The organism is Calothrix anomala FACHB-343 (assembly GCF_014696435.1).
Taxonomy (GTDB): domain Bacteria; phylum Cyanobacteriota; class Cyanobacteriia; order Cyanobacteriales; family Nostocaceae; genus Aulosira; species Aulosira anomala_A.
Map to the genome: position 1 here is coordinate 1 of NZ_JACJQG010000078.1, position 45,990 is coordinate 45,990.

Consider the following 45,990-nt stretch of genomic DNA (forward strand, 5'->3'; position numbering starts at 1 on the left):
AACGCCCTCACCCTATAAGGGTGGGGCTAGAAATACGAAGCCTGCCTTCGCAGGCTATCAAACTTTTAGCCTGCGAAGGCAGGCTTTGTTGGTATAGCAATACCCTTGAGGGTATTGCGTCAAAATTGGGATGCTCCCCTTTAACCTGCCCCCTGCCCCTTTTCCTCTTGTTGACCAGAATAAACTGGGGCGATCGCACTTAATGCCAACTCTGGATGATCGCCTTGTAATTGTTGACAATTCCACTCGTTGCGGAATAGCAATACTGGGCGTCCCATGCTGTCTTTAACGGTAGTGGTATTAAAAATACGTCCCACCTTATTCAAAGCTTCCCAGCCACCTTCTACCCAACGAGCGACGCTATAGGGCAGCAAATCGAGGATGGTTTCCACCCCATACTCATTTTGTAAGCGAAATTGTACGACTTCAAACTGCAATTGACCGACAGCCGCTAAAATAGGGTCGCGTTTAGCTTCATCGGTGGAGTACATAATTTGTACTGCACCTTCTTCTCGCAATTCGGAAATGCCTTTTTGAAATTGCTTAAATTTAGAAGGGTTAGGATTTCTCAGGGTAGCAAACAATTCTGGGGAGAAGTAGGGAATGCCTTCATATTCCAACTTTTGCCCGGTGTAAATTGTATCCCCAATCGCAAATACACCAGGATTATTTAAACCAATTACATCCCCAGGATAAGCTTCATCAATGGATTCTCGTTCTTGGGCAAATAATTTTTGCGGGCGGGACAGGCGAACTACTTTACCAGTACGGGCGTGAGTTACCGTCATATCCTTTTCAAACCGACCAGTACAGACGCGAATAAACGCCACGCGATCGCGGTGTTTCGGGTCCATGTTAGCTTGGAGTTTGAAGACAAAGCCAGAAAACTCTGGGTAGGTAGGGGGAACTTCACCGACGCTGCTATTGTGGCTACCGGGTTTGAGAGCGTATTCCAAGAAGGAATTTAAGAATAGCTCCACCCCGAAGTTAGTCATAGCACTACCAAAGAACACTGGCGTCATTTTGCCTTGATGTACCAAATCTAAATCAAGTTCTGGGCCGACACCTTCTAACAGTTCTAAGTCGTTTTTCAGTTGGTAGTAAAGATCCTGTTCTAGGAGTTCTTCAATTCTCGCATCGCCTAAATCGACTATGGTATCTCTAGCTTCGCGGCTACCGTGGGCGCTACGCTCAAACAAGTGAATTTGTTGTTTATCGCGGTCAAATACACCTTTAAAGCGATCGCCCATCCCAATCGGCCAATTTACCGCATAGGTCTGTAATCCTAATTCTTGCTCGATTTCGTCCAATAATTCTAAAGGTTCTCGCCCCGGACGGTCGAGTTTATTCACAAAGGTAAAAATCGGAATACCGCGTAACTTACAAACTTCAAATAACTTGCGGGTTTGCGGTTCCAAACCTTTCGCCACATCAATCAGCATCACCGCATTATCGGCGGCGGCGAGGGTGCGATAGGTATCTTCACTAAAATCTTGGTGTCCGGGGGTATCTAATAAATTTACCTGACAGTTACGATAGGCAAATTGCAGTACTGTAGATGTAATGGAAATACCCCGTTGCTGTTCCATTGCCATCCAGTCAGAGGTAGCTTTACGCTGCGCCCGTCGCGCCTTCACCGCCCCAGCCTCATGAATTGCTCCTCCGTATAACAGTAACTTTTCTGTCAGCGTCGTTTTCCCTGCGTCTGGGTGAGAAATAATTGCAAAGTTGCGGCGAAGTTCAACTGCTTGTTGCAAATCTACCTGTAGTTCAGTTGACATATTTGTATTTATCTGCTTCCTGTGAACTTAATGTAATTTTTCTTTAACTTGGTAAGTCTTTTAATCTTAGAACAAGGACGCACGCGATCGGGTCGATTGGGGAGGCAAGGGAGACAAGGGAGACAAGGGGGACAAGGGGGACAAGGGGGACAAGGGGGACAAGGGGGACAAGGGAGACAAGGGGGACAAGGGAGACAAAAAATATTATCCAATGCCCAATGCCCAATGCCCAATGCCCATCACCTAAAGAATCTATTAACTTACAGTTAAATGTAGAGGTTTATGGAAGAATATATGGCAGCATTGCTTTAGCTACACTTTGGATTTATAACTCCCCTAACAGTTATCAGGGATCTACTTAACCAAAGGCTGACTATTTGGCTCATTTTTGTGGTAATTAGCCCTAGTAAGTACTTCAAAGATACAAAATTGATTGCTTGAAGTCTTGACTACAAACTGGATCGCTAAATGAACCATACCATTATTACGTTTTGTTTCAGAATCTTTTAACGTCAATAGTGGTAATTATAAGTGATTAATTTTCGTTTGGTAATTGACAATTGTTTGCTTATCTGTAAGGCAAATAATTCTTATTTCTCCCTCTTCTTCATTCCTTAGTCATTAATATTGACAAATAACAATTGTACAGACAAGGGTTCATCGCGTCTCTGACCAATGACTAATGACCAACGACAAGTTCATGGCAGATATTTGAGGGGATTTGTAATCTTTTTTTTGTAGCTTGTCTAACAGATGTCTGCCACGCTGTACAATACGAAATTGCCCCACAGCTTCATCAACAGTAGGGCAAAGGACAGTTAAGCACTGCTCGTAGTCTGTCCTAGCTGAGTAAGGTTTTTCCTTGCTTTTGTGACGCTTTATTTTGTGTCCATTTGCGTTGTAATTCTTCATAAAACTTTATGTTTCCAACTCACCGCCCCCGCCGTCTGCGTACCCATCCCCAACTGCGCCGGATGGTACGAGAAAACAGTTTATCGACAAGTGATTTAATTTACCCCTTATTTGCAGTACCTGGTGAGGGAATTGCCAATGAAGTTAAATCAATGCCTGGAGTTTATCAACTTTCGGTAGATAAAATTGTCGAAGAGGCGAAGGAAGTTTATGACTTAGGAATTCCAGCGATCATTTTGTTTGGTATTCCTGCTGATAAAGATGTAGATGCTACTGGTGCTTGGCATGATTGCGGGATTGTACAAAAAGCAGCTACTGCGGTGAAGGAAGCAGTACCCGATTTAATTGTGATTGCTGATACTTGTCTGTGTGAATATACTAGTCACGGTCATTGCGGCTACTTAGAAGTAGGCGATTTAACAGGCAGAGTATTAAACGATCCAACTTTAGAATTACTCAAGAAAACAGCAGTTTCTCAAGCGAAAGCTGGCGCGGATATTATTGCACCTTCGGGAATGATGGACGGTTTTGTGCAAGCTATTCGTGCTGGTTTAGATGAAGCTGGTTTCCAAGATACGCCGATTTTATCTTATGCGGCTAAATATGCCTCAGCTTATTATGGCCCATTTAGAGATGCGGCGGAATCAACACCACAATTTGGCGATCGCAGAACTTACCAAATGGATCCAGGTAACGCCCGCGAAGCGATTAAAGAAATTGAATTGGATATCGCTGAAGGCGCTGATATGTTGATGGTGAAGCCAGCTTTAGCCTACATGGATGTCATTTGGCGGGTGAAAGAAGCCAGCAACCTACCAGTAGCGGCTTATAACGTTTCTGGCGAATATTCTATGGTGAAAGCTGCTGCCCTCAACGGCTGGGTTGACGAACAGCGCATAGTCATGGAAACTTTAACCGGCTTTAAACGTGCTGGCGCAGATTTAATTTTGACTTACCACGCCAAAGACGCAGCCCGTTGGTTAGAGTCTAGCAGGTAAATTAAAGAGAGCGATCGCTCTTTTGTTAACTAATCTCACGCATAGGTATCAAGGTGCTAATTAGATTGAGTATCTTGGTATCTCAGCGTGAGATTATTGTGGGAATTTCGCAAAGTTTTTGTTGAAGAATAAACTTAAATTCTTGGTCAAACCTGCGTCAGGCGGAAAAAACTAAAAAAGCCCCATTTACTATACAGCTTGAGGGGCTAGTAAAACTTTTACTGGCATCACTGAACTACCGCACTTCCATAAGCGATTCCAGATGCATTAAGCAATAAATCTCAACAATTAAAATGTTTAGGTGATGACTGGAGATCGGTTAATAGAAATTAACTGACTGAAATCCTTACCCACAGAACATTTCTCACTACTAGAATATTTACGGAGATGAGCAATCGCGGACATGAAAACAAGTCAAATATATCCGCGATAGTACATAAATATGGGGTGGTTTCGTTTGCCAGATTCGCGGGCGATCGCTTATAAAAGAATATAGTTAATAAAATTTCCGTAATCGACATTTAATGTCAGCCGATTTAATAAATACAATCTAAGTTTTTCTAGGGAGCATGAGATATGGATATGCAAGTCCTGAGAGAACGCGCTGGCCTTAGCCGTGCAGAGGTTGCCTTCAGGCTTGCAATCAGTGAAACTAGTGTGCGCAACTGGGAAGCTGGGCGTACTGAACCGACAATGACACCGAAAAAATATTTAGATGCGTTGCGTCTATTTAAATGCACGCCAGAAGAGTTAGCAGCAGCTAGCGAAAAATCAATTAACCAACGCCATAAACGCAAACCAGGTAGACCAAAACGCTTCCCAGAAGTTGTCACGCAAGTAGCTGATTCGCCAGTTTGTACTTAGGGGCTAGGGGCTAGGGGCTAGGGGCTAGGGGTTAGAAGGGACAAGGGAGACAAGGGAGACAAGGGAGACAAGGAAGATAATTGTACAGACGCGATTCATCGCGTCTCTGAACAAATGCCCAATGCCCACTCGCCCTGAGCGAAGTCGTTCGCGTAGCGTCTCGCAGAGAAGGGATGCCCAATGCCCAATTACAAATGACTTTTTCAACTAGTGCGATCGCTGACGGTATTTGCCACGGCGGCGCGATAAGATTCTATAGCAACAGTTGTATTTAAGATTTAAATGGCAGAGACTCTTTTCTTTAACGCCCTCCGTGAAGCCATTGATGAAGAAATGGCGCGTGATTCTAGTGTATTTGTGCTAGGTGAAGACGTAGGACATTATGGCGGTTCCTACAAGGTTACCAAAGACCTGTATAAAAAGTATGGCGATTTGAGAGTTCTCGATACCCCCATCGCCGAAAATAGTTTTACAGGCTTGGCTGTGGGTGCAGCGATGACTGGCTTAAGACCAATCATCGAAGGTATGAATATGGGTTTCTTGCTGTTGGCATTTAACCAAATCTCCAACAACGCGGGAATGCTGCGTTATACTTCCGGCGGTAACTTTAAAATCCCGATGGTGATTCGCGGCCCTGGTGGTGTAGGTAGACAGCTAGGTGCAGAACATTCCCAACGCTTAGAAACTTACTTCCAAGCGGTTCCTGGGTTAAAAATTGTCGCTTGCTCTACACCTTACAATGCTAAAGGTTTATTGAAAGCGGCAATCCGCGATGACAACCCCGTATTGTTCTTTGAACATGTTTTACTTTACAACTTAAAAGAAGACCTGCCAGAAGAAGAATATGTATTACCTTTAGATAAAGCAGAAGTTGTGCGTCGCGGTAAAGATGTCACAATTCTTACATATTCACGGATGCGTCATCACGTGATGCAAGCTGTGAAAACTTTAGAAAAACAAGGTTACGACCCCGAAGTCATTGATTTAATATCACTGAAACCTTTAGATTTTGATACCATCGGTGCTTCGATTCGCAAAACTCATCGCGTCATTGTTGTGGAAGAAGCTATGCGTACAGCAGGTATTGGCGCAGAAGTTATCGCTTCCATTAATGACCGCTTATTTGATGAGTTAGATGCGCCTGTATTGCGTCTTTCATCTCAAGATATTCCCACACCATATAACGGCAACCTCGAGCGTCTGACAATTGTTCAACCAGAACAAATCGTAGAAGCCGTACAAAAAATGGTGGCTATGCGCGTTTAATAATCAAGGCAGAGGGCAGGAGGCAGATGGCAGAAGGAATGAAGTTAATCAGCATTCAATTTGCATCATCCCTAGCCTCAGAAAGATGCAGGGATGAAATTGGACAGATTATTTAGTCTCCTCTGTTTTGTGCGATCGCCAATGGGAAATTTGCTGGCTCTAATTCAGATGTGAGGTGAAATTTCCACGTGAACCAAACCTTCTGCCCTCTGCCCTCTGCCATCTGCCTTCTTTTACAATAAAAGTTACCACTCTTAACCAATAACTCATAACGATGGAAAAGAACGCTATTATAGCGTTTGTCAGTTGCGAGTGATGGTTATGGTATGCAAAAACAGCGATCGCTATTAGCGTTAATTGTCGTTTTGATTATTGCTGCTATTGCAGTGATTCTCACAATTCCCATTCCCTTAGGATTGGATTTGCGCGGTGGTTCACAGTTAACAATTCAGGTGAAACCAACAGCAGAAATTAAGCAAATCACCGAAAACGAATTAGAAGGTGTGAAGAAAGTTGTCGAAGGCCGGATTAACGGACTCGGCGTTTCTGAACCGGTAATTCAAACTGTGGGTACAGATAAAATCCTGGTGCAACTTCCAGGGGTAAACGATCCAGAACAAGCTGAAAGAATTCTTGGCGGTACAGCAGAATTAGAATTTCGTAAACAAAAACCGAGTACAGAACCTCAACTATTTGCTTTTAGAGCTTCGCGATTTGAATTGAAGAAAAAGCAAGACGAATTGAGAAATAGCAACGATGCAGCAGCGATCGCTAAAAATCAAGAAGAGTTGCAGAAAAATAATCAAGCGATCGCGGAATTATTTGAAAGTACCAATCCGCCCCTCATTGGTAAATATCTAGAAAATGCCTACGGTGAACCCACCCAACAAGGTAATAACTGGAATGTGGCCATTCGCTTTAAACCCAAAGGTGGCGAACTGTTTGCCGAACTGACAAAAAACCTCGCCGGTACTGGACGGGCGATTGGCATTTTTCTCGATAATGAATTAATCAGTTCTCCTAGCGTCGGCCCAGAATTTGCAGCTACCGGGATTACTGGTGGTTCAGCTGTAATTACAGGTACTTTTACCCCCCAAGAAGCCAATGATTTAGGCGTACAGCTACGCGGTGGTGCATTACCTGTTCCCGTAGAAATTGCCGAAATCCGCACAGTTGGCGCTACCTTAGGTAAAGACAGTATTCAAAGCAGTATCTATGCGGGGATTGGCGGTCTAATTTTAGTCTTAATCTTTATGGTGGTCTATTACCGCCTACCCGGTTTAATTGCCAATTTCGCCTTGATTATCTACGCTTTGTTAACCTGGGCTAGCTTTGCTTTGTTGGGTATCACCCTGACTTTACCAGGGATTGCCGGATTTATTCTGAGTATTGGCATGGCAGTGGATGCCAATGTACTAATTTTTGAACGCACAAGAGAAGAATTGCAAGCAGGTAAAAGCTTGTATCGTTCTGTAGAATCTGGCTTTTATCGCGCCTTTTCTAGTATTCTCGATGGTAACGTCACCACAGTGATTGCCTGTGCCGCACTATTCTGGTTAGGATCTGGCTTGGTCAAAGGTTTTGCCGTCACCTTGGCTTTAGGGGTAGCCATGAGTATGTTTAGTGCCATTACTTGTAGCCGCACCTTCATGTTTGTCGCTATTTCCATTTCCTCACTACGTAAACCAGAATTATACTGTCCGAACCTGCCAACATCGAACAAGGCAGAGGTAGCGCAATGAAACTAAGTATTAACAAATCGCGATCGCTTTGGTGGGTTATTTCGTCTGCCGTTATCCTCGCTGGTATCGCCGCAATGGTGATTTCTTGGCAAAATCCCAACATTAAAGCACCCCTGCGTCCCAGTTTAGATTTTGTCGGTGGTACAAGATTGCTCCTAGAACGGGACTGCAATAAACCTGGTAACTGCGATCAGCCAATTGATATTAATGTCGTCCGAGATGTAGCTAAAGACAAAGGACTGGGTGATAGCAGTATCCAAATTGTTGCTGACAGAGAAACTAAAGCCGAAAATGGCATCTTAATCCGGACAAAAACCTTAGATCTCAAACAGCGTACTCAGCTGCAAACTGCTTTAAGCGAAAAAATCGGTGCTTTTGACGAAACAAAAAACCAAATTGACACCGTAGGGCCATCTTTAGGACGAGAGTTGTTTACATCCGGCATTATCGCCCTGATTGTGTCCTTTGTGGGCATCATTCTTTACTTAACAGTCCGCTTTCAGTTGGACTATGCTGTATTTGCCATTGTGGCGCTATTTCATGATGTTTTAATTACAGCCGGGATTTTTTCGATATTTGGTTTAACACTAGGTACAGAAGTAGACAGCTTGTTTATTGTCGCCCTGTTAACAATTACAGGATTTTCCGTCAACGATACCGTAGTAATTTACGATCGCATTCGTGAAACCCTGAAAATTAATCCCAACCGTCCCATAGCTGAGATTGTGGATGATGCGGTTAACCAAACCTTAGGCCGATCCATCAACACAACCTTAACAACCATGCTGCCTTTATTGGCTATCTTGTTTTTTGGGGGAGAAACCCTGAAAAACTTTGCTTTAGCTCTACTAATTGGCTTTATTGCGGGGGCTTATTCGAGTATTTTTATCGCTAGTACTTTGCTAACTCTCTGGCGAGAACGTACTGGTAAATCTAGTGCAGGAGCTAGTCCTGAGATGCTCGATACCTCTGCTGGTTCCCAAGATACTTAAACTTGCCGCTATTTCCTAGTTGGGTAAATTTGCGATAGATTGGATGATTTGCGATTGGTGGCATATCTTAAACAACAGTATCCCCAATCAAAAATCGCAAATCCGCAATTCCCATTAATAGCACTCATATTCTGCCTTCTTCAGCTCTATGGATCAATCGGAACAACCGTCACTTAATGGCAATAACTTGCACAATCCTGACCCAACTTTTGCCCAACAAGTGCAAAGGCTACATCAGCTGACAGTCTACGGTCGATGGTTGTTTGTCGGTTGCTTGTGGCTAACCATCGCGCCTATTTGCTTGTGGAACCTCAAAGCAGAAATTGCTCTATGGCGACAATACTTTACTTGGGTAGCAGTGCGATATGGACTTGTATACCATCCACTGTCTACCTTTGGTTTAGCCTTGTGTATTGGAATGACAACTTCTGTTTTAATTTGGCAAAGTCGCAATATTTTGATGGGACTACCAGCCAAGGAAAAGCAACAATTAGAAAAGCAAGTATTTCGCATCCGCCAGCAAGGTTCTAGTCATCCTCTGTGGAAGTGGGTATGTCAGCCAGTAAAAGAAATTAAAGATAATTAGAGTAAATATGAATACATTTTTTAGAGCAATACAGTTCAGTTAGCCTTGAAAACCTTAAACTGTGTAGGTTGGGTTGAGGAACGAAACCCAACATTTCCGAGCTTTTGTTGGGTTTCACTTCGTTCAACCCAACCTACGATTATCCTTAACTGAACCGTATTGCCCTATAACCAGAGCCAAAATAAGCGCTGCATATTTAGCAAAATCTGTAAAAATAAGGTTGAAGGTAGTAAAAATACTGCTCTGGGTGTTGTCAATGAACTATTCTCAAATTCAATTTAGCGATCGCAAATCTGAAATTGATCTTCACCAACTACAACAGCTATTTAATCTCTCGGCTTTTTGGGCGAGAGAACGGAGTATAGAAGATTTGAGTATAGCTATAGCCAATAGCGAACCTGTAATTTCTCTGTGGGATGAGCAAAGGCTCGTGGGCTTTGCGCGAGCAACTTCCGATGTTATCTATCGCGCGACAATTTGGGATGTGGTGATTCATCCAGAATATCGCGGTCGGGGATTGGGTAGCAAATTAGTGGAAACAGTCCTCAGCCATCCCCGCGTGAGGTCGGTTGAGCGTGTATATTTGATGACAACTCATCAACAAGAATTTTATGAAAAGATTGGCTTTGAATGTAACAAAACCACGACTATGGTATTACACAACCAATCTGAGTTTAATTCTCTAACGACGGGAGAAATTCAACTTCAGCGATCGCGAGGGGTATAGATAGTTGTAATCTGGTAAATTCTGCGGTTTCTAACTCAGTGCTAGGAGGAACAATTTCTAATTTTCCTCCCATCGCTTCTAATAGTGTTTGATTGAGTAACAACTTCATCCCTGGTGACAAACTCGGCTGATTTTGCATTAATACAGATTTGTCTTCTGTATCAATAAACTCTATGGATTTAATGAAATCAATAGATTCACTTCCCGGTAGCGCGTGAACTGGGACATCTAACCAAATGTATGCAATATTACCCGCAGTTGCAGTAGTCAGAGAAATACTTCCTTCTTCCATCTGCGCGATCGCTGTATCTATTAAAGTTACCAATATTTGCCGCAACCAACGCGGATCGGCTAAAACATAAGTTTCTGGATCGGGTGGGGAAATTTGCAAGGGATAATTGCGATTCGCCGCCAGCATGTGAGTTAATTTATCAACCTCTTGCAAAATCTCCGCTAATGACAGAGGTTGAATATCTAACTTATTAGTGCCATGCTCTACCCTAGCAACATTGAGAATTTCATCAATCAGCTTGAGTAGCTTTAATGCTCGTTCGTGAGCTTGCGCCACAAATTCCCGCTCTTCTTCGGGATTTTCACACAAATCCGACAAAATTAACTGATGTAAACCAATTAAACCATTCAGAGGCGATCGCAATTCATGGGTAGTTCGTGCTAAAAAACCCGCTTTAAACTGGCTCATCTCCTTAGCCATTGCGTATGCTAGCTGAGTTTCTTGTAAGCTTTGGCGCAATTGTGTTAAAGATTCCGGCGCTATTTCTGGTTTCTGGGTAGTCTCAATTACAGTATCATCCACAGACTTTGATTCTGTAGTTGCTACCAGGGATGAGCTAGTTATACCCTGGCTAGAACGTCCCCAGAACCAACGAAAACTCAATCCTAAAGCTAGTCCCAATCCTAAATATACCCAGTTACTCCAATTCATAGTATTCGGCAATTATATAATTAGATTCTTTGACCAAAAATAGTCAAAATTAAGTTCCTAATTCTTAGTCTCAGACCTAGATATTGACAATGCAGCAATTTTATTATTCCCTGAAGCGTTCTTTAAATTCTATTTACTTACTGCAATAGCAGATTCCGACTGAAAAAAGCAGGGGAGCAGGGAGCAGGGAGCAAGGGGGATTAATGAATTTTTCATCTGTTCTGCTGTACGCAGTTCACGATCGCTATTTAGTAGATTATTGGCAGATTATAAGTTAAATAAGTACCTACGCATAATTATTTAGACATTTTTTCAATACAGATAAAATCGCTGTATTCCTTCCCTGTTCCCTGTTCCCTTGCCTAAATGTATAATTTATTTTGCACGACTACTTATTTAACTTGATATTGCCTTGGCGTAAAATTTGCCAATTATTTCCTGTCCATTTAGCGACAGTTGAAGGTACACCCCCTGTAGATGTATCTTGGGAAACTTCTGTGACGCTCAAAGTCAAAGCTTGGGAGAATTGAGACTCAATTTCCGCCATAGTTTGTAAAGGCGGTTGACCAGAAAGATTGGCGCTAGTGGTAGCTAAAGGGCCTGTTTGGGATAAAATGCGTTGAGCGATCGCGCTATCTGGTACTCTAATTCCAATTGTCGTTGGATCGGTAGGATTCATCACCTTTGGCACTAAATCAGAAGCGGGTAAAACTAAAGTCAGTCCACCCGGCCAATATTTATTTGTAATTTCCTGCCAGATTTTATACTCATCTGTTTGACCTTGCACATAAGGCCATAAATCTTCAGCTTTCGCACCCATTAAAATCAACGGTTTATCCTGACTGCGTTGTTTAGCCGCAAAAATTAATTCTGCCTTTTCTGGTAAAGATGCTAGTGCTGGTACAGTATCCGTAGGAAAACTCACCAATAACCCAGCGCGTGCGCCATCTATTAGTTCTGCGAAGGAAACTTGCGTCATATTGCTAGTATTGGCTGTGTAAAACTTAATATCTGATTTTTAAAATACATGTAGGGTGCGCATTACTCAGCAAAACCTAAATCTAAATATCTAATTGTTGTCATTGCAAATTACAAATTAGTCCTACTTGCGCTTTTTTGCTGATGAATTAGCAACTCTTGACTCAATGGTAAATTCTGGGATTTCTGCCAATTCTACATCACTCAAGCTATACTGCTCGCATACCAGACTCAAGCGATAACCGGGGGTTTGCACAGCGTTAACAGAATGGGTTAAATCGCCTTGAAAGTAGAGTAAAGTATTCATTTGCGGTTTAATTTGCCCAAGTTGGCGTTTTTGCGATCGCAATACCAATTCTCCCCCTTGCATATTCTCTGGTACGCGCACGTACAGAACGCTGACAAATAATGGCGGCTCAATAGTTTTACAATAGGAACGCAAAGAGCGATCGATGTGCGGATCGACACGAGAACCTTCCTTGAGCAACAAAGGATTGAGGTAAAAAGCGTTACAGTTCTCTTTCAGCGCCAAATCCATATAAGGCTTAAAGTAGGGAAATTTTTGTTCTACTTTGGCTATATGTGATTTTTGAAACACTACAGAAAATCCCTTCGTCCCCACAAAATCGCGGTTGAGATTGTTAACCGCAAAATAAGGACAAGCGTGGATTTCTCCCCATAAGTCGTTGAGATAATTGCTGGGGAAAGCATTGGGTTGTAATTGATAGTGTTTCACTGTGACGCGAATAACTCTGTTGAATCGGGAAGAACGATGACCAAGAAATCAATTATGCCATTGCTGTGTATGCAGGGAAAGCATTCGTAGTCAGGACTTTATTCTTCACTACATCGCCTAAATTCATAATTTCTCTCGTAAATTAAGTTTGTGAATTGTATTTTAACTTTTGCGACTATTATTTTAGCTTTTGCGATTCGCAAACTAACTTTCTGACTCAGAAACTAACTTTCTGACTCGCAAACTAACACTTACGATTCGCAAACTAACTTTCTGACTCGCAAACTAACTTTCTGAATCGTATTTTAACTTCACGGATTATATAAAGACTAAAAAAAGAAAATAACCACAACAATAGCTATATTTATTTTGTTTAAAATTGGATACGCTCTCAGATTGCTGTTATCATTCATTAGCTTTAAACATCGTCCATTTTGAAACCTGGAGTAGTGCGGGCAGGGTTCGACTGAGCGCTCACACCGAAGTCTTGCCCGCTAAGAAGCGCAGGGAGCAAGATGCTCCCACTACTTTTAAAACTATGGTTCTCAAAATAAATGTGGTTTAATACTCAATTTTTGGGTGTGGCGTTTAACGCAAAATCTGATCGATCGTGCGATTTGCTTGAGAAGCGTAACCACCGCCAAATAAATTGAAGTGATTCAGGATGTGATACAGGTTATAAAGCGCCTTTCTTTGCTCGTAACCGACATCTAAAGGAAAGACTTCGTTATAACCTTGATAAAATGCGGCGGGGAAACCACCAAATAATTCTGTCATAGCGATATCAACTTCGCGATCGCCAAAATAAGTCGCCGGATCAAATATCACTGGTTCGCCAGACACCGTACACCCCGCATTCCCACCCCATAAATCGCCATGTACCAAAGAAGGTTCTACATCACGATCCGCTAATAATTCCGGGATAGCTGCTAATAACTTCTCTTCCTTAGGAAAACTCCCTCCGCGTCGCCTAGCTAACTGAAATTGATAACCTAAGCGATGTTTTGCATAAAATTCTGCCCAATCTGCCGTCCAATTATTAATTTGGGGCGTGGAACCAATAGTATTGTTAATTTTCCAACCAAAACCTTGACTACTAGTCGCTTTATGCATTTGCGCTAGCTTTCGCCCCATTTCTTGAGAAGATTTGGTGTTATTACCCCCCATCTCTAACCATTCCAACACAATGTAGCCAGAATTCCCCACAGTTCCCCAGCACAAAGGTTGAGGAACGCGAATACTAGCCGTATTCAGCATTTCCGCCAACCCCAGCGCCTCAGCTTCAAACATCGCCACCTGGGATGCTTGATTGAGTTTGACAAAATAGGTACGTTCATTATCAGAGACAGCATAGCCTTGGTTAATGCACCCACCACTCACCGAGCGCCTTTGCTGACTCTGAAATTTTTCCCCCGTCACCCGGCTAATATGGGCATCAATATCTGTCCACATTGTGTTTATTTGCTTTGCTAGAGACGCGATGAACCCTTGTCTGTACAAGAGTCATTTGCTAGAGACGCGATGAACCCTTGTCTGTACAATTATCCCCCTTCCATGCCCAATGCCCAATGCCCCATGCCCAATGCCCTATTCTGGTTTAATTACAACTACACCATAAGCATCGGGAGAAAGATATTTTTGAGCGGCTTGCATTAAGTCGCTGGCTTCTTGGGCTTGGATATTGGCGGGGTAGTTGAAGGCTGGTTCTAAATCTCCCAGCATGGACTGATAATAACCATACAACCCAGCGCGATCGCTTGGGGTTTCATTGCCAAAAATAAATCGGTTGGCGACTCGGCGGCGTACTCGCGCAATTTCTGAGGATTTTACCAATTCTGTTTGTAACATGCGGATATGTTGCGCGATCGCCTCTTCTACTGCGGCGACATTTTCCACTGGGCACTTAGCAGAAATATAAAATGTCCCTTGTAGCTGATTGCTCATATTGCTCACAGCAATCGAAGAAACTAAATTTCTTTCTTCCCGCAAATCATGTACCAGTCTGGATGTACGCCCATGGCCTAAAATTCCCGCTAATACATCCAGGGCGTAGGTTTCCTCAATATATTTCAACCCCGGAACTCGCCACACTATCACCAGTCGCGCTTGTTGAAGACTTTCATCCACAAATTCTTGGCGCACAACTTCTGTAAACGCTGGTTCGGGATGGATTACCGATTCTACCCACAATTGGGCATTTTTGCTGGTAATCGTTTCATTAATACCTTGAGCCACAATATCAATTAATTCTTCCGTCGGCAAATTCCCCACAGCCACAGCCGTAATCGATGGGGGTTGATACAAACTCCCGTGAAAATCGCGCATTTGCTGCGGTTTAAGTTGAGAAATCACCGATTCCGGCCCCAATACCGGACGACGATAAGGTAAGCGTTCAAAAGCCATTTCCATCGCCCGCCGAAAAGTCCGCCGTTGGGGATTATCTTCAGAACGGCGAATTTCTTCCAACACTACCAAGCGTTCCCGTTCAAAAGCATCATCCTCAATACTAGGATTAAACACCACATCCATTTGTAGCGGCGCAAGTTCGGCAAAATCCTTGGGAGCAGTAGTTATATAGTAATGAGTATAATCTTGGCTAGTAGCGGCATTAGTTACCGCACCTCTTTCTTCAATGCGACGTTCAAATTCGCCACTAGCTAGGCGTTTTGTGCCCTTAAAAATCATGTGCTCTAAAAAATGAGCCATGCCGTTAATAGTATCCGATTCTACCGCCGAGCCTACGTTAATCCACAAGCTGAGGTTTACAGCATCAATCGGCATTTGCTCCGCGACTATGGTTAAGCCGTTCGGTAACTGGTGCAGTTTTGGAGCATTGAGACGAGGAAATTTTATCAGGGTTGAGGTCATTGGTAGTAGTGAGTGGTGAGGTGAAAAACGGCCTTACTTCTTTAATCTTATCTATGACTGGTAAGTACTAGTGGGAAAATGGGTATGGGGCATTGGGCATTGGGCATGGGAAAGAGATATTTTCATATTTGGTTGTAAAATTTTTTCGTGATTGACTAACTTGAAAATGGGCATGGGGCATTGGGCATTGGGCATGGGAAAGACAAATTTTCATGCTTGGTTGTGCCAAAACCTGGCGTGAATGGCTAACTTGAAAATAAGCGTTGACTGTTGACTGGGAAGAGATATTTTTATGTTTGGTTGTGAGATTTTCTCGTGATTAGCTGTCTTGAAAATAGTTGTAAGAGATAAGGAGGACAAGAAACTTTAGATTTACGATGCGTGAATTTCAATCTCAAATCCAAAATTGTTTCAATGCCCCATGCCCAATGCCCAATGCCCAATGCCCCATGCCCCTTGCATTAACACAAGCATTGATGAAAAAATTGATCCGCGAGTAGCTTCGCTGTTGCCAAGGGAAGTAAGAGGATATCCGTGAAAGTTTTAGTTGTTGGAAATGGGGGGCGCGAACACGCTCTGGCTTGGAAACTGCTGCAATCTAACCAAGTTGAGCAAGTTTTTTGTGTACCGGGTAATGGCGGTACGGCAAGTATGGCAAATTGCCAAAATATACCTCTGGCGGTAGATGATTTTCCGGGCATTGGTAATTATTGTCATCATAATGGGATAAATCTTGTCGTAGTGGGGCCGGAAGTACCCTTAGCGAAAGGAATTACAGATTTTCTTCATAATCAAGGATTAAAGGTATTCGGACCTACTAGAGCCGGGGCACAAATTGAAGCAAGTAAGGCTTGGTCGAAGGCTTTAATGCAAGAAGCTGGTATTCCTACAGCGAAAGCCGCCGTATTTACCGAAGCCGCAGCTGCTAAATCTTATGTCACCGCCCAGGGCGCACCAATTGTAGTTAAAGCTGATGGCTTGGCGGCTGGTAAAGGCGTCACAGTGGCGGAAACTGTAGAACAGGCTCACAGTGCCATTGAGGCGATATTTCAAGGACAATTTGGCAGTGCTGGGGAATTTGTTGTTATTGAAGAATGTTTAATTGGGCAAGAAGTTTCGGTGTTAGCCTTAACTGATGGCTTAACAATTCGCCCCTTATTACCCGCCCAGGATCATAAACGTATAGGCGAAGGCGATACAGGCGATAATACCGGGGGAATGGGAGCTTACGCCCCTGCGCCCATTGCCACACCAGAGATTATGGCGCGGGTGCAAACTGAAGTTTTAGAAAGAGCGATCGCGACTTTAAAAGCTAAAGGTATAGATTACCGGGGTGTACTCTACGCCGGCTTAATGATTGCTCCCAACGGCGACTTTAAGGTGTTGGAATTTAACTGTCGCTTTGGCGATCCGGAAACTCAAGTCATCCTCCCCCTGCTAGAAACCCCCTTAGAAGAGTTAATTTTAGCCTGTGTAGAACAGCGTTTAGCCCAAACACCAATCGCTTGGAAACCCGGAGCAGCAGCCACCGTTGTTGCTGCTGCTGGCGGTTATCCTGGAGAGTATGAAAAAGGATATGTAATTACGGGAATTACTCAAGCCACCGCCACCGGAGTCACCGTATTTCATGCAGGGACAACATTAAACCAGCAACAAGAAATTGTCACCAATGGCGGGCGCGTATTAAACGTCACTGGTACAGGCGCAAATTTTGCAGAAGCGATCGCCCAAGCCTACAAAGGTTTAGAATCAATTCACTTTACAGGCATATATTACCGTAGGGACATTGGGCATAGAGTGAAGGATTAGGGCATTGGGCATGGGGCATTGGGCATGGGTATTATTAATACTCCCTTGTTCTCCTTGTCCCCCTTGTCCTCCTTGTCCTCCTTGTCCCCCTGCCCCCCGCCCCCCTGCCTCCTCCTTGACTCTTGCTTAACTTCTTCACATATTTGTTGAATTAACTGTTAATTTTTTAGTTGTTGGGGTTTAAAACAAGAACTACTAACAACTTATATTTAAAATGCTGGCTCTTTTGAAAACAATCCGAGAAACGATCGCAAATTGGTGGTCAGATTTCACCCTCCAGACTAAGCTATTGGCTGCGGCTACATTAGTAGTGTCTTTAGCCATGAGTGGATTAACCTTCTGGGCGGTGAATACGATTCAGCAGGATGCACAAGTAAATGATACCCGCTTCGGTCGTGACCTTGGACTGCTGCTAGCTGCCAATGTGACGCCGTTAATTGCTGAAGATAAACGCCAAGAAGTTGCCCAATTTTCCCAACGCTTCTACAGCAGCACCTCAAGCGTGCGTTATATGCTCTACGCTGATGAAACTGGGGAAATCTATTATGGGATTCCTTTTTGGGAAACCGAGGTAGAAACCTCTTTAACCATTGAACGGCGTATCGAACTACCAGAGGATTACGCTAAAGAAAGCGATAAGCCAATGGTACGCCAACACATGACTCCCGATGGTTCGGTGACTGATGTGTTTGTCCCCCTAATTGCCGATCGCAAATATTTGGGTGTCTTAGCAATTGGCATTAATCCTAACCAAACTGCTGTTATCTCTACCAATTTTACCCGCGATGTCACCATTGCCGTATTTATTACTATCTGGGTCATGGTAATTTTGGCAGGGGTGGTAAATGCGCTCACCATTACCAAGCCAATTAAAGAACTGTTAGTAGGTGTCAAGCAAATCGCCGCCGGGAACTTTAAGCAGCGAATTGACTTACCACTAGGCGGCGAACTAGGAGAGTTAATTCTCAGCTTTAATGATATGGCAAAGCGATTAGAAAGCTATGAAGAACAGAATATTGAAGAACTCACAGCCGAAAAAGCCAAGCTAGAAACTCTCGTTTCCACCATTGCCGACGGTGCGGTGTTGATTGACAATAACATGCAGGTAATCTTAGTCAATCCCACAGCCAAGCGAATTTTTGCTTGGGAAAGTGATGAAGTAGTCGGTTGTAATGTGCTACATCACTTACCGCCAGCCGTGCAAATGGAAATTAGTCGTACTTTGTATGAAATGGCTGCTGGTGAATCGGAAAGTGCGGAATTTCGCATCGCTTTAAATCAACCTACCCAACGTACTATCCGCATTCTGTTAACCACAGTTTTGGATTTACAACGGGAAAGTGTCAAAGGTATCGCCATTACCGTCCAAGATATTACCAGGGAAGTTGAACTCAACGAAGCCAAAAGCCAATTTATCAGCAACGTATCTCACGAACTGCGCACGCCTTTGTTCAATATCAAATCTTTTATCGAAACTTTGCACGACTACGGCGAAGACTTGAGTACAGAACAACGCCAAGAGTTTCTCCAAACAGTTAACCATGAAACCGATCGCCTGACACGCCTAGTCAACGATGTTTTAGATTTATCGAAACTGGAATCTGGGCGGACTTACAATTTTGATGGTGTAGATTTAAGTCAAGCAATTGAACAAACCCTGCGGACTTACCAACTCAATGCTAAAGATAAAGGTATTGAATTAATTCAAGAAGTCAGCGTACCTGTACCTTTAGTTTTGGGTAACTACGATTTGTTACTGCAAGTATTAGCTAATTTAGTCGGTAACGCTCTTAAATTTACCCCCGCCGGTGGTAAAGTTGCGATCCGCGCCTATCAATTAAATCCTAAATCCGCAGAGCAAAAATCATCGCCACCAGTGCGCGTAGAAATATCTGATACTGGTATTGGCATTGCCAGCGAAGATCAACAAGCAATTTTCGATCGCTTCTTTCGCGTAGAAAATCGCGTGCATACCCTAGAAGGTACGGGTTTAGGGTTATCAATTGTCCGCAATATTATGGAACGCCATCATAGTAAAGTTAATTTGGTGAGTGAAGTAGGAATTGGCACAACTTTTTGGTTTGATTTGTCCGTATTTGAGTAAGATAAAAAATCACCAATGCATAAAGATAAACCTGGATTGATAACAGCATTTTATCTACAAATGTAGCGGCACAACAATGTTTTTGCTTCTATCTATATAGCAGATTTCATTTGAGTGAGGCATGTCTGTAGGGGCACGCACTGCCGTGCCCCTAAGCATCGTGATATGATAATGTCACTAAAATGCTGATTCGCTTACTTAATCAAGATAGTTGACAGAATATTAAAACTTTATTAGTATACATTGGTATTTTAGCAAAAATAGTTTATTCATCTGTTTTTAAGTGGATAAATGCCAAATTTAAGGTATTACTTAGTAAACAAACAATTAATCAAGAGTCAATTATGTCGGCAGCTTTAATTACAGGTGCATCTTCAGGAATAGGTGCTGTTTTTGCTCAAGAACTAGCTAAACAAAATAAAAATTTAGTTTTGGTGGCTCGTTCTGAAGAAAAACTACAGCAAATTGCTGCAACATTACAAGCACAATATCCCATCTCAATTCAAATTATTAAACAAGATTTAACTGAAGCTGATGCAGTTAATCAAATATTTTCTAAATTAGAATCACAACAAATAAATATAGATTTTTTAGTTAACAATGCTGGGTTTGGGGAATATGGAGCATTCACTCAAACCCAATGGGAACGTAACCAAAAAATGATTCAATTAAATATCTTGGCTTTAGTAGAGTTGACTTACAAGTTTCTCCCAAGCATGATCCGTAATAATTATGGAAGAATAATTAATGTTGCTTCTATAGCTGCTTTTCAACCTATGCCCTATGTATCTGTGTATGGGGCGACAAAAGCATTTGTACTGAGTTTTACGGAAGCACTCTGGGCGGAAAATCAAAATACAGGCGTGAACATTCTCGCTTTATGCCCTGGTTCCACAAAAACTGAATTTTTTCAGGAAGCTGGCTGGGGACAATACTCTACAAATAGTTCAGCATATCAAAATGCTGATGAACCATTGACTGTAGTAAAAATAGCCCTGAAAGCTATTGAACAAGGAAATTCGTATTCAGTACCTGGTAACTTTGTCAATCAGATTATCGTTAATATACCGAGATTGTTACCCAGAAAAATGACGGCTAAATTTGTAGAACAATCGTTTCGCCCTAACTAGTAAGCTGTTAAGCATTTAATATGCACATTGAGGGCGCAAGGGAAAAGGTTTGCAGCTTTTCCCAGCATAAACAATGATGGAATTTAAATAACTATTAGCTTACCGCTACGCAGACTCACTTATCTGTGGCAATACCCTGGAGTTAAGGATACATTGCAGTTTGGGCTGTGGAAATTGTGGATAAATAATTGCTAATTGATTTTTTGGATAGTTTCATAATTTGCTTTCTGTGGAAAACTTGTGGAAAAACCCTATAAGTTTTCCACAAGGTAAATATACTTATATGAATTTTTTACGAAAAACTATCAAGTTTTCCCCAAAATTTTCCCCAAATAATCATTTTTTTCCACAGGCGAATAAATTTTTAATATATTTTTATACTGGGCTTAATATTTTTCGCAAACTGATGGCTGATAAAGCTGATGATTCATAGTCAAGGCTGTGGAAAACTTTGAGTCACCATCAAGTTGCTGGCGAGGATCGGCTATTCATATTGATACGATCGCTTAATTGACGCAGGGTATTTGCTAAAGTGCGATCGCTATCTCGCAATTGGGTAATCTTATCACAGCTGTAAATCACCGTTGTATGGTCTTTCCCGCCGAACTCTTCACCAATTCTCGGTAAACTCAAATCGGTATGTTGACGCATCAGATACATCCCGATTTGTCGCGCCCAGCTAATCTCTCGCCGGCGAGAATTACTTTTGAGGTCTTCAATGGAAACTTGATAAAAATCTGCGATCGCCTTTAAAATCAATTCTGGAGTCGCTGCTACATGCTGGTTGGGAGTTTCTAACAGTGGGGCGAGACTAGCAACAGACATCGGTAAACCACAATAAGAAATATAAGCGATCGCCTTCGTTAAGGCTCCTTCCAATTCGCGAATATTAGAAGTGTAGTTAGCAGCAATATATTCAATCACATCTAAAGACAGCTGAATTTTTTTATCCTCAGCTTTCTTTTGCAGAATCGCCATCCGCGTTTCTAAATCAGGCGGTTGAATATCAGCAATTAACCCCATCGAAAACCGCGAACATAATCTAGCTTGCAAACTAGGGATTTGGTTTGGCGGACGGTCGGAAGCAATTACCACTTGCTTACCAGCTTCATGTAAAGTATTAAAAGTATGAAAAAATTCTTCTTGAGTGTACTCTTTACCTTCCAAAAACTGAATATCATCAACTAACAACACATCAGCAGCTCGATAATGCTGGCGGAAACTTTGCATACTATCCTGGCGGATAGCTGTAATTAAATCATTAGTAAACTGCTCAGTAGAAACATAAAAGACTTTAGAATCTGGACAAATTTCTCGCCGATAATGTCCAATCGCCCGCATCAAGTGAGTTTTACCTAAACCGACACCGCCACATAAAAATAATGGGTTAAACTCTCTTCCTGGCGATTCCGCTACAGCCAAAGACGCCGCATGAGCCATGCGATTGTTAGCACCAACAACAAATTTAGAAAATACATAATCTAGATTTAATTCATTAGTGCTTTGTTGATTGGGTGCAATTGTCTGTTTGACATCACTTTGGGCTGGTAATTTCCCATTAACTTGTGACTCATGGAATTGTCCAACCTCATCACCTTTAGCCACTGTAATGTAAATTTCTACAGGATGACCTACAATATCATGCACAACATCAGCAATAGTATTGATGTAATATTTCTGTAACCAATTGCGAGCTAAAGGATCGGGAGTGCATACCACCAAGCAATTATTCTCTAATCGTTCTGCAGTTGCAGTTTTAATCCAAGTTTCAAAGGTGGGACGGGATAATTCTTTTTGCAATCGCTCTAGTACCTGACTCCACAAATTTTCTAAGAGAATTTCCATTTTTTACCACCTTTGCAGCTAATAGTCACAATAGAAGTTATAAGCCAGCACCAAGTTAGTATTCATAAACCCTAGCCCTGGAAGCAGCTTTTAAGTTGTAATCATTTTGGGACATACCCGGTAGGCAATATCCTACCACCCACCGACTAACACGGAGACGCAACGACACATGAAGATAAACACCTGGATTTGTGCAGCCCAAAGTACTGTTACTCAAGGTTTACTCCAGCAACAGGGTAAAACCAATGTGATGTCGCTGCTATTGAAGATAAGTTTTTTAATATACCTTGGTGGCTGCTCTTTGCTACCGGGAAAAACTCTGGAAAGACAACAAAATAATTCAACTCAGTCTCCGGTAGTCTCCCAAAACCCCATTGTTCCCGCACCAATTTTTTCTTCCTCTAATGGCGATCCTAATTTTGTGGTGGGAGTGGTACAAAAGGTAGGTGGGGCTGTGGTGCGGATTGATTCTTCCAGAACCGTATCTTCCCAGTCAGAAGAATTTGAAGATCCATTTTTTCGGCGATTTTTTGGCGATACTGTACCATCACAGCCTAGACAACGGGTAGAACGGGGTAGCGGTTCTGGGTTTATTATTAACTCCACTGGGCAAATTTTGACTAATTCCCACGTAGTAGACGGCGCTGATGATGTCACCGTCACCCTCAAAGATGGTCGCACTTTTAACGGTAAGGTGCTGGGTGAAGATCCAGTTACCGATGTCGCCGTGATTAAAATAGATGCTAATAATTTACCAACGTTAGGAATCGGCAACTCCGATGCTTTGCAACCAGGAGAAGCTGTGATTGCTATTGGTAATCCTTTAGGTTTAAACAATACTGTAACATCTGGCATTATTAGCGCCACAGGACGTTCTAGCAGCGATATTGGTGCTAGCGACAAGCGCGTAGATTATATTCAAACTGATGCAGCAATTAACCCCGGTAACTCTGGGGGGCCATTATTAAATGTGAGGGGTCAAGTAATTGGGATGAATACAGCGATTATTCGCGGTGCGCAAGGCTTGGGCTTTGCAATTCCCATCAACACCGCCCAAAGAATCGCCCAAGAATTAATTGCTAACGGTAAAGTCGATCATCCTTATTTAGGGGTGCAAATGGTGACACTGACGCCAGAATTGAAAGAAAGAATTAACAATGAATTAGGCGATCGCATTACCTTAACAACCAACGACGGCGTATTATTAGTCAATATTGTACCTCGTTCTCCCGCCGCCATTGCTGGTTTAAAAAGCGGCGATGTCATTCGCAGTATTAATAATCAACCTGTTACCAAAATCGAAGACGTACAAAAACTAGTAGAAAATAGCAAAATCGGCGAGCCTTTACAAATGCAGGTAGAACGCAATGGACAAACTACTCAAGTAGCCGTTAAACCTGCGCCTTTACCCGTGCGGCGTGAAAGTTAGGGGTTAGGGGAATACAAGAGAGAATAAGTATTAGCGCCTGGGCATAAGTCAGCAGGCGCATTAATTATATTTTTGCCAGTATTTAGCTTAATTAGCAGGTTTATCAATCGTGGAGTTAATACAAGATTTGTATACTTGATTTACAACTTGTATACTTGATTCACGAATTAGAAAACTTGATTTACAACTTGTGTACTTGATTTACGAATTAGAAAACTTGATTTACAACTTGTATACTTGATTCACAAGTCGCAAAACTTGATTTACAACTTGTATACTTGATTCACAAGTCGCAAAACTTAATTTTGGCTTTGCAACATAACCAAATCACATGATTAGGACTTACGCAGTGTCAGATATTTTTCATGCTTTTTGTCAATGGTCAATAGTCCATAGTCCAAAAACCTAAATTTTGACCATTGACTTTTGACTTTTGACCACCCTTGTGAGGGTTTTTGTGTTCAGTGCGTAAGTCCTAATGATGTTGGCGACACATCAATATATTCTAGAGGGCACAGCAGTGCCGTTATCCCATTCTTTTTTTCAATTGGTATCAGATCAAATGTAGTGCGATCGCTATTTTATCTGCAAAACTGCATCCCCTAGTCTAACTAATGACAGTTCATATCTGTCTGTAATATAATTGTAGTATTTCAGCTAATATCTAAATTTTGCTTGGTTTTGGGGTTTAACAAACTCCAGCCAAGCTATGGAATACTACATAAAAATACGGACATTTTCCCCGAACCATGACACCAGCAGACCTCAAAGCCTACCTCGATAACCTGTTGAGTAAAAATATCTCTCTCAGTACGATGATTTGGGGCCCGCCGGGAATTGGTAAATCTAGCATCGTTGCCCAACTAGCGCGCAAACATCAAATTGATTTTGTCGATGTGCGCCTGTCTCAACTTGCGCCTACCGACTTACGCGGTTTACCTGTAGCTGAAGACGGTACTTCTAAATGGTATCCCCCAGAATTTTTACCCCGTGAAGGTAAGGGTATTCTCTTCCTCGATGAATTAAACATGGCTCCCCCAGCCATGCAAGGTGTAGCCCAGCAGTTAATTCTTGACCGTCGCGTCGGCTCATACGTAGTACCCGAAGGTTGGTTTGTCTGGGCAGCTGGGAACCGTAAAGAAGACCGTGCAGCAGTCTTTGATATGCCTTCGCCCCTAGCCAACCGCTTTTTACACCTACAAGTAGAAACTGATTTTGATAGTTTTAAAGCATACGCTTTATCTACGGGAGTTCACGAGCAAATTATCGCCTTTCTCTCCTTCCGTCCCAGCTTATTACATAAACTCGACCCGCAACAGCCATCATGGCCTTCGCCCCGTTCTTGGGTGATGGCGAGTCAATTACACGCCACCGGATTAGATATTACCCCCGCCGTTGGAGTAGGAACCACCGCAGAATTCAATGCGTTTATTAAGCTGTATCAAAACTTACCAGATTTAACTGAGATTCTCTTGGGTAAAGGCGAGCGAATTAAATTTCCCACAGAACCATCAGTTCGCTATGCAGTAACCATAGGTTTAGCCATTAACGCTCAATCTGCAAACCAAGCACATAACGCCTTCAATTGGATATCCCAAACAGCCGCAATGGAATGGGTACAGTTATTTGCCACAGATTTATTTCGCAGTATGCGCAGTAAAAAGCAAATTGGCGCATTAGCCCAGCTAGTGCAAAAAGACCCAAAACTTCAGAAATTTATGCAGGAATTTCAGGAATTGATGGGAGTTTAAGAGGAAAAGGGGCAGGGAGCAGGGAGCAGGGGAGACAAGGAGGACAAGGGGGACAAGGAGGACAAGGAAGAAAAATTTCCCATGCCCAATGCCCAATGCCCAATGACAAATGACAAATGACAAATGACAAATGACCAATTAAACAAACTTATCAGTGCTTCGATGTTGCGGTTGCGGATGAAATCGCCGTTTTTTGCAACTTTGGCTTTGTTTGCACGAGTGTTAATTACCGAAAGCGTTCCCACTGCAGCGACGGATGGAGAGGATATTTTTATTAATGCAGATTTTTTGCGATCGCTCTCTTCTTCCCAACTTGATGGCTTATTATTACACGAAGTCTTACACGCCGCACTTTTGCACGTTCCCCGCCGTGGTGCAAGAGAACGCAATCTTTGGAATGTAGCGGCTGATATTGTGGTTAATGGCATGATTGCCCAGCAACAAAGTTTTGAATTACCTGCTGGTGGCGTGCGCAACTTAGAGCTAGAGCATTTGAGTGTGGAAGAAATTTATGAAATATTGCTAAAAGATGCTAAAAATTGTCCAAAATGCCAAGCTGATTTATTATACGAGCCAAAAGACGGGAAATCTGATGGTAGTTTAGATGCAGCACGCCAGAAAACTTTAGAAAATCATTGGCGCAATGCCATGCAACAGGCGATCGCAGTTGCTCACAGCTGCAATAATCAAGGTAGTATTCCCGCAGGAATTCAGCGAGAACTCACAGCCCTCACAGAAGGGCAATTAGATTGGCGTTCTTATCTCTGGCGCTACTTAGTGCGAACACCTACAGATTTTACAGGCTTTGACCGTCGCTTTATCAGCCAGCGACTTTACCTAGAAGCACTCGAAGGCGAAAGCGTCAAAGTATTTGTGGCAGTTGACACTAGTGGTTCTGTAGGCGAAGCTGAACTGCGGCTATTTTTCAGCGAAGTTATCGGAATTCTCAATTCTTACCCCCATATTAAATGTCAACTTTATTACGCCGATGCTGAAGCTTACGGCCCTTACGAACTCACCACAAATAGTCCCTTACCCAAACCAGTAGGCGGCGGTGGTACATCCTTCGTTCCTTTCTTTGATAAAGTTAACGAGCAAATTGACTGGTACAGTAATAGTGTTTGTGTATACCTCACAGATGGCTATGGTACATTTCCTGAACAATTGCCAAATCTCCCCGTATTGTGGGTAGTTACTCCCGGTGGACTAAACTTAAATCAATTCCCCTTTGGTGAAGCTGTAAGGCTGTTGTCAAATGGTCAATAGTCAGAGACGCGATGAATCGCGTCTCTACAATTGTCCCCCTTCCCCTACCCCCTGCCTTCTTAGATGAATCTTGCTATGTCAGATATTTCTTATTCTTTAACTCAAACTGAAATGCTGTCCCTAATACAAAAAGGTGCAGGTTTTTGGAATGAATGGAGAGCAAAAAATTTAGAACTATTAGAGTATATATCTGAAGCAGAATTCAGCGAATATTTGGTGTTGAATTTAAGTGAAGTTAACCTCAGTGGAGCTAACTTAAAAAAATTCAACTTTCGCCAAGTAGATTTAAGTTGGGCAGATTTAAGCGGAGCCGATTTGAGTGGAGCTAAACTTTATAAAGCTAATCTAAGCGGCGCAAATTTGAGTAATGCAAATTTAAGTAATGCAAATCTCAATGGTGCTAACTTAACGGCAGCGATTTTACAAGGAGCAAATCTGAGCGGTGCAAACCTTAGCCGCACAGATTTAAGTGAATTTGATTTTAGTCAAGCAACTTTAAATAAAGTAAATTTTTTCCGAGCCAATCTCAGCCAAGCTAACTTTAGAAAAGCTAATTTAAGTAAATGTAAATTTACAGGTGCAAATTTAGAAGCAGCAGATTTCCGCGAAGCTGATATGACTGGCGTAAAACTGGGCGGAGCTAAATTAGTCAAAGCAGATTTGAGTGAATTAAATTTGGCTGGATTAAACTTAATAAGAGCCGATTTAAAAGCAGCTAACCTTAGTAAAACAAATTTAACAGCAGCAAATTTGAGTGGCGCAAATTTGCATGAAGCAAAAATTAGTGGTGCAAAATTTCACAAAGCTAATTTATGTAATATTATTGTGCAAGCCGTTGACCTCAATGAAGCTGATTTAAGCGGAGCTAATTGGAAAAACTCTCATATTTGGGGATTTAATTTTAGTGGATTTAATCTTAGTGGTATTAACTTCAGTGGTACAAACTTAAGACAAGCAAACTTCCACAAAACAAATCTCATTGGTGCTGATTTCAGCAACGCTAGCCTCCAAAGTGCAAATTTTCAAGAAGCAAACCTCTTAGGCGTAGACTTCAGCCAAGCCTATCTATATGGTGCTGATTTATCTGGTGCAAATATTTTAGGTGCTGACTTAAGTAGTGCTAAATTGTCAGGTGCAATTATGCCCAACGGGACAAAGTATAAATAAATTAGAACACAGTTGACTGTTGACTGTTGACTGTTGACTGTTGACTGTTGACTGTTGACTGTTGACTATTGCCCAATGCCCCATGCCCAATGCCCCATGCCCAATGCCCAATGCCCAATGCCCAATGCCCAAACAACAACGTTGCATCGTCTGCAAAGCAACTTTTTTACAAGAGCATAATTTTTACAATGGCGTTTGTGTTAATTGCGGAAACATTAACTACAGCAAACGTCATCAAAGCGCTGATTTGCAGGGGATGACGGCTGTTGTCACCGGGGCTAGGGTAAAAATTGGCTATGCTGTAGCGTTGAAATTGTTACGAGATGGTGCTGCTGTCATAGTTACAACGCGCTTTCCTCATGACGCTGCAAAACGATACGCTGCTGAACCTGACTTTGAAAAATGGCGCAATCGGTTGCAGATTTATGGGCTAGATTTGCGACATCTCCACAGTGTTGAGCAATTTACTCAACATATCCTCAAATTTTATCCGCGACTCGACATTATTATTAACAACGCCGCACAAACAGTACGCCGTCCGCCAGCGTTTTATCAGCATTTAATTGAGTTTGAATCATTACCCGTGCAAGATTTACCGCCAGAATTGCCAAGTTTGCTAAGTCAGACTCATAGTTTAAACGCCGCAGAAAGTGAGAATTTGCTGCCAAAGGTAGCTAGTGAAGATATTAAACCAGAAAAATCAGCTTTTCTCTCACAAATTCCCCTAATTCCTGAAGATAATTTAGATAATTCCGCTTTATTTCCACCGGGAATGTATGGCGATGATGGACAACAGCTTGATTTGCGTCCGTTTAATAGCTGGCTGATGAAAGATGATGAAGTCAGCATTTTGGAATTACTGGAAGTGCATATCATTAATGCGATCGCACCTTTTGTCATTAATAGCAGACTCAAGCCGTTAATGAGCAACCAAAAAGAAACCGCCAAATACATCATCAACGTTTCCTCAATGGAAGGACGATTTAACGACGTTGATAAACCTTGGCGACATCCCCACACCAACATGGCAAAAGCTGCACTTAACCAAATGACTCGCACCTGTGCCAAAGAATATGCCAAACACCGAATTTTTATGAATGCAGTAGACCCCGGTTGGATTAGCTTTCAACATCCTTATCACCAAGCCAAATCCATGCAAGAACGCGGCGTAAGTCCCCCTTTTGATATTATTGACGCAGCCGCGCGAATCTGCGATTTAATTTATTTGGGAATCAATCAAGGAAAGACCCCTTTTGGTAAATTATTTAAAGATTACATAGAAACAGACTGGTAGAGGAAAAAGGACAAGGGAGACAAGGAGGACAGGGAGGACAAGGGAGACAAGGAATATTAGATTTTAGATTTTAGATTTTAGATTTTAGATTCAAACCCAATCCAAAATCGCAAATCCAAAATCCAAAATTGTTTCAATGCCCAATGCCCAATGCCCAATGCCCAATGCCCAATGCCCAATGCCCCATACCCATCACGGCAGTGTAGCTTAATGGTAAAGCACGTGTCTGCCAAACACGAAGACAACCGTTTGATTCGGTTCACTGCCACAGTAACGTAGTTCAAATAACAGAATTCCTTGGAGTAGACCAGGAGATGCGGGTGTAAATCCTGCCGTTGCTATTTTTGTGCAAATGCGATAATATATGTATTAAGTCCGGGTAATTACTTATTATTAATTCTCCCCGCGTCCTCGCTTCCCCGCCGCCCCTAATCCCCAATCTGTGCGGTTCCCGAGTCCCCCGCGTCATCCCTAATAGTAAGTTTTAACCGGACACAATAATTAACTAAAGTCAATAACTAGGCAGTGTAGCTTAGTGGCAAAGTGCCTACTCTTCAAGTAGGAGACGACCGTTTGATTCGGTTCACTGCCACCAGCAACGTAGTTCAAACAGCAGAATTCCTTGGAGTATACCAGGAGATGCGGGTGCGAATCCCGTCGTTGCTATTGAGAATCCATGATTTTATCTACTGCAACACAAGCTTGATGAAAGCGTTCTTCCCAGGAACCGTTAATGATGATGTATGGTCTATTTCTGGATTTTAATTCACAAATACAGCGATCGCGAAATTTTGTTCTTAAATGAGGTAAAAACCTTTGGCTATCATCTGCTTGACTTCTTCTAGGGTTTCACCAACACCACTAAATAATGCATATTCATTAGCCAATCGGATGATTACCAGGGTTTACCGCATGAATATACTCGCTACCAGAATGCGGTCTTCCGCGTTTATAATAAGCTTCTTGTGGTTGTCCCCAGCCTAACTGTAAAATAATTTCTAAAAAGTTAGAATTTTCCCATTTCCATAAACTAGCCCATTCTGTTCTTTGGGCAATTCTTTCGACATCAATTTTATGAATGCGTTCGTGTTGTTTGCTATTATTAAAACTCAGATATAAATCCATATCCGAAGTAACTTCATACCAAAATTGTAAGATTGAATCTTTGGCGGATTGTAATATCTCTAAATCCTGATTTAAAGCAATTAATTCACTATCTATTTTCGGATAATGTACAGTTTTCCCTTTGACATTCACTTCATGCCAAATGATGCCTGACACGTGATTTTCTCTTTGATAGTCGTGAATAGCAGCTTTAAAATCTTGATAGGCAGTAAACTTTTGCAGTCCATCAGTTCTGATAAACTGGTCAATTATTGGATTGCCAGAAACTGTTACTTCTAATTTTAGGCGTTCTCCCTTCAAGCAAGCTTGACGTTCGGCTGCTAAAATTTGGATGAGTTCTTCGGTAGTATAAACCTTTGACATCAGAACACGCTCTAATTGGTCATTGGTCATTAGTCTTCTAATATGGACTATAGACTATGAAGTAAGTTTTTTTTGTTAAATCAGATTATTTACAGATTATCTCTTGACGAAATTGACAATGTAGTATCAGATATGACTAAAAATTAGGGCAGACCAATTTGGTCTACCCTCAAGGTTACTTACTTAACTCACTACTGAATTCATTGAAGGAACGCCGCTTTAACTGTACTGACTCGGAACGAGGTAATAAATCAAACACTTCACGAAAGCGATCGTCGATTTCTTCAAAAGGTACTTGACCTTGTTTATTTAAAACTACTTTACCGGATTGATCGAAGACTACAACTTGAGGTACTGCCCCAGAATAATAATATCTTGGATCGGTAGGGTCATTAGTTTTTTGAGATGAGAAGGTATCTACACTAATGGGGATAATTTCTGCAACTTTACCGTAAAATTCCTGTACTCGCGAAATTGTAATGGCATATTCCTTACAATCTTTGCTGTCATCGACATAAAAAGCCAAAAACACTGGTTTATGCTCTTGTAGAGACTGTGCTAATGTCTGTCTGGGAGGAATTAGCGAACCATTACCAGCATAAACTACGAAAATGTTGCCTTCATAATTGTCTTCCTTAATACCAGCAGATGCTGGTTGGATATTGAGAATCAACAAGCACGCAAGCAGCACCAAAGCTTTAGAAATCAATTTTTGCCAATGAGTTTTTTTCTGTAAAAAAGGAAACTTTAAGCCATTCATCAAAAGAAACCTTGTGAGCTACTATTTTGTGAGTTTTTGCTGAATTCAGCAAGTAGCGCTGGATATATGATTACGTCCTTGCACCATTTTTTAAGATAACGCCTATGGGGACTAGGGGCTAGGGGCTAGGGGCTAGGGTGCAGAGGAAGCAGAGGAGGCAGAGGAAGCAGAGGAGGCAGAGGGGGTAAATAAATACTTAATGCCCAATGCCCAATGCCCCATGCCCCATGCCCAATGACAACTGACTATTGACTATTGACTATTGACCATTGACCATTGACTATTAACTATTGACAAAATTAATTTAAGCTATTAATTACTGTGGCAAACAAATTACATCTTATAGATAGAATCAAACTAGGTTTGGCGGTATCGGTGGCGAAAAGCGTGACTTTGATGGTGCGATCGCTCCGCCTCGGTGCTGCTAGTGTATTACCAGGGTCGATTGCGCGTAAAATTGAACCGAAGTTGTTGCAATTGTTGAGTCAGCAGGTAAAACAAGGGGCGATTCTCATTGCTGGTACTAATGGTAAAACTACTACGTCCCTACTTTTACGAGAAATTTTAGAGCGCAAGGGCTACCGTGTGGCGCATAATTCCACAGGCGCGAATTTGGAAAATGGGTTGATGACGGCGCTGATGGATAACGCCAGCTTAACGGGTAGCTTGGATGTGGACTATGCGATTTTAGAAGTTGATGAGAATATCCTACCCAAGGTATTAGCACCGATTCAACCAAAGCTGATTCTGTGTTTAAATTTGTTCCGCGATCAACTCGATAGGTACGGGGAAGTCGATACTATTAGTAAACGCTGGGGAAGTGCGATCGCAACTTTATCACCCCAAACTATTGTAGTTGCTAATGCTGACGATCCTACCATTTGCTATCTCGGTCAACAATTAACTCAACAGCGCGTCTCGTTTTTCGGTTTGAGCGAACCAGAACATTATTTAGAAGCGATTCCCCATGCTGTTGATTCTATCTATTGTCCCAGATGCGGACAAGCTCTCAACTACGAAGGCGTTTATTTGTCCCACATGGGCGAATATAGTTGTGGTAATTGCGGCTTTAGTCGCAGTCAACCCAGCCTCAACAGCAGCGAATGGCCGCAAATTTTGGTGGGGTTATATAACAAATACAATACCTTAGCTGCTGCCACAGCCGCCCAAGAATTAGGAGTTGATGCGGCGACTATCCGCGAGACTATTCCCAACTTCCACGCAGCTTTTGGGCGTGCGGAAGAATTGGAAATTAACGGGAAAAAGGTACGGATTTTATTATCAAAAAATCCTGTGGGGACGAATGAAACAATTCGCGTCGTTACTCAAAGCACAGATAAAACTACATTGCTGGTGTTAAACGACAGAGTGCAAGATGGTGAAGATGTATCTTGGATATGGGATGTCGATACAGAGAAACTAGTCCAGCGTGGAGGTACTTTAGTTGTGAGTGGCGATCGCGCTTATGACATGGCTTTACGTCTGCGTTACAGCGATCCTCAGCCTAATAATAATTTTAACCTAATTGTGGAAGAAGATTTACGCAATGCCATTAACACAGCATTAGACCGTACACCCAACAACGAAACGCTGCATATATTACCCACATATACAGCCATGTTGAGTGTACGTGAAGTTTTAACTGGGCGGAAGATTTTGTAATTGGGCATAGGGCATGGGGCATAGGGCATTGGGCATTGGAAAAATTTTGGATTTTAGATTTTAGATTGAAATCCAAAATCGCAAATCTAAAATCTAAAATTGCTTGTCCCCCTTGTCCTCCTTGTCTCCCTTGTCCTGTCCCCTCTAGCCCTTAGCCCCTAAATTACTGCAACTTCACAGCTGCGCGCTGAATTGGTAACACTTCTTCTAAAGTCATCTCATGGTCAGCTGTGAGATGACTACTACAGCAAATTGTACTAAAGAAAACTTTTTGACCAACTAATTCTGAAAAATACTGTTGTAAAAGTAAACGAGAGGTAATATCTCCTAATAATTCGCCCAAATCTTTGGTGAGTTGGTCTTTATCATCGCGGTGTACCATTCTATATTTAAAATTGGTTTCACCGACTAAATCTTTAACAGCAGAATCAAAATTATCTTTTTTACCTTGAACATAAGCAAAAGCTTGTTCTTCCAAAAAATGCCAAGCTTCTGGGAAAATCTCCCGAATTTTTTCGAGATGATTCTCTGTTTGGTAGACTAATGTAGCAGTTTTACAATCCATATAGTAATATTTCAGTTTGTGACACAAACCTTTGACAATCTGTAATCTTACGACTCAACAGGAAAAGTGAAACTGAATTTTTGTATTCCCTGATAACTCTCTTGGGATTATCGGCAAAATGTTACTGCAAAACTGTTACATAAACTACGAATAAACATAGCATTTAAAACCAATGTGCGATATGCTTACCCAAAATCTAGATATACACCGGATTCGCCAATCGTAAATTGAAAAATATATGAATGATTCATTTATTCAAGAAACATAACTCAGCATAAAAACTTTTTAGTTAGATGGTTATGTGCTACATCACACAACCAGGGTATTAAAATCAATGCCCAATGCCCAATGCCCAATGCCCCATGCCCTATTTCCAACATTATATGACTTCTCCAAAATTTGAAATTACAATTGGTTGGTTATATCCAACGCTGATGAGTACCTATGGCGATCGCGGTAATGTAATTACTATAGAACGCCGCGCTCAATGGCGGGGATACAGCGTGAAAGTTTTACCGTTGGATCAAAATGCTACTGCCGATGAGATTAAATCTGTAGACTTGATTGTCGGTGGTGGTGCGCAAGATAGACAGCAGGAAATTGTCATGCGCGATTTGCAAGGTGCTAAAGCCGATGCTATGCGTGACAAAATAGAAAATGGTACGCCAGGAGTCTTTACCTGCGGTTCGCCTCAGTTACTCGGACATTATTACGAACCAGGATTAGGACAACGGATTGAAGGTTTAGGAATCTTAGATTTAGTCTCAGTTCATCCTGGTGAAAATACTAAACGCTGCATCGGAAATTTGGTAATTGAAGTTACAGCCTCACGCCTAGCCCAAGATTTAAAAGCAATGACAGGTAGCACGCCTTATTTAGTCGGCTTTGAAAATCACGGCGGACGCACTAAGTTGGGGAAAGTAGAAGCGTTAGGAAAAGTCGTTTACGGTTTGGGCAATAATGGTGAAGATGGTACCGAGGGAGCATTTTATCAGAATGCGATCGCTACCTATTCCCACGGCCCCTTGTTACCCAAAAATCCCTTTGTTGCAGATTGGTTAATTCAAACAGCGTTGCGGCTGAAGTATCAACAGCCAATTACCCTAGAACCCTTGGATGATACCTTAGCAATGCAAGCACGGGAAGCTATGTTTAAGCGGTTGAAAGTAAATTTACCCACACCAGCAGTCGCAAAGGTTTAAAATTCCCCAAATATAGTCTTTAACGTAGGGTGTGTTAGGCATTCCGCCATAACGCACCGACGACCATATCTGAAGCTACATCAAGAAGATATTACAACAAGCGATCGCTCAATACTCTATTTCTGTTCAGCCCTAAACTAGAACTATCTAAGCGGCGAAAATGTATTTATTAATACAATTAATTACGCTGTTTTATACTTATAAAAATCAGCTTTAAATTAAAAACGCAAAATCTTTATCAAATTAACACAGAACTTTATACCTAGAAAATGCTAGGTATTACTGTAAATCATCTTGGCTGCATCCCAATACAGTCATGTTTAAGATAGTTAATATTCTGTAATACTTAACATGATAGAGGAAAATGAACAAAATCTTAAAAATATTCTCCAGCAAAAACTCACACATTACCTGGAGAAGTTATCCCTGAGCCGACAAAGCCAAAATCAGCAAGAAGAACTGACTAGCTTAAGCCAGTTAGCAGCCATATATGAACAATTATTTGAGTTTTCTCAAGCTTTACAATATTATAAGCTTTTATTTGCTCTATCTCAGCAAATAGATGCTAGTGATTGGCAAGAAGTTGCTCTCTACAACATCGGCAATTGTTACCTACAACTCTGCCAATATCAGGATGCAATTAAATATTTTACACAACTACAAAAAATTACTTACAAAACAGGAAATAGAGTCCTACAAATATCAGCTATCTGGGGATTAGGAACTAATTATCAAAATCTTGGTAAGTATCCTCAAGCGATTGAATATTTTCAACAGCAGTTGGTAATTAGTTGTGAAATTGATGAACGGATTTATGAAAAAAGTGCTTTAGGTTCTTTAGCCAATGTTTATCAGTGTCTTGGAGATTATCAACAAGCACTGGATTATGGACAAAAGGCGCTCCTGATTGCTCAAGAAATAGAAGATATGCAAGCAATAGGGGATTCGCTTGCTAATATTGGCGGAATTTATCTTCACTTAGAAAATTGGCAAAAAGCTATTATTTATTGTCATCAATCACTTTTGATTGCTAGAGAAATTTCCCATCAAAATCTTGTAATGATTAGTCTCCACATTCTCGGTCAAGCACATAAAGAGATTGGAGACTATGAAAAAGCAATGGAATTTTTGCGAACATCTCTAGAGATTTCTGCAAAGATTGGCGATCAACGAGTCCGCAGTGCAATTTTGCAAGGTTTAAGTGATGTCTGTAGTCAACTAAATTTACTACAGCAAGCAATTGAATACAATATAGAAGCTTTAAGCGTTACTCGCCAAACAAAAAATAAATTAGGCGAAGCCTCTGCACTAGCTAAGATAGGTGCTATATATCAAAAGTTAGAGAGAAACGATCGCGCTTTAATCTACTATCAACAATCTTTAGAAATTGTGCAGGCTCTGGGAGTTAAACACAGTCAGCAGAAATTACTATTTAAAATCGGTCTTATCTATTATTATGACAGTAAATTCTATGAATCTAGGGATTATTTACAATCTGCGCTTGTGATTGCTCAAGCTAGAAAAAATAATTATGAAGAAGCGCAAATATCCCTGATGCTCAGTGCAAATCTGCAACAGTTAAACCGTTATCAAGAAGCAATTTATTATGGCTATCAATCCTATAGACTTTATAAGTCTTTAGGAGACGAAATCCAAGCAGCACAAATGTGGCAATTTCTCCACAAATTAGGAGCTAAATTTTAATTTAGTTCATGCTAATGCCCATTTAAATTGCATAACTACTAATAAAGGCAGTCAACAGTCAACAGTCAACAGTCAACAATCAACAATCAACAACCCTCATGATGGATTGTGCAACTTCAAAGCAGAATATAGCAATCCGTTGACGAGTTACAAACACCTATCTTCGTTGTCCCCCTTATCCTCCTTGTCCTTTTTGTGGGGAGCATCCCAAATGTGCAAAAACGCCCTCACCCTATAAGGGTGGGGCTAGAAATATGAAGCCTGCCTTCGCAGGCTATCAAACTTTTAGCCTGCGAAGGCAGGCTTTGTTGGTATAGCAATACCCTTCTAGGGTATTGCGTCAAAATTGGGATGCTCCCTTTTTGTGAGCATGGGAAAGAGAGATTTTCAAGTTTGGTTATGATACCAATTTGAAAAAATAATGGGACAGATGGTAGGGGCATGGCATTGCCATGCCCTCTAGAATATTAGGGTGGGCAATGCCTACCCTACAGCAATATATTATTATTGAGTCTGCTGTTGTTTGGGTAATTGCTGCGGATCTTCCGTGGGTTTAAATCGGGGAAATAAAGCAGGTGGTGTAGCTTGACGAAACGCTCCACAATAGTGCATAGTCATCACTGCTTTAAAAGCCCAATGATCTGAGGGTACATCGCTAAAAGGATTGGGTAAAGTTTCTGCCTTATTTTCAATGCAAGCATTAATTACTGGATTGGATTTAGCCGCTTCATTATTAATCGATTCTTGAGCTTGTACAGGTTTAAAAAAACCAATATTAGCAACTAATAAAACTGACACCAAAATTTTTTTATGCATCATATAAAGCCTAAATAAATTTAGAATAAATCTGCTTGTTTATCTAACTTAAATTGATAAGTTTTGGCTGCGAAACTCCAAAATTAACAGAGTTAACATAGAGTAATATCAAGGTTATTCCAGGCAAATCATTATTAAAACTCTATTAATTGTACCAAGCTTTACTATATGCCTATTGGTTAGAAAATATCGTTCTTAAACTAGATGAACAATAGCTTAACTATAAGCTAATTCTAAACTATGAGCTAAGTAAATAAATTATGGTGCAACAAATTAGATCTAATCAACCACAATACGTTTGCATGATTCCGATTGAGAGCCTAACAGGTAACCAAGAAGAAGAAATTATGACTTTTGGTGTATCTCAGCATAAAGTTAAAAGAAAAGCTGAACAATTATTAGCATCTACCTATGGTTGTAATTCTGCACAAGTTCAGGAATTGATGTTGCTAGCAAAAATTGAACTGATTACTCCCTGGTGTACGCCAACTCAACCAACACAAGATGAATTAGGTAGTTCCAACTAAATATACTATCGCTTTTTTGTCCAGGGGGCAGGGAGCAGGGAGAGAAAGAAAATATCATCTCCTAAATTGGATATTTTATTTTCTGGAAGTCCCTGATACTCAACTCGAAAAGCGATCGCTTAAGTTTAAACTTGAGGATAAAATTGTTGAGCTTGTTCTCCCACACTTTCACGAAAATTGTGAGTTTTTCGCCATCATGCAAATATTTAAAACTCTCCTCCGGGTTCGTCACTACGAAATGGATGCCCTTGGACATGTCAACAACGCTGTCTACCAAAATTACCTAGAACAAGCAGCGATTGAACATTCAGAAAATTTGGGTTTAACCTTCGATGTCTACCGCGAATCAGGTGGTGTATTTGTGATGCGCCGAGTAGAAATTGATTATCTGCGTCCAGCCGTTGCAGGTGATACTTTAGAAGTTACAACATGGTTGCGGGAAATACGGGGTACGCGTGCTTTCCGCAAATACGAAATTCGTAAACAAGACCAAGCAGATTTGTTAGTTACAGCCGAAGCACTTTGGGTGTGGGTAGATGGGAAAACAATGCGTCCAAGACCAATTCCCAGTCTGATATTAGATAAATTTCAACAATCTCGCAATCAGGAGTTTAGCCCTACATTTCCGGGATAATTTAATTATATTTCTGGAAAAAATATTAGACTTTTTCGCCTTTACTATGTAAATTTGATACAGTTAGTAAAATCAATCCCGATAGTCGAGATAATGATGTGAAATATACAACATATCAAGCTGTAGTCACACCACTCAAGATTATGCCAGTAAATTCAGATTTCCAGGTCAAGATGATGGAGCAAAACCAACAAGAAGAAAGAGAAACTGCGGCGCAAGAGTTTGAAGCAGCCTTGGATGAATTGGAGGAGATTTTACAAGACAAGTTTCCTGAAGCTAAAACCAAGGGCAGTTTCTATGATGGCAGCGTTAGTGATGCCCAACTAGCACAAGAAGAACAAGATTTAGCATCTATTGATATCGCCGCCTTTGAAGATGCAGTGGCAGATATTGAGCAATATTTAGCCGAACGCTACCGATAAATGCGCTATTCATGCATTTTTTTGCCGTTGGGCTTCGTATAACATTAAAGCAGCTGCGATCGCCACATTCAAAGACTCTACGCCTGGACTTAGAGGAATTTTTACTTGCCGATCTGCCATTGCGGCGATTTCTGCTGATAAACCAGCACCTTCATTGCCCAATAAAATCAAACTAGGTTTGCGCCAGTCTACTTCCCAGTAAGTTAAAGTTGCACTGGGTAAGGTGGCGATGACTTGCATACCCGCTTGCTGACTTGTGTGAATTGTCTGTGGTAAATTTTCTGTCACTGCCATTGCTAGACGAAACCATTGTCCAGCAGAAGCGCGTAAAACTTTTGGGTTATCTAAATCGACACTATCCCCACTCAGCCATAATCCTGAAGCTCCAGCCGCCGCCGCAGTGCGAATAATCGTCCCCAAATTACCGGGATCTTGCAAAGTTTCCACGGCTAGGACAATACCATTCATGGGTAATTGGGAAGTGCGATCGCTCTTTTTGGCTGTGGCGACTACACCATCTGGTTGGACTGTCGTAGCGATCGCGGCGAGAACTTCCGGACTGACAATTTCCGCGCGATCGCAGCGCCTACAAGCCTCCTCCCACAGTCCAAAATGATCTGCTTGCCATTCTGGGGTACAACACACCGCCTGCAACGGATAATTCACAGCACAAGCTTCTTCCAGCAAATGCGTCCCTTCTAATAAAAATAGCTGCTGCTTGTGTCGCTCCTTTGCGGAGTGCAATTTGCGAATTTGCTTGACTAAGGAATTTTGTAAACTGGTCAACACGATTTTAGATTTTAAATTTTGCAGCCATTGCCTTCAGTCGCCTGACTTTAATCATCTGCAGTCAGCTTCCCTGGGTTTGCAACTGGCGATATCTTAGATTAATCCAAAATCGACAATCCGTCTTGAAAAGTTCAGATTGCCGGAAGCCGACGCTCCGACGCCAGTCGGCTCAAGTCGCCAAAGCCGCCCAAAGCGCTAGCTCGACTTTTCGCAAAATCCAAAATTCATATGCGGAACCCGGGACTTGAACCCGGAAGCCTTGCGGCACTAGAACCTGAATCTAGCGCGTCTGCCAATTCCGCCAGTTCCGCTGGCAATTATTTACAATCGACAATTCCTAACTATTACTCATTTATCTCTATTTGTCAAGTCATTGCTCCATCTGTTACGGAGTATAGAGTTTTGCCCCAGACAAAATTTCGTAGCGATCTTGTCAGAATAATTTTTGAATTCCCCAAAAGCTTACCCTGAATAGTTTTGAGCCTTTACTACCCAGGCAAAACCACCTTTTATTGACCCCCGATTCCCCTACAAAATGTAGACAAATCAAATCTTTACTGTAGAATCAAAACCAACTTCAACCCTTTAAAATTGACGTATTTATTCTGGAGGTAGGCTTATTAATCCTTCTAGCAGCTTACCAGATGCCAAGTCCCCCCTTGAAGCAGACTCCGCAGTCTTGCAAATTTGGGGAGGGCATCCTTTGCGAGGTCATGTAAAAATTAGTGGGGCAAAAAATTCAGCCTTGGTAATCATGGCTGGAACCTTGCTATGTTCAGGCGATTGTCGCATCCGTAATGTCCCATTATTAGCGGATGTGGAACGCATGGGTCAAGTTTTATCAGCTTTGGGCGTGGGCTTAAGTCGGAATGGTGACATTCTAGACATCAATGCCAGGGAAATTACCACATCTAAAGCCCCCTACGAATTAGTTACCCAACTGCGGGCGAGCTTTTTTGCCATCGGCCCAATTTTGGCAAGGCTGGGAGTAGCCCAAATGCCATTACCAGGCGGTTGTGCCATTGGCGCTAGGCCTGTAGATTTGCATGTTCGCGGACTGCAAGCAATGGGAGCCGAAGTCCAAATTGAACATGGTATTTGTAATGCCTATGTTCCTGGCAGCAATGGCAGATTAAAAGGAGCCAGAATTTACCTGGATACTCCCAGTGTGGGAGCAACAGAAACATTGATGATGGCTGCTACCCTAGCGGATGGCGAAACCATCATCGAAAATGCTGCGCGGGAACCGGAAGTAGTCGATTTGGCTAATTTCTGTAACGCAATGGGAGCCAAAATCCAAGGTGCTGGTAGCAGTACCATTACCATCGTCGGTGTGAATAAGTTGCATTCAGTCGAATACAGCATTATTCCCGATCGCATTGAAGCTGGTACTTTTTTAGTCGCCGGTGCAATTACACGCTCAGAACTGGCTCTCTCTAGCGTGTGTGCCGATCATTTAATTCCCGTAATTGCCAAATTACGCGATATTGGCGTGACTATTATCGAGGAAGGAGCAAATTCCTTACGGGTTCTCCCCGCCACTAGCCTCAAAGCTACCGATATCGAAACTCTACCCCATCCCGGCTTTCCCACAGATATGCAAGCGCCGTTTATGGCCTTGCTGACTTTGGCAGAAGGTGACAGCCTAATCAACGAATCTGTGTTTGAAAATCGCTTGCGTCATGCTTCTGAGCTGAACCGCTTAGGCGCAGATATTCGCGTCAAAGGCAATACAGCCTTTGTTCGAGGAGTGCCGATGTTATCAGGCGCACCAGTATTAGCTACAGATTTGCGGGCATCCGCAGCTTTAGTTTTAGCTGGTTTAGCAGCAGAAGGCACAACAATAATACAGGGATTGCACCACCTCGATCGCGGCTACGATCAACTGGATCTGAAGTTGCAGCAATTGGGCGCAAAAATCTTGCGAGTCAATGAACCAACTACCAATGCAGAACTGACTCCCAGCCCTAACAACTCGGCTGCATCGATAACGACATAGTTTGGTAGGTGGGCAATGCCCACCCTTACTAAATCGTTATACTAGCTTTAGGGAGGCTGTTTATCTAATTAACAGCGTTCCATAATGCTATTATTTTCAAGCTCGTTACACCATGTCATTCTTCAAAACGCCGCTCATTGGTTTAAAAGCTGACTCCTTTCGTCATCCCTTAGACTTGGAAGCTACCAAAACTCTCAAGCAAATACCAGGTTTGGATATGATGGTACGGAATTGGCTAGGGCCAATGGCAGAGCAGGTTTTCTATGTAGAAAATATTGCCTCCAGCGTGCTTGTGGGTGAAAATCAACTGCCAGATTTACACAAATTGTTGGTAGAAGCTTGCAAAGTATTAGATATCGAGCCTCCCCAGTTGTACGTTAGGCAACATCCAGCCCCTAACGCCTACACCTTTGCCATGCGGGGTCAGCAACCGTTTGTGGTATTGCATACCTCATTAATTGATATGCTGACACCAGAGGAAATTCAAGCAGTCATTGCCCATGAGTTAGGACACCTCAAATGTGACCACAGCGTTTACCTAACTCCAGTAAATTTATTAATCTTAGCCGCCACCATTGTTCCCAATGTAGGTGCAGTCATTGCCCAAGCTATCCAGACACAGCTTTTAGAATGGGTACGCTGTGCTGAGTTTACCTGCGATCGCGCCGCTTTACTAGCTACCCAAAATCCCAAAGTCGTCATGTCAGTATTGATGAAGCTGGCAGGTGGTTCCCCCACCTTAGCACCCCAACTCAACCTTGATGCTTTCGTAGCTCAAGCCCGCGCCTACGATGATATTAGTAAAACAGAACTAGGCGAAATGGTCAAAGCAGCTCGCACCGCCCAATTATCTCACCCCGTACCAGTATTACGCGCCAGAGAAATCGACCGTTGGGCGAGTAGTAAAGAATATCAAAATTTATTGCACAATCACGGGCAGAAGTCCCAAGAAATTACCTCTAAAGGGGGATGGCGGAATTGGTAAGTTAATAGTCAATGGTCAATAGTCCATAGTCAATAGTCAATAGCAGCAAACAAACTCTTCCATTCTTCTTTGCGTCTTTGCGCGCCAGTTGCTACAAGTCGGCGGAGCCGCCCAACGCACTGGCTTGCCTTTTTGTGAGATTCTAAAAATATTTCACATCTAGGCGAAAATCACTTGCAACCAATTAACCTTTTTGAATACGAACAGCTAGCAACACAGCACCTCTCACAAATGGCGCTGGATTATTACAGTAGCGGCGCGTGGGATGAAATTACATTACGAGATAACCGCGCCGCTTTTGAACGCTGGAAATTACGCCCGCGTATGTTAGTTGATGTAAGCGATCGCAATTTAACTACATCTATATTAGGACAGCCCCTAGCACTACCTTTACTCATCGCACCGATGGCTTTTCAATGTCTAGCCCATCCTGATGGAGAAATCGCCACAGCCAAAGCAGCCGCTTCCGCAGGTGTTGGGATGGTTTTGAGTACTTTAGCCACGAAAACTATTGAAGAAGTCGCAGCCGTGGGGCAAAATTTTCCCAACGCTCTGCAATGGTTTCAGTTGTATATACATAAAGATAGAGGTTTAACTCGCGCTTTAGTCGAAAGAGCCTACACCGCAGGTTACAAAGCATTATGTCTGACGGTAGATGCACCTTTACTCGGACAAAGAGAACGCGATCGCCGTAACGAATTTTCTTTACCATTAGGTTTACAAGCTGCCAATATTGCAACTATCAAAGACTTAGATATTCCCCATGCCCAAGGGGAATCTGGCTTATTTACTTACTTTGCCGAACAACTCAACCCCGCCTTGACTTGGAAAGATTTAGCATGGTTGCAATCAATTTGTCCTCTACCCTTGGTAATAAAAGGTATCTTACGCGGAGATGATGCTATACGTGCAGTAGAGTGCGGAGTCAAGGCAATTATTGTCTCTAATCATGGTGGCAGACAATTAGATAGTGCGATCGCATCTTTAGATGCCTTAGCAGAGATTGTCACTGCTGTAGATAATCGAGCTGAAATACTAGTAGATGGGGGTATTCGCCGGGGTACAGATATTCTCAAAGCCTTAGCATTAGGCGCAAAAGCAGTACTCATCGGCCGCCCAATTTTATGGGGACTAGCTGTGGCTGGAGAAGTTGGTGTATCTCGTATCCTCACAATGTTAGAAAATGAGTTCAGCCTAGCTATGGCTTTGAGCGGCTGTCAAAAGCTACAGGATATCGATTCTTCTTTAATTACTCTTCCTCATGGCTCTAAATAATTAGAAAAGTACTTGTCAGAAACCAAATGAATATATTATGATAGGAAAGTTGCATCCAAGGGCGGGTGGCGAAACTGGTAGACGCACCACACTCAAAATGTGGCGACCTTGCGGTCATAGGAGTTCGATTCTCCTCCTGCCCACTGTTAACAAGCTAAGTTATTAGCGCAAAGGATTTTCCACTAACTCTAGCATTCTGCATATAGTACAGACCTAAGGTATACACATATAAACCTAGGTTCCTTGATGCAGTTTTGGCAGTTGCTAAATATTTTTTCCTCAAAAGGAACTTAATTTCCGGGAAACGTGTCTATTGTCTTGTATGAAATAACATGAGTCAATATCCAAAGCTCAAACTGTAACTTTTAATATTCAGTAATTTGACAAAATTCCAGTTATGGTTGAGCAAATGGAAGATTTAACCAGTAAATCATCACAACTTGCAAAATGTGCCATGAGTTTTATTGAGGTGCTTTATCTAGCACTTAGATAATAATTTTGGTCAAATTTTATACTATTATTTTTGCGCCCAGCGAATATTTGTGTATAAAATTTACACAATAGATGCGTATTAACACTTGTATTCTTTCCGTATTAAGAATGGGTTATGTGTTCAAATTTGCTAATCAAGATATGAACAATGTATAATCGTAATTAATCATAAAAGGTGAACCTATGAGATTAAAAAGGTGGGAATCTCCTCGCAGAGAAGGAAGAAACGATAAGGGTAAAGGCGGATCGGCGAGAAAACGGCAACTGAAAAAACAAAGGCAGATGTTGCGGCAAAAACTTAAGCAAGAAAATAAAGCAGACGATACAAAAAATAATGGTAAGAGAGAAGATAAATCAATCTTCTCTTTTTTTATTCTTATTCAAGAAGAAAAATATTTATTTTAAATATAAATTCTTGCCCTGTTACATAAGTAACAAATAAGCGGTTAATATAACTTAATATTATTATTTTGCTGTTAATAAATCGAATTTTTGATTACTTGAATTTATCCCCTTTAGGATAGATGCCGATATTTAGTTAGATATTGTACAGAAGTATTATCTGATTGTAAAAACCGGAAAATTTAGGTTTTATAATTTGCAATTATGCGCTGTAATCCTTGATATATAAGGCTTTGTAGATTAGATAATCAACAGATGTCAAAAATTGTAGATATTAAATATTCTAATTAATGATCGAGTTCAGGTGCAGAAATCTCTGGATATAGGTGAATTCTCCCAGTAAATATATTTTCTTGGTTGTAATTAAAACTTTTACTAACTAGATTATTGCCATCTGTACTCATAAATCAGTCAACAAATAGCCTTAATCCTAATCAAAAATATTTAGCGATCGCTATTTCCATTAACCAAAATTTAACCTAATTTCCTATTCTCTGTTATAAGGTATATGGCTTAACTAAATTTACAGATTTAACACACTTGGCTTAAAAAATTCAATATTAATTCGCTAAATAACCAATAAGTAATTAAACAAAATAAATCATGAAATTTAATTTATCAAAAATATGAAGTTTACATCAAGACCACATGAATCAATTATAAAGTAACTATAAAGTTTGTGATGAGTATTGGGAAAATCCTGATATCAGCGTGTAAGCTTATATACGGTGGTAATTTATTTTAAAATACCAGGGTTACCAGAATTTACTGATAAAGCTATTGCATCTCCATGTATGTGTGCCAGGCCATGCCATAAGCTTAGGAAGAAAATCAGCAATAGTACCACCTAATTGTTCCCGTAGGAAATGTACTAGTTGATGTTGATAATTTTGTCTTTGACACAGGAGGAATTTATGCGAGAGATAGCAATGTTGCCGACAAAAGAAGTTCTGGATTTTCCGATTACTGCCTTAGAGGATGTTTGAAAAGTCGGACAGATTGTAAAAAAGCTCTCTCGGTATACGCTGTGAATAGATAGTAGACAGCACCGAGAGAGCAACATGAGTAAAGCATATCCCA

At 41.7% G+C, this 45,990-nt stretch carries 39 protein-coding genes and 4 tRNA genes; 29 read left to right on the forward strand and 14 right to left on the reverse strand.

Annotated features, from left to right (window positions below; all coding sequences use genetic code 11):
* Positions 1-140: 140 nt before the first annotated feature.
* Positions 141-1,781, reverse strand: coding sequence for a peptide chain release factor 3 (gene prfC / locus H6G08_RS31140; protein ID WP_190550239.1), 1,641 nt, complete (start codon positions 1,779-1,781; stop codon positions 141-143).
* Between the two features lie 218 nt (positions 1,782-1,999).
* Between prfC and H6G08_RS31145 the strand changes: the two genes are divergently transcribed.
* The 8 genes from H6G08_RS31145 (at position 2,000) to H6G08_RS31180 (ending at position 9,868) form a co-directional block, all read left to right on the forward strand.
* A complete protein-coding gene (locus H6G08_RS31145) occupies positions 2,000-2,143 on the forward strand; it encodes a hypothetical protein (RefSeq protein ID WP_190550241.1) in 144 nt (47 codons plus the stop codon).
* 558 nt (positions 2,144-2,701) lie between these two features.
* Positions 2,702-3,691 (forward strand): porphobilinogen synthase, encoded by a 990-nt coding sequence (gene hemB / locus H6G08_RS31150; RefSeq protein ID WP_096646872.1) that lies wholly within the window; start codon positions 2,702-2,704, stop codon positions 3,689-3,691.
* Between the two features lie 576 nt (positions 3,692-4,267).
* Positions 4,268-4,555 carry a helix-turn-helix domain-containing protein gene (locus tag H6G08_RS31155; RefSeq protein ID WP_096646873.1) on the forward strand — a complete coding sequence of 96 codons (288 nt, stop codon included), beginning with the start codon at positions 4,268-4,270 and terminating at the stop codon, positions 4,553-4,555.
* Positions 4,556-4,837: 282 nt separating this feature from the next.
* Complete coding sequence (locus H6G08_RS31160) at positions 4,838-5,821, forward strand: alpha-ketoacid dehydrogenase subunit beta (protein WP_096646874.1); 984 nt, start codon at positions 4,838-4,840, stop codon at positions 5,819-5,821.
* Positions 5,822-6,147: 326 nt separating this feature from the next.
* Positions 6,148-7,563 (forward strand): protein translocase subunit SecD, encoded by a 1,416-nt coding sequence (gene secD / locus H6G08_RS31165; RefSeq protein WP_190550284.1) that lies wholly within the window; start codon positions 6,148-6,150, stop codon positions 7,561-7,563.
* Complete coding sequence (gene secF, locus H6G08_RS31170; protein ID WP_190550243.1) at positions 7,560-8,555, forward strand: protein translocase subunit SecF; 996 nt, start codon at positions 7,560-7,562, stop codon at positions 8,553-8,555. The genes secD and secF overlap by 4 nt, the downstream gene beginning before the upstream one ends.
* Positions 8,556-8,703: 148 nt before the next feature.
* Positions 8,704-9,141 (forward strand): hypothetical protein, encoded by a 438-nt coding sequence (locus tag H6G08_RS31175; protein ID WP_190550245.1) that lies wholly within the window; start codon positions 8,704-8,706, stop codon positions 9,139-9,141.
* Between the two features lie 256 nt (positions 9,142-9,397).
* Positions 9,398-9,868 carry a GNAT family N-acetyltransferase gene (locus H6G08_RS31180; protein WP_190550247.1) on the forward strand — a complete coding sequence of 157 codons (471 nt, stop codon included), beginning with the start codon at positions 9,398-9,400 and terminating at the stop codon, positions 9,866-9,868.
* Here the strand turns inward: H6G08_RS31180 and H6G08_RS31185 are convergent.
* The 6 genes from H6G08_RS31185 to H6G08_RS38395 form a co-directional block, all read right to left on the reverse strand.
* Positions 9,816-10,811 carry a sensor histidine kinase gene (locus H6G08_RS31185; RefSeq protein WP_190550250.1) on the reverse strand — a complete coding sequence of 332 codons (996 nt, stop codon included), beginning with the start codon at positions 10,809-10,811 and terminating at the stop codon, positions 9,816-9,818. The genes H6G08_RS31180 and H6G08_RS31185 overlap by 53 nt on opposite strands.
* Before the next feature lie 388 nt (positions 10,812-11,199).
* A complete protein-coding gene (locus H6G08_RS31190; protein WP_190550252.1) occupies positions 11,200-11,790 on the reverse strand; it encodes an L-threonylcarbamoyladenylate synthase in 591 nt (196 codons plus the stop codon).
* 123 nt (positions 11,791-11,913) lie between these two features.
* Positions 11,914-12,525 carry a 2OG-Fe(II) oxygenase gene (locus H6G08_RS31195; protein WP_190550254.1) on the reverse strand — a complete coding sequence of 204 codons (612 nt, stop codon included), beginning with the start codon at positions 12,523-12,525 and terminating at the stop codon, positions 11,914-11,916.
* Between the two features lie 588 nt (positions 12,526-13,113).
* Positions 13,114-13,977, reverse strand: a complete 864-nt coding sequence (locus H6G08_RS31200; protein ID WP_190550256.1) for a fructosamine kinase family protein — start codon at positions 13,975-13,977, stop codon at positions 13,114-13,116.
* Between the two features lie 135 nt (positions 13,978-14,112).
* On the reverse strand, positions 14,113-15,393 hold the full coding sequence (locus H6G08_RS31205; RefSeq protein WP_190550258.1) for a M16 family metallopeptidase: 1,281 nt from the start codon (positions 15,391-15,393) through the stop codon (positions 14,113-14,115).
* 51 nt (positions 15,394-15,444) lie between these two features.
* Complete coding sequence (locus tag H6G08_RS38395) at positions 15,445-15,567, reverse strand: hypothetical protein (RefSeq protein WP_277877870.1); 123 nt, start codon at positions 15,565-15,567, stop codon at positions 15,445-15,447.
* Positions 15,568-15,927: 360 nt separating this feature from the next.
* Here H6G08_RS38395 and purD point away from each other — a divergent pair, with 360 nt between their 5' ends.
* The 3 genes from purD to H6G08_RS31220 all read left to right on the forward strand — a co-directional run bounded on the left by purD (position 15,928) and on the right by H6G08_RS31220 (position 20,436).
* Positions 15,928-17,202 (forward strand): phosphoribosylamine--glycine ligase, encoded by a 1,275-nt coding sequence (gene purD / locus H6G08_RS31210; RefSeq protein WP_190550259.1) that lies wholly within the window; start codon positions 15,928-15,930, stop codon positions 17,200-17,202.
* Between the two features lie 214 nt (positions 17,203-17,416).
* A complete protein-coding gene (nblS, locus tag H6G08_RS31215; protein WP_190550261.1) occupies positions 17,417-19,306 on the forward strand; it encodes a two-component system sensor histidine kinase NblS in 1,890 nt (629 codons plus the stop codon).
* 344 nt (positions 19,307-19,650) lie between these two features.
* Entirely contained in the window at positions 19,651-20,436 is a 786-nt protein-coding gene (locus tag H6G08_RS31220; protein WP_190550263.1) for an SDR family NAD(P)-dependent oxidoreductase, read from the forward strand.
* 462 nt (positions 20,437-20,898) lie between these two features.
* Here the strand turns inward: H6G08_RS31220 and dnaA are convergent, their stop codons facing one another.
* Complete coding sequence (gene dnaA / locus H6G08_RS31225; protein WP_190550265.1) at positions 20,899-22,281, reverse strand: chromosomal replication initiator protein DnaA; 1,383 nt, start codon at positions 22,279-22,281, stop codon at positions 20,899-20,901.
* A gap of 250 nt (positions 22,282-22,531) precedes the next feature.
* On the opposite strand from dnaA, the gene H6G08_RS31230 reads away from it, so the two are divergent.
* The 7 genes from H6G08_RS31230 (at position 22,532) to H6G08_RS31260 (ending at position 29,783) form a co-directional block, all read left to right on the forward strand.
* A complete protein-coding gene (locus tag H6G08_RS31230) occupies positions 22,532-23,710 on the forward strand; it encodes an HhoA/HhoB/HtrA family serine endopeptidase (protein WP_190550286.1) in 1,179 nt (392 codons plus the stop codon).
* A gap of 749 nt (positions 23,711-24,459) precedes the next feature.
* Positions 24,460-25,461: an ATP-binding protein gene (locus tag H6G08_RS31235; RefSeq protein WP_096646888.1), complete on the forward strand. Its 1,002-nt coding sequence runs from the start codon at positions 24,460-24,462 to the stop codon at positions 25,459-25,461.
* 123 nt (positions 25,462-25,584) lie between these two features.
* Positions 25,585-26,727 carry a vWA domain-containing protein gene (locus H6G08_RS31240; protein ID WP_190550267.1) on the forward strand — a complete coding sequence of 381 codons (1,143 nt, stop codon included), beginning with the start codon at positions 25,585-25,587 and terminating at the stop codon, positions 26,725-26,727.
* 75 nt (positions 26,728-26,802) lie between these two features.
* A complete protein-coding gene (locus H6G08_RS31245; protein WP_190550269.1) occupies positions 26,803-27,894 on the forward strand; it encodes a pentapeptide repeat-containing protein in 1,092 nt (363 codons plus the stop codon).
* Positions 27,895-27,976: 82 nt separating this feature from the next.
* On the forward strand, positions 27,977-29,188 hold the full coding sequence (locus H6G08_RS31250; RefSeq protein WP_242046347.1) for an SDR family NAD(P)-dependent oxidoreductase: 1,212 nt from the start codon (positions 27,977-27,979) through the stop codon (positions 29,186-29,188).
* A 196-nt stretch (positions 29,189-29,384) separates the two neighbouring features.
* Positions 29,385-29,456: transfer RNA gene (locus tag H6G08_RS31255), tRNA-Gly, on the forward strand.
* Positions 29,457-29,709: 253 nt separating this feature from the next.
* A tRNA-Glu gene (locus tag H6G08_RS31260) sits at positions 29,710-29,783 on the forward strand.
* Between the two features lie 284 nt (positions 29,784-30,067).
* Here the strand turns inward: H6G08_RS31260 and H6G08_RS31265 are convergent.
* Together H6G08_RS31265 and H6G08_RS31270 are read right to left on the reverse strand one after the other, a co-directional pair.
* A complete protein-coding gene (locus H6G08_RS31265; protein ID WP_190550290.1) occupies positions 30,068-30,676 on the reverse strand; it encodes a hypothetical protein in 609 nt (202 codons plus the stop codon).
* Between the two features lie 175 nt (positions 30,677-30,851).
* The gene (locus H6G08_RS31270) at positions 30,852-31,436 is read right to left on the reverse strand and encodes a thylakoid membrane photosystem I accumulation factor (protein ID WP_190550271.1); all 585 of its coding nucleotides are present in this window, start codon (positions 31,434-31,436) and stop codon (positions 30,852-30,854) included.
* A 315-nt stretch (positions 31,437-31,751) separates the two neighbouring features.
* On the opposite strand from H6G08_RS31270, the gene H6G08_RS31275 reads away from it, so the two are divergent.
* On the forward strand, positions 31,752-33,098 hold the full coding sequence (locus tag H6G08_RS31275; RefSeq protein ID WP_190550292.1) for a MurT ligase domain-containing protein: 1,347 nt from the start codon (positions 31,752-31,754) through the stop codon (positions 33,096-33,098).
* A 163-nt stretch (positions 33,099-33,261) separates the two neighbouring features.
* Here H6G08_RS31275 and H6G08_RS31280 read toward each other — a convergent pair whose 3' ends face one another.
* Complete coding sequence (locus H6G08_RS31280; RefSeq protein WP_190550273.1) at positions 33,262-33,663, reverse strand: hypothetical protein; 402 nt, start codon at positions 33,661-33,663, stop codon at positions 33,262-33,264.
* A 383-nt stretch (positions 33,664-34,046) separates the two neighbouring features.
* On the opposite strand from H6G08_RS31280, the gene H6G08_RS31285 reads away from it, so the two are divergent.
* Both H6G08_RS31285 and H6G08_RS31290 read left to right on the forward strand, forming a co-directional pair.
* On the forward strand, positions 34,047-34,865 hold the full coding sequence (locus H6G08_RS31285; protein WP_190550294.1) for a type 1 glutamine amidotransferase: 819 nt from the start codon (positions 34,047-34,049) through the stop codon (positions 34,863-34,865).
* Positions 34,866-35,216: 351 nt separating this feature from the next.
* Positions 35,217-36,569, forward strand: coding sequence for a tetratricopeptide repeat protein (locus tag H6G08_RS31290; RefSeq protein ID WP_190550275.1), 1,353 nt, complete (start codon positions 35,217-35,219; stop codon positions 36,567-36,569).
* Between the two features lie 504 nt (positions 36,570-37,073).
* On the opposite strand, the gene H6G08_RS31295 is transcribed toward H6G08_RS31290, so the two are convergent.
* On the reverse strand, positions 37,074-37,388 hold the full coding sequence (locus H6G08_RS31295) for an S-layer protein (protein WP_242046348.1): 315 nt from the start codon (positions 37,386-37,388) through the stop codon (positions 37,074-37,076).
* A gap of 257 nt (positions 37,389-37,645) precedes the next feature.
* On the opposite strand from H6G08_RS31295, the gene H6G08_RS31300 reads away from it, so the two are divergent.
* From H6G08_RS31300 to H6G08_RS31310, 3 genes are all read left to right on the forward strand, one after another.
* Positions 37,646-37,912 (forward strand): hypothetical protein, encoded by a 267-nt coding sequence (locus H6G08_RS31300; protein WP_190550277.1) that lies wholly within the window; start codon positions 37,646-37,648, stop codon positions 37,910-37,912.
* A gap of 16 nt (positions 37,913-37,928) precedes the next feature.
* The gene (locus H6G08_RS31305) at positions 37,929-38,546 is read left to right on the forward strand and encodes an acyl-CoA thioesterase (RefSeq protein WP_242046349.1); all 618 of its coding nucleotides are present in this window, start codon (positions 37,929-37,931) and stop codon (positions 38,544-38,546) included.
* Between the two features lie 98 nt (positions 38,547-38,644).
* Positions 38,645-38,968 carry a hypothetical protein gene (locus tag H6G08_RS31310; protein ID WP_313943316.1) on the forward strand — a complete coding sequence of 108 codons (324 nt, stop codon included), beginning with the start codon at positions 38,645-38,647 and terminating at the stop codon, positions 38,966-38,968.
* A gap of 9 nt (positions 38,969-38,977) precedes the next feature.
* Here the strand turns inward: H6G08_RS31310 and H6G08_RS31315 are convergent, their stop codons facing one another.
* Positions 38,978-39,757, reverse strand: coding sequence for a TrmH family RNA methyltransferase (locus H6G08_RS31315; RefSeq protein WP_190550279.1), 780 nt, complete (start codon positions 39,755-39,757; stop codon positions 38,978-38,980).
* A gap of 229 nt (positions 39,758-39,986) precedes the next feature.
* A tRNA-Leu gene (locus H6G08_RS31320) sits at positions 39,987-40,068 on the reverse strand.
* A gap of 308 nt (positions 40,069-40,376) precedes the next feature.
* On the opposite strand from H6G08_RS31320, the gene murA reads away from it, so the two are divergent.
* The 5 genes from murA (at position 40,377) to H6G08_RS31345 (ending at position 44,913) form a co-directional block, all read left to right on the forward strand.
* Complete coding sequence (gene murA, locus H6G08_RS31325) at positions 40,377-41,756, forward strand: UDP-N-acetylglucosamine 1-carboxyvinyltransferase (protein WP_190550302.1); 1,380 nt, start codon at positions 40,377-40,379, stop codon at positions 41,754-41,756.
* Positions 41,757-41,868: 112 nt separating this feature from the next.
* Complete coding sequence (locus H6G08_RS31330) at positions 41,869-42,741, forward strand: M48 family metallopeptidase (RefSeq protein WP_190550280.1); 873 nt, start codon at positions 41,869-41,871, stop codon at positions 42,739-42,741.
* A 174-nt stretch (positions 42,742-42,915) separates the two neighbouring features.
* Positions 42,916-44,016, forward strand: a complete 1,101-nt coding sequence (locus H6G08_RS31335) for a glycolate oxidase (protein WP_199322813.1) — start codon at positions 42,916-42,918, stop codon at positions 44,014-44,016.
* Positions 44,017-44,075: 59 nt separating this feature from the next.
* Positions 44,076-44,159, forward strand: a tRNA-Leu gene (locus H6G08_RS31340).
* Positions 44,160-44,691: 532 nt separating this feature from the next.
* Positions 44,692-44,913, forward strand: coding sequence for a hypothetical protein (locus H6G08_RS31345; RefSeq protein WP_190550282.1), 222 nt, complete (start codon positions 44,692-44,694; stop codon positions 44,911-44,913).
* Positions 44,914-45,990: the final 1,077 nt, after the last annotated feature.

Excerpts from the sequence above, each read along its gene's own strand:
- prfC (WP_190550239.1), bottom strand. The coding sequence starts at position 1,781 with ATGTCAACTGAACTACAGGTAGATTTGCAACAAGCAGTTGAACTTCGC.
- H6G08_RS31145 (WP_190550241.1), top strand. The coding sequence starts at position 2,000 with ATGCCCAATGCCCAATGCCCATCACCTAAAGAATCTATTAACTTACAG.
- hemB (WP_096646872.1), top strand. The coding sequence starts at position 2,702 with ATGTTTCCAACTCACCGCCCCCGCCGTCTGCGTACCCATCCCCAACTG.
- H6G08_RS31155 (WP_096646873.1), top strand. The coding sequence starts at position 4,268 with ATGGATATGCAAGTCCTGAGAGAACGCGCTGGCCTTAGCCGTGCAGAG.
- H6G08_RS31160 (WP_096646874.1), top strand. The coding sequence starts at position 4,838 with ATGGCAGAGACTCTTTTCTTTAACGCCCTCCGTGAAGCCATTGATGAA.
- secD (WP_190550284.1), top strand. The coding sequence starts at position 6,148 with ATGCAAAAACAGCGATCGCTATTAGCGTTAATTGTCGTTTTGATTATT.
- secF (WP_190550243.1), top strand. The coding sequence starts at position 7,560 with ATGAAACTAAGTATTAACAAATCGCGATCGCTTTGGTGGGTTATTTCG.
- H6G08_RS31175 (WP_190550245.1), top strand. The coding sequence starts at position 8,704 with ATGGATCAATCGGAACAACCGTCACTTAATGGCAATAACTTGCACAAT.
- H6G08_RS31180 (WP_190550247.1), top strand. The coding sequence starts at position 9,398 with ATGAACTATTCTCAAATTCAATTTAGCGATCGCAAATCTGAAATTGAT.
- H6G08_RS31185 (WP_190550250.1), bottom strand. The coding sequence starts at position 10,811 with ATGAATTGGAGTAACTGGGTATATTTAGGATTGGGACTAGCTTTAGGA.
- H6G08_RS31190 (WP_190550252.1), bottom strand. The coding sequence starts at position 11,790 with ATGACGCAAGTTTCCTTCGCAGAACTAATAGATGGCGCACGCGCTGGG.
- H6G08_RS31200 (WP_190550256.1), bottom strand. The coding sequence starts at position 13,977 with ATGTGGACAGATATTGATGCCCATATTAGCCGGGTGACGGGGGAAAAA.
- H6G08_RS31205 (WP_190550258.1), bottom strand. The coding sequence starts at position 15,393 with ATGACCTCAACCCTGATAAAATTTCCTCGTCTCAATGCTCCAAAACTG.
- H6G08_RS38395 (WP_277877870.1), bottom strand. The coding sequence starts at position 15,567 with ATGCCCATTTTCAAGTTAGTCAATCACGAAAAAATTTTACAACCAAAT.
- nblS (WP_190550261.1), top strand. The coding sequence starts at position 17,417 with ATGCTGGCTCTTTTGAAAACAATCCGAGAAACGATCGCAAATTGGTGG.
- H6G08_RS31220 (WP_190550263.1), top strand. The coding sequence starts at position 19,651 with ATGTCGGCAGCTTTAATTACAGGTGCATCTTCAGGAATAGGTGCTGTT.
- dnaA (WP_190550265.1), bottom strand. The coding sequence starts at position 22,281 with ATGGAAATTCTCTTAGAAAATTTGTGGAGTCAGGTACTAGAGCGATTG.
- H6G08_RS31230 (WP_190550286.1), top strand. The coding sequence starts at position 22,532 with ATGTCGCTGCTATTGAAGATAAGTTTTTTAATATACCTTGGTGGCTGC.
- H6G08_RS31235 (WP_096646888.1), top strand. The coding sequence starts at position 24,460 with ATGACACCAGCAGACCTCAAAGCCTACCTCGATAACCTGTTGAGTAAA.
- H6G08_RS31240 (WP_190550267.1), top strand. The coding sequence starts at position 25,585 with ATGACAAATGACCAATTAAACAAACTTATCAGTGCTTCGATGTTGCGG.
- H6G08_RS31245 (WP_190550269.1), top strand. The coding sequence starts at position 26,803 with ATGTCAGATATTTCTTATTCTTTAACTCAAACTGAAATGCTGTCCCTA.
- H6G08_RS31250 (WP_242046347.1), top strand. The coding sequence starts at position 27,977 with ATGCCCAATGCCCCATGCCCAATGCCCAATGCCCAATGCCCAATGCCC.
- H6G08_RS31265 (WP_190550290.1), bottom strand. The coding sequence starts at position 30,676 with ATGTCAAAGGTTTATACTACCGAAGAACTCATCCAAATTTTAGCAGCC.
- H6G08_RS31270 (WP_190550271.1), bottom strand. The coding sequence starts at position 31,436 with ATGAATGGCTTAAAGTTTCCTTTTTTACAGAAAAAAACTCATTGGCAA.
- H6G08_RS31280 (WP_190550273.1), bottom strand. The coding sequence starts at position 33,663 with ATGGATTGTAAAACTGCTACATTAGTCTACCAAACAGAGAATCATCTC.
- H6G08_RS31285 (WP_190550294.1), top strand. The coding sequence starts at position 34,047 with ATGACTTCTCCAAAATTTGAAATTACAATTGGTTGGTTATATCCAACG.
- H6G08_RS31290 (WP_190550275.1), top strand. The coding sequence starts at position 35,217 with ATGATAGAGGAAAATGAACAAAATCTTAAAAATATTCTCCAGCAAAAA.
- H6G08_RS31295 (WP_242046348.1), bottom strand. The coding sequence starts at position 37,388 with ATGATGCATAAAAAAATTTTGGTGTCAGTTTTATTAGTTGCTAATATT.
- H6G08_RS31300 (WP_190550277.1), top strand. The coding sequence starts at position 37,646 with ATGGTGCAACAAATTAGATCTAATCAACCACAATACGTTTGCATGATT.
- H6G08_RS31330 (WP_190550280.1), top strand. The coding sequence starts at position 41,869 with ATGTCATTCTTCAAAACGCCGCTCATTGGTTTAAAAGCTGACTCCTTT.
- H6G08_RS31345 (WP_190550282.1), top strand. The coding sequence starts at position 44,692 with ATGAGATTAAAAAGGTGGGAATCTCCTCGCAGAGAAGGAAGAAACGAT.